Raw genomic sequence first — 53,305 nt, 5'->3', positions numbered from 1 at the left:
GTTGCTCGCGGTCGCGCCGACATGGTTGTAGGCCTGCCAGGTGCTGTCGGACAGCTTGACGACGATCGGGGCCTTGCGGGCCGGGTTGCGGACGACGAACGGGCCGATGTGCGAGGCCAGGGCGGCATTGTCGGACCGCTGGATCTTGATGAGGTAGACGCCCGGGGTGGCGTCGGCCGGCACGTTCCAGGAGCCGTTGACCGACCAGTTCGCGCAGGACGCCATCAGGGTGGTCGGGTCGACGGTGCCGTCTGGCTGGGTGGTCTGGGGGCCGCTGATCGAGTCGATCTCGCGGGCGCCCGCGCCGCCGTAGTAGCCGAGCCGGTACACCTTGCCCGTCCAGCTGGCGGCCGGGCTGTGGACCTTCACCGAGAGGGTGCTGCCGCGGGCCACCGACATGGCGGTCGCGTACCCCTGGATGGTCGTCGACCCGGCGCCGGTGATGTCCCAGGTTCCGGAGGCGGTCCCGGCCAGACGGTTCTCCGCCTCGATCACGGTCTCCGCCGCCGGTGGCGGTTCCTCGATCTCGCCGGCCGGGCCGAGGACCATGATGATCGCCTGGAAGGGGTTGCCGCTGGAAGGCAGCCCAGACACGGAGATCGGGTAGCTGCCCGCGGTCGGCGCGGCCACGCTCGCGACGGCCAGGCGCACTGGCTCGAAGCCAACTCCCGGCGCGGTGAAGGTGTCCTCGGCGGAGGCTCCCGTCCAGGCCGGTGTCCATGCGCTGGGCGGGTCGACCTGCGAGAGGGCGACGTAGATGCGGCAGCCGTCCTCGGGCACGGCGATCGAGCCGAAGTCGAGAGCACCGCCGACAGCTACTGCGCTGTTGTAGTTGATCGGGGTGCCGACGGCCGGGCCGATGTCGTTGCGGGACTCGATCCAGCCGGCCAGTGTGCGCGGTGCGGTCGAGCTGGCCGGGGCGCGGTCCCAGAGGATCGAGGCCTCGCCGCCTGCGGCCACGAGGACAGCGCCGTCGAGCTCGCCGGTGCCGAGCGCGTCAGCGACCTCGGTCCAGGTGTTCGGCGGGGCGACGGTGGCGGGGGCGGCGGCGATCGCGACCAGGCCGTGCCCTGCGACGGCGGGGCTGGTGAAGGTGCCCTGGTGCTGGGCGGCCGCAGCGCTGGCGGCGTAGGTGGTCTTCCAGTCCCGCGCCACGGTGCCGTCCTCTCGGGGTGTGGCGCGAGGGCCTGCCGGAGCGTGCAGGCCCTCGCACGAACTAGTTGCCGTACTTCTCGCGCAGGTCGTCGCGCTTCATGCCGGCCACCTCGTCCTCGGTGGCGCCGCGGTGCTCGACCGCGTACGCACGCCACTCGTCTGCCGAGGCGTTGCCGGCCGGCGGCTCGACCTGCTTACCGTTGTCGGCCAGCTGGTCTGTGACCTCCTGGGCGGGCAGCTGCTCGAGCAGAGCCAGCCGCGCGCCCTCGGTCTCCCGCTCGCCCTGGACTTCAGGGTCGTCCGAGACCGGGCCGGGCACGATCGGCGTCGGCCCAGGGCTGGCGTGGATCTCCGGGGAGACCACGTCGGGGCTGTGCGGGTCGGCCTGGCCGGCGTTGACCGGCGGCAGGAAGTCGCCGGGCTTCGGGTCGACCGCGGCGTCGCGCAGCGGCGTGCCCACCTGCTCGTGGGTCTTGCTGCTGTCGCCCTCCCACCGTGGCAGGGCAGCCGGGTTGTCGGTAGCGCCGTCGACCTCGTACCCGGCGCCGCGGCAGTAGGCGATGACCGCCTTGTTGTCGGTCTCGGCCACGCCGTCGGTGAAGACGACATCGCCGATAGAGCCGTTGTAGTCCCCATTCGGGGCCTTGATCGTCGCCATGGTCACTGGACCTTGACGTTGCGCAGGACCGCGACCGACTTGGTCTTCTTGACTGCGATCGCGACCGGGCCCATCTCCGCCTCGCCGGTCTTGACCGCACCGGCGGTGGAGAAGTCGGGCATCCAGTTGGACACCAGCGGCCCGCCGGCCATGGAGACGCCGTGCACGCCGTCCAGGCCGAACCGGACGGCGTAGAGGTCGGCCAGGCCGGTGATGTTGCCGCCAGCGCCACCGGCGTCGGTGTCCCGGGTGGACACGGCCAGGACGTCGGTGTTGGAGCCGTCCTTTTGGCCCGGGTCGATCAGCGGGATGCCGTTGTACGTCTCGACCGGCCGGCCGATCGCGTCCCGCTCGATCGAGTACTGCCCGGCGAAGCTCGCGACAACCTTGAACAGGCTGCGGGCCTTGCGGGGCAGGTAGATGGCGTCCGGGCGGCCGTCGAGCAGGCCCAGCCACGCGTCCAAGTGCGCGATCGTGGCGAAGGCCAGGGCCTGCGTGTTGATCGCGGTCCAGTCCAGGTAGCCCGAGGTCACGCCGTTGTTCAGCGGCAGGTACTCGGTGGTCGTGCCGGTCAGGACCTTGTTGAGGCCGTCGAAACCGTTCGCGTCGACCGCGGTGTCGCCGTTGAAGAAGGCGTCATTGAACTTCGCCGAGGTGCCCTTGAGCAGCTCCCGCATCTGAAACGCGGTCTCCGCGGCCTGGGCGACCCGGTTGAGGACGCGGTCGACCTGGAAGGAGCCACCGAGCGGCTTCAGGTCGACGGTGTAGCGCTGCTTCGTCGCCTCGGCCGGCGTGTACTCGGAGTTGATCGCACGAAACGCAGCGCCGCGCTGAGTGATCTGCCGGGTGTAGCCGTAGGTCAGGGTCGCCCCGTTCCCGGCGCCCGAGACCACGTCGTCGAAGGTGATGCGGTTGAGGACGTCGTTCGACTTCTCGAACTCGTCGATGATCTGGACGTCGATGTCGTCCGTGGCGTTGAGCTTGGCCTGGGCCAGGGTCACCGGCATGGTGGTTCCTTCGGGTTAGCCGCCCATTTTGGCGGCGATGGCTTCTTCGAGGGACTTCGGCTTGCTCTTCTGGCCGCCCTGGCCGCCGTGGTCGGCGCCCTGCTTCCCCGCACCCTTGGGCGGTTCAGCGGACAGCTTCGCGTTGGCCTTGACGGCGCTCTTGATCGCCGCGGTGACCTTGTCGGCGAAGTCGGCGGCCTCGGGATCGAGGTCGGCGACCTGGCTGAGGAAGCCGCGGCTGTCGAGCAGTGCGTCCGGGTCGGCGCCGGCCTTGCCGGCGGACTTGTAGACGGCGAGCTCAACGGCGGTGTCGCGGGCCTTAGCGGCGGCCTTGTCCCGCTCAGCGGCAGCTGCCTTGAGCTGATCGGCGGGGTCTTCCTTGCCGTCCGCGGTCAGACCAGCGGCCTTCAGCACGGCGGCGACGCGGTCATCGGCAGCCTTCTTATCGGCCTTGGCCTTCTTGGCGTCTTCTCGTGCGGCGGCGATTGCGCGGGCGGCCCGGTCGGGGTCGAAGTCGCCGTTGATCTTGGCTTTCTTGTCGTCGTCCTGGCCGGCGTTACCGTCCTGGTCGTCGTCTCCGCCGTCGTTGCTACCGCCGGTGTTGCTGTGACCGCTGCTGCCGTCCCCTCCGCCGTCGCCCGGGTCGTTGCGGTGCCAGCCACCTCGAGGCGGGCTGGCTACGACAATCCCGGACAGGGCGAGTAGGGCGTGGCGGCGAGCGGTGCGCATGGGTGCTCCAGATGTGTCGTTGCGGACCTTGTCCGCGGACCGAAAGTCCGTCCCGCACCTTGTGGGGACGCCGTACCGTGCACGCTCGACTACTCCACAAGGGACGAGGAGGACGCTCGTGCGTGCACGTCAGGTCTTGGTGGTCGCCGCCGCGCTGATCGCGTTGGCTGGCTGCGGCTCAGGCAGCAAGGACAGCCCGGAGGCGAGCTCCGGTCAGGCAGCTACGCCGACCGCCGGGGCGGGACAGGGAGTCGCGCCGGCCGAGCAGGCAGCCCGGGACAAGTTCGTCGCCGAGCTGGACGCCATCAACGCCGACCTGGCCGAGAAGCCGGAACGGGCTGTGAGCCGGGGCCGGGACATCTGCCTGGACATCGACCAGGGCAAGACCGACGCCCAGGTGCTGAGGAACGCCAAGCTGCGCTTCGAGGCGACCGACGAGTGGGCCAAGGAGATCATCGCAGCGGCGAAGACGCATCTCTGCCCGAGCTAGACGGGGTCGATGCCGAGGTCCCGCAGCTCTTCGGGCGTCAGCTGCGGGACCGGGCCACCGACCGGCTCACGGTCGATCGTGACCTCGCCGGGCTCCATCCGCTCGTAAAATCGCTCCCGCTGCTGTCCGCGGGCGGAGGCGTCGACAGGCTGCTCAGGCAGATCGGTCACGAGATGACCTCCACGTCGATACGGCGGACAGAGCCGACGATCCCATAGTCGGCCACCACGCGCAGCCGCATCCCCCGGTTAAGCAGGATCTCCGCCTCGTCCGGATAGCCCTGCTCGTCTCTGGCGTTGGAGATGTGGATGCCCTTCGTGCCCTTCGGGACGATGATCCGCATGACCACCGGCTCGGTGGTGGTGTGCGCGAAGTCCTTCGTGACTCGCTCTTCCGAGGTCGCCGACAGGTAGGCGGGCTCGGTCCACTCGGCGCCGGTGAGGTCGCCGTCGGCTCGGTCCCCGAATGTCCTCTTGGCGCGGCGGAAGCCACGCCAGACGACAACACTTCGGTCGAGGGGCGAGCCCGCCATGGCCTCGTCGATGTGGCGGATCTGGTCCAGCGCTCTCGGCTCGTTCAGCGGCGTTCGGCCAGCGGCAACGTCGTGGAGCTGGACGTTGATCATCCTGAAGTCGTTGCTGGCTTGGTAGTCGCTCAGGGCGTTGCGCTGGTCGACGGTGAGGCCGTCTTTACGACCGGGCCGGGCGTGGGTGTCCGTCCGTATCAGGCTGCGCTTCGGCGCGGCCAGGGCGTCATCGCCGGCGGCGGCTGTCTTGAGCCGGTCGTCGTACGACGCCTTGGTCGTCTTGACCTCGGCGGGCTTGGGTGCGGCCTTCGGCTTGGCCGGAGCTGGTGGCTTGGCCGGCTGGGCCTTTTTCGGCGCGGTGGCCGGCCGGGACACGGGCGGGATGGCCTTCTTTGGCACGTTCCCGGCGCCGATCTGTTCCCGGTAGCTCAGCCGCTTCAAGGTCGGGTTGGCGGCGAGGTGATCGCGCATCGCGCCCTGCCACGCCTTCACCTTGCCGGTGGCGGCAGCCTTGGCCTCAGGCGTGAGGGCCGTCAGCTCGCGTTCCTTCCACCGGCGGATGTTCCGCTCGATGGCCCGCTGACGCTGCCGGGCCTCGTCGCCGGTCGGGTCGGCGGTCGGCTGCTCCGGAGGTTGGGTCACACCGGGCAGGTACGACCGGACGGCGTGACGGCAGTTCGGGTGCTGGAAGCCAGCCGACCTGGCCGCGTCGAGCGTGGCCTTCACGGTGACGGTGACCTGCTCGCCGGTGGCCGGGCTGGTCGCCTGCACGCTGCCGATCGGCCCGGAGTCGATCCGCAGCACGCGGCCCTCGTATGGCCGGCAACGCTCGCACTCCTCAGCCGCGTTACTGACGACCACGAACGGCAGGCCGAGCCTCGTCTGCCGGTCAACCTGGCCTTGGACGGCAGCGCGCTGCGTGACCGTGCGCAGCGCCATCTCCACGTACGAGGACATGCGCCAGCGGCGGCCACGCCGATCGGTGAACGAGGCCACGCCCTGCTCGACCAGCCGCGCGTACGCCAGCTGGGCCGCCTCGCGGCGGGTCAGGCCACCGGCAATGCTGCTCGCGGTCGCCGAGGCGACCACCTGCCGGTACACGTCGTCGACGCGCCGCAGGATCGAGTTGTGGCGCTGGCCGAAGTCGTCGACCAGGCCACGGGCGAGCGCCTGCATGGCGTCCGAACGGGGTACCTCAGCGGCTGCTGCGGCGCCGGCCGAGATGGCCAGCTCGTTGGGGATCTCGCCGAGCACCGAGGTGTCGCCGGCGGCGTACGCCTCGTCGACCGCAGCCAGCACGGTGGCGGCCAGCTCGTCGCCGATCCTGTCGAGGATCGCGTTGGCCGCGCCGCGCAGCTGCTGCAGGGCGAGCAGCCGCTGCAGAGCCCAGTCCGGGGTGTCGATGCCTTTGGCGAGGTAGCGGGTGAGGAGGCGGAGGAGGCCGTCTTCGCCGTCGCGGTAGAGGTCGGCGGTGGCCTGGACGATGGCCGCGAGCTTGTCAGGGCTGACGGCCACCGGCTACTCCTCTGCGGGCGCCTCTTCTTCCTCGGTTTCGGCGTCGTCTTCCTCAGCGCCGGGCGGTGGCCGGTTGCCGGCCGCGCCGCCGATCACGGACTCCGGGTCTTCGCCGCCACCGTTCTCTGTCTTGATCCGCTCGACCTCTTCGCGGACCTGGGCGTCGTCCCAGTCGGGATGGACCATGCGGACGCGGGTGTCGATCGAGACGGCCTGGGCGGCGAAGAGCAGCTGCGCTGTGCGGGCCATCGTCTCGGGGCTCTCGGAGACGCTGTCGCCGAACTCCACGTTCGGCCGCTCCGGAGCAGGCCCGCGGAAGCGGATGGCTTCCAGCTCGAGCAGCAGCTCGGTGAGGTCGGCGATGCCGGGCCGCCAGGTGCCGGTGATCCGAGCGCCTCGGGTCGTGAACGACAGGCGCTCGCGGGCCTGGGCCTCGGTGGCGGTCATGGCGACGTCGCCGCCCTCGTCGCCGAGGGTCTGCCCGGACATGCCGGCATGCCGCATGGCGACCTGCTGGATCTCGTCGGCAGACTCTTTGTGCTCGGCGACCCGGATGGCGAACTGGACCGGGGTGATCCCGACGCTGGCGCCCTGCATGTTGGGCATGGCCTGGACCGTGGCGAAGACCTCGCGCTCGGCGTCGAAGGTGGCGCCCTGGCCGGGGCCGTTCGACTGGAGCATGTACTCGGGCACGACGATCCGGCCGCGGGCCAGGCGGATGTCGCGCATCCAGCTGGTCCAGACGTCGTCGAGGGCGTCGAAGACCGGTTCGTTGCCGTCGTAGTCGGAGCGGCCGAGGTACTTCAGGCCGGCCATGGTGCGCCACTTCCGCTGCGGGCCGGCGTTCGGGAACCGCACCACGTCCAGGCGCTTCAGCCCCGTCGGCTGGACGCCATCCTCGTCGAGCAGGTCGGCCAGGTGCGCAGCGTCGGCGTACTCGGTCAGCGGCACGACGCGACCGAGGTGGTCGGCTTTCCCCTCGTACACGGCGTACACGATCCGGCCGGCGCCGTTGACCACCTCGTGGTGCTCGAGCAGCCGGACGTGGGTGTCGCCGTCGACGAGCAGCGTCGACCAGAACGTGACCTCAACCAGCCGGCCCCAGCGCAACGTGGGGATCGCGCCGTCGGCGTGCACTGTGGCGAGGAAGGCCCGGCCAGGAAGGACCTCTTCGTCGACGACGGGCCGAAGGTAGACGTCGCCCAGGGCGCTGTTGGCCTCGGCGGCGTGCAGCAGCAGCGTGTACAGGCCGTCCTCGATCAGCTGCTCGATCCGCTCCTGGACCTGCGCGTTCTCGGCGGTCAGCTTGGGCGGCTCGGAGAAGACGAGGTTCGCCGCGGCGGTGGCCAAGTCAGCCGGGAGCGGGATGTGGAGGCGGCCGTCCCGGCCGGTGGCCGGTGCTGGCGCGCCCCACAGGAAGCGGGAGACGAGGCCGGTGAGGCCGCCGGCGTACTGGCCGGCGCGGACCTTCGGCGATGCGAGCTGGCCGCGGAGGCCTCGGTTGGCGTAGACGGCGCGGAGCTGGTCGGCGTCGCCGGTGTACCAGGCGTCCCAGTCACGGTAGGCCTGATAGGCGGGGGCGAGCTGCGGGGGCGGCCAGGCGCCGCCGGTTGGGATCGGCACCAGGCCCTCCTCGGTCAGTCCCGGGCGATGCCGGGCAGGTCGTCGCGGTAGATCGGCCCGTCGGCCCGCTCGATTTGGAATCCCATGCCGCCAGCCTCGATGGCGGGCCGCTCGGTCTTGGCCTCTGTGGCTGTGGCCTTCCACGTGCGCAGCGCCGAGCCGAGGACCTTGGCGATCGGGTGGCTGTCGGGCGCTTGGATGACGACCTGGCGGCCGTCGGCGTTGATCTCGACGTGAATCACTCGCCGACCGATGTCCAGTCCTCGGCGAGCAGGTCGGTCTGCGAGGCGACCCATGGCACGAAGTCGCCGTCGACGGTCCGCATCATCAGGTAGGGCCGGAAGGCGCACACGGTGCCGACCTCGAGGCCGGTCGCATCGGCGGTGTTCTGGTTGATCGCGATGCCGTCCGGGTAGCCGGCCTGGTGCACCACGAACATGCCCTTGCCGTTCCATCCCTCACGGGCGACCTTGCCGCCGGTCTTGAGCAGGGCGAGCGCACGGCCGAAGTTCATCGGATCTCCTCAGGGGGTCATGATGCGAGGTCGAAGTCGCGGCGGCGGATCAGCTGCCGCCACAGCACCTCAGGCGTCTTGATCGCGTACCGGCCGGCGTCCATCGAGTGGTCGCCCACCTTGACCGGCTTGTCCTCACCGAGCAGGGCGGCCTTCTCGTCCCAGACGTAGCCGCCAATCTCCTCGATCCAGCCGGCGCACGACTCGTGGACGAACAGCAGGCCTTCGGCGAGCAGCGAGGCGACCAAGCGGATGCCGTCGACCACGCTGTTGTCGGCGGCGGCCGGGGTGACACCGTCGTTAAACAGCTGCGTCCGAAACGACGCCGCCGAGGGGTCGACGCAGATCCAGTCTGGGCGGATGCCCAACTGGTCGAGCCAGCCCCGCAGGCGCGCGCTGTATTCGGCGTCGGTCAGCTGGCGCTGCTGCTTCTTCGAGTCCCAGCGCCACTCGCGGGCCAGGTACAGGTTCCCGTCGACGCCGACGCCCAAGAGCAGCCCGGCGAACGGGTTCACCGTGCCGTAGTCCACGCCCAGCGAGATCCAACGGGTGATCCCGGGCAGCGCCTTGACCACGTGCTTGGCCGGGTCCCACATGTCGTAGACCGTGCCCTCAGCCACGCACCACTCGCCGAGGATGTTCCGCCGATAGTAGAGGCCGGTGTACTGCCGGCGCATCCGCTCCTTGACCCGCTCGGACAAGCCAGGGTTGTCGTCGAGGACGAAGTGCCAGGTCTTCCAGTCGCCAGCGAGCCGGCCGCCGGGCCCGGTGTGATCGATGTTGTCGATCTTCAGCCAGTGGCGCGGGTTGTCCGGGTTGGTGTTCCCGAAGATCTGCGACCCGTCGACGCTATGCCGGCCGATGAGCTGCTCGTGGAAAGTCTTTGGCATCAGCGACCACTCGTCGACGTACGCCCCGCGGCTGGTCATGCCTCGAAGGCGGTTCTCGGAGCGCTCGTCGTTGAAGGTGATGACCTCAACCTGGGTGCCAAGGATCATCGCGGTCGGCGCCCCGCGCGTGTAGGTGGTGGCCTTGGCGAGGGGGCCGAAGACGGCGGTGTCCTGGAGCGGGTTGAAGATGTTCCGCTTGGCCGTGTCGTACGTCTTCGCGCAGACGACCAGGTCGCCGCTCTTGGGTGCGTCGTGGGCGATGTACTTGGCCCAGCGCAGCAGCCCGCTGATGGTCTTGCCCGAGCGGACGCTGCCGTGGGCCAGGTTGACGAACGCGTCGGAGTCGAGAAGGAAGTCGATCTGCTTCTCGGACATGGCCGTGGGAAGCCGCTTCACGCCGCGTCCTGCCGGTCTGCGTCGCGCGCCTGGCGGAGCTGGTCGAAGAGGTCGCCGAGCATGCTCTTCTCGTCCTCGTGGCCGGTGGCCTTGTCGTACTCGGCCAGCTTCAGAGCCGTGTCGGCGAGGGCCTTGATGGCGGTGGCGATGTCGCGCTTGTCGCGGAACGGCGGCTCAGGGTGCGTCCGCTCGTTGTAGTCGTTCTCCTTGCCGCCGAAGTTGTAGACCTTCGTCTCGGCGAACATCTGGCCGAACAGCCGGCCAGCGGCGTCGAGGGCGTCGAGCTGCAGCTGGGCGCGGCGGGCCTGCCCGTCGGCGACCTTAGCGACGGTGGCGGATCGGGTCTGGTCGCTGCGCTCGAAGGTCAGGTCCAGCTCGGCGGCGATGCGGGAGATCGTGCGGCCGGAGCGGCGCAGCTCGCGGGCGATGGCGTTGCGGCTAGCGCCGGCGGCGTGGAGCTCGCGTACGCGGTCGCGTTCTTGGTCGAGGATCGGGCGGTGTGCGTTGGCCATGAGTTCACCGCCTGGTGCTCGCGCGCGCCGGCCTTGCCGGTCGTGCTGGGACACGCCTTGCGCGCCCGTTTCTTCTCGCGCCCTGATTCGTTGTGATCAAGCCAGACACAGGGTCTGGCCAGCACAAACGGGGCAAAGATGAGTAGCAATAATGGGACGGGAGTGGACGTCGAGATGGCTGCCACTCAAAGCACGGCCGCGCACAAGGTGACCCACTCGGGGGCGAGTGACATCCGGGTGGAGGGCGGCGCTCTGCTAGTTATGGACGGCCCAACAGCAGTCGCTGTCTACGCCCCAGGCACGTGGGTCCGCGGCGTCATGTGCGACTAGCGAGGCTGCAAATTTGGTGAGGGGTGCGCGGGCCACCGTTCAGGCCCGTGCGTAGTGGCAGCCCTGAACCCTAAGCGCCCGTAGGCGGAGGGCTCTCCCAGCCGCGCACCCCTCGATCATCATCAAATGGGAGTCCTGGGTTCGGGTGGCCAGGCCGGATCCCCCTCCGGCCTGGCCGTTTCCCCGCGATCTCCACCCCTGGAGCCGGCCGAGAATGCCGACAGCCCGGGAACCGTGAGGTTCGACCGGGCTGTGGGCAGACTCTGCCAGGGGCCAGTGTGAACAAAGATCGACTCTTCGTCAACCCTGCCTTTTCGCGATTCGATTCACACGCTCCTGCAGGTCCTGAGTCCTGGCCACTAGGTCGTCGATGATGACGTCGTTCCGCCGAATTCGCGCTTCGTACATGCGAATCTCCCTCCGCAATCGACAGCGCAGAACGATGGCGCCCAAGTCGATTAACGCCGTCACGACAGGAATAGCGGCTAGTGCACCGACCCAACCTAAACCAGCGGTGACGCCTATCGAGATGATCGAGAGTCCTACGCCAACCATCGCCGACACCCTCAGAACCGGGCCTAGTTCAGGCCAGTTAAACATCCGGTTTGCCAAACGAACTAGACCGTTCGTGATCTTAGGCCATTGAGAGCGACGGGCGGCGCTGGCGAAGAAAGAAAGAGCGTAACCGAGCTTGATAATCTTTCCGGGGCAGTCATCGATTACGGCCGCCCATTCCTCCTGCAGGATAGCGGCGCGGGTGGCGTCGGATCCGGCCCACATCCGAGCGGCACGAGGAACGATGCGTTTGGCAAGCCAGGGCGAAATGTCGCAGGCCTCATTGACGGCGAGACTCAGGATGACGGGCACGAGGACCACCAGACAGAAGCTAGTCACAGGTGAGTCCCGCCGAACGCCGGCTGGATAGAAATACGAGAAGGCCGCGGGCGTCGAGCCGAGATGAGTTCGCGGGCGCCTGCCGCACCGTCACCTGTCAGCTTGTAGTAGCGCCGACGAGGTCTGTTCGGCTCGCTGGCCCGTTCCTCCCAGCGAGCCGTGACCCAGCCCATGCCTTCAAGCCGCTCCAAAATCTTGTAGACGGTTGGTCCGCCTCGGCTGCTGGCCTTGATGATCGCCCAGCCGTGCAGCTCGTCGCCGATGGCGGCCAGAAAGACCTCGAGAACGTCGAGGAAGGGAGCTGTTATCCGCTCTGGTTTCCCTGTCACAAGCCAAAGTGTACTAGGTGAATCAAACCTAGGTGAAATAGGATTCGCCCATTCGTGGACGGCCACGAGATCCTTCACGTTTCCGCTGGTCAATGGCCGAAGCTTCGGCAAGCGGATACCTCACCTGAGGTCGTCCATACCCGTCGACGAGGCGTGCAACGGGAAGCTGATCCCGATCAGCCCAGCGGCGGACGGCAGCCGGGGTCACTCCGCCGCCCAGCTGGTCAGCAATCTCCGCGGCGGTGCCCCACCGGGCACCGTCGACCACGATCACGGCCACAGCCAGTCGACGGCGTTCCAGAAGCCACGGGCGAGGTCGTCCAGGGCGTCGTCGAACCAGCGCATCATGCTGGTCATTCTCCCCCCGGAGCGGCCTTGCGCAGCAGCCCCTCTTCGAGCGTCCACACGTGCGCGATCCCCACCGAGGGCACGCCCATGCGGCACTGGCACTGCCGGCCGATGCAGATGCAGCCGACGGTGCACACGACCACCTGCTCTTCGGTGGGCGCCGAGGTGCGGATGGCCAGGACACCGGCGCGGCGACAGGCGGGGCACTGGATGGCGGGGAGGAGCTGGTGGTCGTCGCCGCAGCCGAGGAGCTTGCGGGCGGCCTGGTCCTGCTCGTCGACCCACAGCCGGATGTTGCTGGCGGCGTCGGGGCTGAGCCGGGGCAGGTGGTAGCGGAGCTGGTCGAGAGGGTCGCCGTACGGCTTCTCGCCAAGCATCGCCGAGGCCAGCCAGGTAAGCGTCTCGTGGATGCTGACCATGCGCGTCTCGTACGGGCTGGTGCTCGACGTCGACCGCTCGATGACGGCGTCGAGGATGGGCTCGCGGCGGACGACGGTGGGCTGCCGTTCCTCCCGCGGGCGCCAGGCCTGGACGGTGCCCAGGTCGTCGTTGGCGGTCCAAGCCGTGCGCGCTGTCTGGGCAGCGTGGAGAAGGCGGTCGCGGGCGATGCCGATCGAGTGGAGGGCGGCGTGTGCGTGCAGCAGCATCGGATGCATCAGGCCTGGTCCTTCCGCTCGATGACCGGTGAGAACGACTCCTGGTCAGCGAGGATGCCGCGCAGCAGGAACTCGATCTGCACGCGGTTCCGGCCGTTAGCCGTGTAGACGAGTGGTGCCATGTCGTCGTCGCGCTCCCTGGCAACGAGGTTCCAGGCACCCTTGCCGTTGCTGCTGATCTTGATGATCACGCGTCCTCCCGGAAGACGAGGGCCAGGTCGACCGCCAGCACCTCGAGGAACGGCGGCAGCGAAGACGGCATCAGCTCGGCTTTGCCGGCCTCGAACTTCCACAGCTGGCCGTTGACGCTCGTCTCCGTCCGACCGGTCTTCTCAGCGACCAGGCGGGCGACCTCGCGCCGGCTGAGACCGAGGAGGGCGCGGACGTCGCCGAGGGCGGGGCCGAGCTTGGTGGGGTCGGCGATGTGGAGCATTCCGGGTGTGTTCCTGGTCAACGAGCGTCCTTCGGTTTGTTCTTCCAGCACTGGTCTCGGGTGATGCGGCCTTGGCGGACGTCGTCCGGCAGGTGCCCGACGTGCCATAGGCGGTGGTCGTGTGGGCAGCGGTAGGCCCGCGGCCGGTGGTCGCCGCCTTTCAGGAGGGCGGCGACCTGGCGCGCGGTCTTGCGGTCGGGGAAGAACTTCTTGCCGCAGGGCTGGCAGGTACCGATGGCCCTGTATCCGTTGCCTTTCACCTGGCGGTCGCAGCGGGGTTGCCGAAGAGGTCGGTCTGGACCTCGAGCGGCCGGAGCGCGTGGGCCCAGACGTCGGTGCTCATGCCGTCCTGCCAGGTGTCGCCGTCGACGGTGACCTCGCGGACGTTCCAGACGTCCGGGGTGAGTCGCGCGGGCCCAATGACCCGGCAGTGCCATCCGTCGCCGCAGCGGGGCCCGTGGGGCAGCTTGTGGGCGGTGACGGTGAACAGGTCGCCGGGGGTGATGGTCATCGGCAGCCGCCCTGGCAGACGAAGGCGAGCCGGCCACCGGATCCGATGACGTCCCAGCGGGGTTGGCCCTTGCTGTTGTGCAGGCCGGCCTTGCAGTCGGCGCAGCGGATGCCGTGGAAGACGGGCACGCCGAAGGTGGCAGCGGTGGCCTTGTCGAGGTGGCGGGTGCGCTCGTAGCGGGTCTTCATCGGTGTGGCCTCCAGGCTGCGGTGTCGTCGCCGGGGTCTTCGTCGTGCGGGTCGATTTGGCTGCTGGTGAAGAGCCCGGCCCCGCCGGCGAAGAGGAAGATCGCGGCGAGGCCGAGCAGGCCGGCGAGGATCACGTCGCCGGGCCGGGGATGACGGGGGCGGGCAGGACTTCACGTTGTGCGCGGAGTTCGGCGGCTTCCTCCAACCAGGCGTCCATCGACATGCGGTCGCCCTTCAGCAGCGCGCGCCGGGCGGCCTCGTCGAGGGCCTGGATGCGCTTCTCGCGCTCGGCAGGGTGAAGCAGGCCGGGCTCTTCGGGCGCCGTCTCGAAGACGACGCGGCCGACGGCGCGGCGCATGCGGGCGAGGTAGTCAGCCACGGTCGAGCACCTCGGTCTCGGTGTAGACGCAGCCGGCCAGGTGGAAGCCGGCGTCGCAGCCGATCGGCTGGCACGGCGCGTAGACCGGGCGGCCGGGCTCGCTGAGGCTGTCGTCCAGCTCGTTCGGGATGTCGCGGACGACGTCGATCTGGAGAGGCGTGTCGGCCATCTCGGCGATCGCGGCGGCCTCTCCCGCGGCGTACGCGCGCCGGATCAGCCCGATCACGACCATGGCCACGCCAACCTCGGCCCGCGACAGCACCTCGAGGACCAGCTGGTCGAACGATCCCCGCCCGATTCGCACGGCTTCGCACGCCGCTTCGAGGTGGGCCAGCAGCGTGCCCTCGACGAGGCGGCTCGGGTCGCCGGGCTGGACCAGGCCGCCGGCATACAGCTCCGACACGGCGGCCGGCAGCGGCACGTGGGCCATCGAGGTGTCGACGTCGTACGGGCCCCAGTCACCAGCCGCCGACAGCTCCTCGACCGGCCGCTCAGGACTCACCAGCTGCCGCACCGCGTGCTGGTCATCCATTCGCGCAACGGGAGCAGAGGTCAACGCGTCAACCGACTCAGCGATGATCGGCACCAGGTCGCGAAGCCAGTGCACGCGGATGTCCTGCGCCAGCGCGTCCGGGAGGCCACGCCGGTTCATGTAGGCCAGGTCCGCATCGAGCAGGCGGCCGATCAGCCGGCCAGCGGCCTCCGAGTACTCGACGTCGACATCTTCGCTGCTCTCGCGCGCGACGGGAGGAACCGAGGCCACGGCGGCTGTCGGCGACGGGGTGGTGTTTCGGGTATCGCAGGGGCCCGAATGTGCGTAGTGGAGGCGGCAGGCCTTGCTGCTGCACGGTCCCTTGATTTCCAGGAGCTCGCGTTCCCTGTCGGCCAAGACGAGGTTCGGGCTGGCGGGCGTGGTGTTGTGCTGGTAGTCGGCGGCGAATCCTTGGTAGGCGGAGAGGTCGCGGCGGGTGTTCTCAGCGTCGTGCATTGCGGGTCTCCTGGATCTCCAGACGGATTTGGCGGGCTCGGGTGTGGGTGACGTATGGGTAGGCGGCTGCAAGATCGGCCTCGTCGTCCTGAGCGGGCCGGGTGTGCGCGAGGGCGCGGGCGACGGCAGCAGCGGCTGAGGCTCGGGTCCGCTTCTCGCCTGCGGTGAGGTGCCGGCCGGTCATGAGGCGCTCCGGATCGGGATCACCGGGGCAAGGCCAGAGGCGCGACGGCAGAGGACGCACGACAGCTGTCCGTCGGGCCGGCGTCGGGAGGCGAGGCCGTGCGGGCAGCGGGCCGGTAGCGAGTCGGAGGGGGAATCGGGCTCTTCGGCGGCCTCGGGCACGCGTGGACCAGTTACGGCCGTACGGAGGTCTTCCGTGTGTGGTCGGTCGTTGTTGTGTCTAGGTCTGTGGTCGGTGGCGGGTGCCTGATGCACCTGCAGGTCAGTACTTGAGGCACCTGCAGGTCGGGTTTCGTTGGTACGTGAGGCACCTGCAGGTTCAACCCGGTCATGGGTGTCTGCGGGTACCTGGGGCACCTGCAGGTCTGGGTTATCCACAGGGCCGGTTGGTGCATCAGGCACCTGCAGGTCGCCTGGGTCGGGGGTCTGCGGGGCCTTCTTGTACCGGCCGCGGGTGGCCTCGCGGACCTTTTCGACCTCGAGGGTGTGGCGGGCCGGGGACCAGACAGTGAGGTCGTCTCGGTCGAGGAGGTCGGCCGGGAGGGCGAGCTGGTATTCGTCGGCGTGGCCGGGTCGGGCGCCGGGGCGGACGAGGCGGAGCAGGCCCAGGCGGACGAGGTGCTGCACGGCGCGCTTGACGCTGCCGTACTCGGCTTCGAGGTCGACGGCGAGTCGTGGAAGGCCTGGGCGGACTCGGCTGCCGTCGCTGTCGGCGTAGTCGGCGAGGCGCGCGGCGACGGCCTTGATGCGGCTTCCGGCGATGTTGCGGCCGGCGACCTTGACCGTGCCGAACCGGACGCGGGCGAGGACGTCTGTCCACTCGCGTACGGTGGCGCGTTCCTGGTCGAGAAGGTCGCTCAACGGTGTCTCCGTGCTTCTGGTGGTGCTGCCCGGCGCCGGGGAAGAGGCGCCGGGCAGCGGGTTCAGGCGGTGGGGAAGCAGGCGGTCTCGGTGCAGGCGACCGCTCCTTTGTGGTCGGCCCAATGCGCCGACACGAGGTAGGCGTCGTCCGCGTCGTCGCCCTGGCCCTCGGCGCACTTGGCGATCGGGACCTGTTTCGTCGGCTGCGGGCCCTTCTTGCTGTGCCTCGGCCGGCTGAGGTCAGGAACGGTCTTCGAGCTCGCCCGGTGTGCGATGGATCCGGGGCCGAGGGTCATGCCGATTAGGGCGACGCTGTGGCCGGTGGGGATCAGCTCGCGGGGCAGCTTTGGTCTGGTCATGCTGCGTTCTCCATTCGGATCTGGTGGGCAACGGCTCGGCGCGCAGTGCCGCGGTCGCGTTCGTCGGCCTTGCACTCGTCGCAGGCCTGCTCCTGGCGGCGGCGGTGCCCGCTCGGGCTGCAATCGCGCTTCCTAACCGGTTTGGCCTCGGGAAGCTGGGACAGGGCGACCCAGGACGTCAGATCCCTCCAGGAGCGGTCGTCCGGGACTGCTGCGGCCAACACGAACGCGAGGCGGAACCAGTCGGCCGGGTCCGGCAGCTGCTTGGCGAGCCACTTGCCGTTGTCGTCGGGGCCGAGGTCGCGGACGCGGGTGATCAGCTGGCGCGCGATCTGCTCGAGCTCGGCCACACGGTCATCAGGAAGAGCCATTAGTCGGCCTCTCCGATCCGGCGGCGCTGCTCGGCCTGGGCCTCGTCCAGCTGGGCCAGGTGTTCGCGGATGGCGGCCTCGTCGTGCAGGCGGTGACCCTTGACCAGGTGACAGCTGGTGCAGGTGCCGGGCGTGGTCACGTCGGGTTCGTACTTGTGCGGCTTGGCCTGTTGAGTTGCCTTGGGTCCGGTGTGGACCAGCGGCACGCGGGCAGGGGTCAGGCTCATCGAGCCGCCTCCACCAGCTCGGGCGCGGCGTACGCCTGGCACCGGCAGCCGACCGATGCGCACTGGCCGCGGCCCTTCGGCCCGGCCCGGTGGACCACCTCGAGGTGGCCGCACTCGTCGCCCGTGCAGCGCGGCTTCCGCGGCGCCGGTGCGAACCGAGGGCCGCCCACGGCGGGCAGCGGGCCGGGGCCGGTCAGCAGCTCGGGGCCGTCCGGCAGCACCGCCTCCGGGTGCTCGAGCACAGCGGCGCCGATCCACGAGTCAGCCGGCATCGTGGCGGGCGCGCCGTCGACGTAGTGGTCGACCCAGGCGAGGCCTTCGCGGTCGAGGACCAGCTGGGCGCGGGTCACCGCGACGTACGCGAGCATGGCGTCCTCCCGCGGGATCCGGGTCTCGCCGTCCTCGCCCGGGCGGGGCTCCTGGAAGTCGGTGGCGATCGCGACGCGCTGCCACTCGCGGCCCTTGGCCTTGTGCGCCGTGCTCACGACGACGTCGGCGTACCGCTCGTCGACCAGGGCGTCGCACACGCGGATCAGCTCGGCAGGGCCGTGCTGGTCGACCAGCTTCACGAACACCTTCAGGTCGGAGCCGCCGGCGTCCTGCTCGACGTAGTCCTGGACCTCCCGCCACGAGCCGAAGGCGAACAGCTCCGGGTGGTCGGTGGGCAGGCCGTGCTGCAGCTGCTGGGCGGCCTCGGCCATGCGGCGGATGTCGCCGCCACCGCCGACCAGGGCGGCGCGCTGGCCCGAGCCGATCGCGGCCATGACCCGGCCGATGGCACCGGCGTTGGAGCGGCAGAGGATCGCGTCCGGCCCTGCCAAGGGCTCGAGGCGGGACTTGATCGGGTCGAAGCCGCGCAGCCGGAGCGGGGCGTCGAGCAGGCTCAGCCACTTGTTGGCCTCGGCGGCCACGGCGGGCCCGAACCGGAATGACTGGCTGAGGGTGTACCGCTCGCCGCCGAAGGTGGCCATGGCGTCGGTGGCGCCGCGCCAGCCGTAGATGGCCTGCGACCGGTCGCCGACGAGGATGCGCTGGGCGTCCTGCGCGTCGACCAGCCCGGCAACGGCCGGGTTGGAGTCCTGGGCCTCGTCCAGCAAGACATAGTCGGCGTGCAGTTGCGGCCCCGACAGGATCCACATCTTGAGGTAGCAGTCGTGCGTGAAGCGGAGCCGACCGGTCTCACGGGTGATGTCGACGTCCCAGGCCTTCTGGGCGAGGGGCTGCAGGTAGGTGCGGAGCTCGGCCTGGCCGAAGCGGTCGAGGCCGTTGACCAGCGGCACGTGCCGGTAGTCGACCTGGTCTTCGGCGGAGTAGCAGAACCGCTGGATTGTCTCGGTTACCAGCCGGGCTAACTGCTGCGGTGCCAGGAACGTCTCGCCGATCTTGATGGGCTCGTTGATCCGCATGATCTGGGCGGCTTGGCGGGCAGGTACGCGGGGGCCGTTGAGGCGGTGCGCGAACCGCTTGCCGACCGCGCCGTACGCGAAGCTGTGGGCGGTCTTGCAGGTCACCGAGCCGGGGAAGCTCTTGGCGGCTTCGACGGCGATGGCCTTGTTGTAGGCGAGGTAGACCCCGCGCTGGCCGGGCTTGGCCGCGGCCAGCATCTTGAGCGTGGAGGTCTTGCCCGCCCCGGCGCCGGCCTCGATGGTGAGGTCCCGGTCGCCGGGGGCAGCAGCGTCGATGATGGCGGCCTGCTCGGCTGTCGGGGCGTGGCTCATGCGCCCGCTCCGACTGGCGCGTTCTGCTGCTCGAGGTAGCGCTGCAGCCGGTCGATCACGGCCTTGACCTCGTCGTCGGTCAGGTCGTTGGTCGACTCGATCTCGCGGTCGGCGACCTCGGCCGCGAAGGCCAGGCGCTGCTCGCGCTCGCCCAGCTCGGCCTCGGTGAAAAGCGCCATCATCTTGCGGCGGGCCGGGTCGTTGCCGGGGTTCTTCGGCTCCGCGGGCTGCTCCACGACGACGCTCGCCTTGCGGGCCTGCCAGGCCGGCACGATGAGACTGTCGACGTCGGTCTGGGTGATCTGCTGAGCCTTCAGGGCCGCGCCGATGGCGGTCCAGGCGGCCACAAGCTGGTCTTTGTCCCCCGCGGCGCGGATCTGCTCGAGCAGCTGGTCGCGCATCGACGGTCCGGCCTGCTCGCCGTCGTCGAGCCAGGTCTTGAACGTCTCGGCGAACGCGCGGCCGGGCCGGGTGACGATCTCGCCGGACAGGGACGGGCAGCGGGACTTCACGACGGTCAGCTCGTTGGACAGGTCCATCGACGCGACCAGGTCGAACTCGTACTCCAGGCCTTCGCGCTGCTCGGCCTTGGTGCCGACCTTCATCATCTGGCGCTTGCCGCGTGCGTTCTCGCCCTCGACCCAGTCGGTCTTGACGCGCAGCGTGCAGATGACGTGGCCGGGGAACGCGAGCAGGGCCTCGACCATCTGCCGCTCGACCGGCCGCATCTCCTTCCAGCCGGACATACCGTGGCCGCCGGAGCGCTTGGCGGCCTTGTCGACCTGCTCGAGCATGCCGTCGGTGCCCATCCAGAAGTGGCTGAGCGAGTCGACGACGGCGACGTCGTAGCCGGCCGCCGCGGCGGCGGCTAGGGCGTCGATCAGGATCTGCGGGCTGTAGCGGTCGAGGCCGAGGGTGTCGAAGTCGAACAGGTCGGCGTACTTGCTGGCCGAGCCGTGCTCGGTGTCGATGACGGCGATGCGCTGGCCGAGGGTGGTGGCGATGGTGAGTGCGGTGTACGTCTTGCCGGAGCCGGACGGGCCGTCGAGTGCGATGCGGCCCTTGGCGGCCTTCTTGGTGGCCTTGGCGAAGGAGAAGGTGGTCATCGGGTGGTCTCGCTTTCCTTGGGCAGCGGCCAGGTGATCGGCTGGGTTTGGGTCTCGCGGGCGAGTAGTCGGCGGCCGATGTGCGGGGTCCAGTCCGGGCTGACCAGCTGCACCTCGCCGGTGTGATGCCGGCCGGTGGAGGGCTCATCGACCGGCGGGGCGGGCCGGTCGGCCAGCTGCTGCTGGACCTCGCGGCCGCCGTCGATGCTGTTGAGGACGAACGTCTCGCTGATCCGGTTGGCCTGGGCCTGGGCGATGACCAGGACCAGGGCGACGATCAGGAGGAGACCGAGAATGACGAGGGCGACGTTGCTCATGCGGTCACCGCCGCGGCGTCCCACTCCACGCCCACCGAGCGGAGACGGCCGCCGACCATGGCGTACGCGGTGATGTTCGGGTTCTCGGGCATGCAGACGACGGGCGGAAGCTCGCAGCGGCAGGCCTCGCCGGGAAGGGCACCGCACGCGCAGGGCACGACGTGGGTGGCCTGGAGCGGGGTGCCGTCGAGCCGGGTGCGGTTGGTGACTGCCACGTGGTCCACCTCGTAGAGCAGGGGCTGGATGGCGCAGACGGCCAGGAGGAGGAGGCCGAGCAGGGTGGCGATGACGGAGGCGGTCACTGGGCACCACCGGAGGCGAGCTGGGCGCGGAGCTCGTCGTTCTCGCGCTGCAGCTCGGCGAGCTTCTTGGCTCGGGTCGGCGGCGCCGGCATCTCGCACCGGACGTTGACGTAGATCGGCTTGTCCCTGCCGGTCTCGGCCATGTACTCGGCCCTGCGAGTGATTCCGCGACCCTCGATCTTGGTCTTGGCCGCGACGCCCATGGCCTCGGCAATCGCGTCGACGGCGGGCCGGTTCCGTTCCACGGCAGCCGGGGATGTGTCGTACGGGAAGCTCAGGTAGATGTTGGCGGCCCTGAGCCCCGGAACCTCCTGGTCGGTCAGAGGGGCGAGCTGGTCGGCGAGCTTGCGGAGGCTGTCCGCCAGCTCGCGGTAGGTGAAGCGGGTCATGAGATGCTTCTTTCTGTCTGGCGGTCCCGCGTCGTGTGCAGCGAGAACGGGGCCGCTGGTCGCTTTCTGAGGTCAGGCGGCGATGACCGGCTGGCGGCCCATCGCGTGGATCGCGGCGATGTCGGCGCGGGAAAAGCGGATGTCGCGCACGCCGAGCCGCGTAAACGGGATCTCCCGGGCGGTCACCTTCTTGTCGACCCAGCTACGCGGCTTGCGGATCAGCGCGGCCAGCTCGTCCTTCGTGATCAGCTCCAGGTCATCCACGGGTCACCTCCGGCTGGGTGAACAGGTCCTCGACGGCGACGCCGAGGGCATTAGTGGTGTTGGCGATGAAGCGCGCGCCGGGCTGGCTCAAGCCCCGGCGGATGCGCCCCAACGTGGTGTGGCTGACCCCAACGCCGGCCGCCTTCTGCTGGTCGGTCATCCAGCCCTTCTGGGCCGTCAGCTCGTCGAAGCGATCGAGCCTGAGGACGAAGCCTTCGTGGTCATGTTCGGGCACGTGCAGAACCGTACCCTTCATGTGCGCGCACGCACAAGTGCAGGCAGCTCGGGTTCCGGGAGAAGTTTGACTTTGCTAGTGTGCGTCCATGCACACGACGTTTGCGCTGCGAGAAGGACGCGACTTGGGGCGCGCTCCCGTGAAAGGATCGCCACCTATCAATGTGCGTGCGCGCACACGAGTGACAGGACGTGCACAGGTACCTAATGTCGTGCACGTGCCCACACGTGACTGGCCGCAGCAGGAGGCCTTCCTGCGCCAGCTCGACGAGCTGAAGATCCGCCACAACATCCGGCACGACAGCGCACTGGCCGAGCTGGCCGGCATCAGCCACACCGCCATCTCCAACTGGCGCAAGGGCAAGCAACGCCCTTCGGCCACACTCATCACGCGAATCGCGACTGCCACCGACGAGCCGACCCGGCCCCTCCTCGCAGTGGCGGGCCTCATCGAAGGCCAGGACGATGACGCCAACCCGCTGGGTGATCTAGACCCGCTGCTTCAGCGCATCATCGCCATGTACCGCGCCTCTTCTCCCGCCCAGCGCGAGGTGTTGATTTCGACGCTCACGCCGACGGTGAACATGATCGCTTCACTTCAGGAGTTGGAGCGCCAGGCGGCAGAGGCCGTCAAAAAACGCTCTTCCTAACCTCCCATTTCTTTACCTTCGCGCGTGACTTCCCTCGCTCGTCACGGACTTCCCTCCTCTCCATTCGCCCTTCACCCCTGAGGCGTATGTCCAATGTGGATTGAAAAGCACGGCGACTCCTGGCGTATCCGCGAGGAAGTCGCAGGTAAGAAAAAAACCATCAAGTCAGGGCTGCCGAATAAGACGGTGGCCACCAGCGTGATGAACGGCCTGAAGGTCGACAAGGCGCGCGGCAATTACATCAACCCGCAACTCGGCAAAGTCACCCTGAATCAGTTCGCCGACACGTTCTGGCCCGGCTACGAGATCTCACTGAAGCCCAGCGCGCGGCGCAGCGAGGGGTCCAGGCTGCGGACGCACATCCTCCCGCAGCTCGGCCGCTATCAGCTCGACCAGATCGATGCGATCGTCGTGCAGGACTTCGTCAGGACGCTGGTTCAGGGAATACCTGACCCGGCCGAAGGCCCAGTCCGCAAACCCCTGGCCGAAAAGACCGTACGGAATGTGCACGGCGTTCTACATAAGATCTTGTCCGCCGCGGTAACGGCAAAAATGATCGGCGCGAATCCGGCCTCCGGTACGGCAATGCCACCAAGGGAACACGTCGAAATGATGTTCCTGACCCAGCCCGAGATTGGGAGGCTGCTCGCGGCGTGCACCGGGAAGTACGAGTATTGGCGGCCGCTGGTGATGTTGCTGGTCACGACCGGGCTGCGCTATTCGGAGGCTTTGGCGCTACGGGTCGGCCGTGTCGACGTTTTCGGCCGGTCGCTTCAGGTGCTCCAGACGGCGTACGAGGCGGGCGGCGGCGAATACATCTACACGACGCCGAAGACCAAGTTCTCCCGGCGCCCAGTCGCGCTCACGCCCGAGCTGGCGCTCGAGCTCGCGCCCGCACTGGCCGGCAAGGGCCGCAACGATCTGCTGTTCACCATGCCGGACGGCCGGCCGGTCACGCGGAACTTCCGTCAGCGCATCTGGCTACGGATCCGCGAGGACGCCGGCCTCGACGGGCTGCGGCTGCACGACCTGCGACACACGGTCGCCGCGCTGCTGATCTCGAAGGGTGTCCCGTTGACGGCGGTCCAGCGGATGCTCGGCCACTCGTCGATCAAGGTCACCTCAGACCTCTACGGGCACCTGATGCCGGAGGTGAACGACAGCATCGTCGCGACGATCAGCGCCGCCCTGGCGGTGGGGGTGGACGTGGGGGGAACGTGGGGGGTCCCAACAGTGCTGAACAGTGCTCAAGGGTGATCAAATTTGGGTCTGCAGTGGTCACACGCTGGGGCCGTCTCCGCTGGCCAGGGGTGTTGTCTGGGTTCGAATCCCACGCCCTCCGCTTTCAGCGCTCCAGCGGGAGCAGGCCCGCGCGGTAGGCCCAGATCACCGTCTGCACCCGGTCGCGGGCGCCGATCTTGGTCATGGCCCGGCTCAGGTGGCTCTTCACGGTGCTGACCTCGACCACCAGTTCGGCCGCGATCTCGGCGTTGGACAGGCCGTGGGCCAGCAGCCGGACGATCTCCGCCTCGCGCGCGGTGAGCACGTCCGTTCCGGTTTCGGTGGGCGCTGCGGCCCGGCGGCGGCGGGCGAACTCGACGATCACGCGACGGGTGACTGCCTGGTCGACCATCCCCTGACCGGCGGCGAGGCGGCGGATCGCGTCGAGCAGCGTCTCGACGTCGGCGTCCTTGAGCAGGAAGCCGCTCGCGCCGGCCTCCAGCGCGCCGAAGACGTACTCGTCCAGCTCGTACGTGGTCAGCACCAGCACCGCGGGCGGCGGATCGAGCGCGGTGACGATGTCCCGGGTCGCGGTCAGGCCGTCGCCGCCGGGCATGCGGACGTCCATGCAGACGACGTCGGGCTTGAGCACGCGGGCCATCCGGACCGCCTCGGGGCCGTCGGCGGCCTCGCCGACCACGGTGATGTCGCCGGCCAGCTCGATCAGCGAGCGGAAGCCGGCCCGCAGCATCGGCTGGTCGTCGGCCAGCAGCACGGTGATCACGCTTCGTCCTCCGGCCGGGGAACGGTGAGCCGGACGCGCCATCCGCCCTCGGCGGTCGGTCCGGCCTCCAGCTCGGCGCCGATCAGCGCGGCCCGTTCCCGCATGCCGATCAGGCCGAACCCGCGGTGCCCCCGATCGCGCCGGGTCGTCCCCGCGACCGCCGGTCCGTTGCGGATCTCCATTGTGGTCTCCGTTTTCCCGTACGCCAGCTTGACCGTCACCGGTGCGCCGGGCGCATGATCGCGGGCGTTGGTCAGCGCCTCCTGGGCCACCCGGTAGAGCGCCAGCTCGACGGCCGGGTCGGCGACGCCGGGCGTGCCGTCGACGGTGAGCTCGGCCTCGCCGCCGGACACGAGCCGGTCGATCATCGCACCGCTGCCGTCCGGCAGGTGTGCGTCGGCCGTACCGTCGTCCCGCAGCGCGCCGACGATCTGCCGCAGGTTGTTCAGCGTGTTGCGGCCCTCCTCACGCACCGCGGCCGCGTGCCTGCGGGCGGCCTCAGGATCGCGGTCCAGCAGCCGCTCGACCAGCGTGGCCTGCACGATCAGCGAGGTGAGGTGGTGGGCCGCCACGTCGTGCAGGTCGCGGGCGGTGCGGGCCCGTTCCGCGGTCAGCACCGCCTCGGTCCGGGCCTGGTGCGCCTCGGCGTCGGCGGCGGCCCGGGCCGCGACCACCTCGGCGTAGCGGCGCCGCATAGTGAGGTGCGCGCCGAGCAGCGCGGCGCCCACGTAGAGCAGCACCGACAGTGCCAGATGGACCGCGAGCCGGGTCAGTTCCATCGCCGGGTTCTGCGGCGGAGGCAGGCTGAGCACCGCGTACCCGCCGATCTCGACCACCGCCGTGATCACCGCGATCGTGATGGCCGTACGTGTGGTCAGCAGCGTCCCGCACGTGAAGACCGCGACGGCCAGACCCAGGCCGCGCAGCCCGGTGCCGGCCGGGGCGGCAGCCGATATGCCGGTCTGCAGCAGCAGCATCAGCGCCACGCACCACACCGGACTGATCCGTCGCAGGCAGATCAGCAGCGTCTGGACCCCCACCAAGGTCAGCACGACCGGACCGGGCGCGGTGTCCGGCGCGGTGAGCCAGATCAGCAACGCGGTGAACGGCACGGCGGCCAGGGCCACCGCGCCGTCCTTCATCAGCGTCGCGCGGACAGCCATGCGGTGATGTCGCGCAGCACGGCCGGGTCCGGGTTGCCCGGCGCCGGCTGATATTCGGCGGTGACGTTCATCAGGTGACTCATGCCCGGGTAGGTGATCAATGTGTGGTCGCGACCGGCCGCGGCCAGCGCGGCGTCCGTGACGATCGCGCCGCGGACCACGGTCTGGGTGTCGGTCTGGCCGTTTACCAGCAGCACCGGGCCGTCGAACCGGGGAAGCGCCTGGGCCGGGGTCGGGAAGCGGGCGATGTCGGTGACGTACCTGGCGAATCGCTCGGGCATGCCGGGCAGGTTCGGGAACCGGTCGAAGCCGACGGCGGCGCGGATGACCGGCTCGGCCTCGGCGTCGATGGCCACCACGCCGTCCTTGTCGGCATCGATCAGGACGGCCCGGAACTGGGCCGCCTCGTCGGCGGGCCGGCCGGCCAGGCCCTCGGACACCTCGGCCGGTGTCAGGCGACCGTCCCCGTCGAAGTCGAACTCCTCGTGCAACTGTCCCAGCGTACGGCCCACGGCCTGGTAGTAGATCACCTGGCGCGGGGTGCCGTGAACCACGCCCATCGCCACGACTCCGGCGGGCTTGCGGATGCCGTACGTCCGCGGATCGGCGACCAGGTTGCCGGCGACCTGGGTGCCCTCGCTGTGGCCGAGCAGGAAGACCCGGGCCGGGTCCACACGCTTCTGCGCCCCGGCGAAGCGAACCGCCGCGGCCGCGTCCCGTACGGTCTGCTCGTAGGGTTTGACCGGGTCGAGGAAGGCCGGGTTGTCGCTCAGCTTCGGCCCGACGCCGACCACGCCACGCTTGTTGAAGCGCAGCACGGCGAAGCCGCTCCGGCTCACCGACCGGGCGACCGACTTGAGCGTGGTCACCCCCGGGGCCAGCGTCTGATCCATGTCGTTCTGCCCGCTGCCGTGCAGCAGCACCACCACCGGCAAGCGGCCCCTGGCACTCCGGGGATAGGTGAACTCACCCTTGGCCGACCAGCCGCCGTCCATGGGGATCGTCACGGCCTCACGGACGATCCCGGCCCACTCGTTCCCCGGCTTCCCCGTCGCCTGCGCCCCGGCCGCCGGCACCAACCCGACCACCAGCGCGGCCGCCATCAGCAGCGGGATCTTCTTCATCCTCATGCTGCCGAGCCTGCCGCCCGCCCCGCACCGGACACATCCGGCGCAGGCAGGAACTCCGCCTTACAACTTCCGATGGAGGCGGACTATTTGCCTTGGTTGGCGGGGTAGCGCTCGATCGCCACGCCGGCCTTCACGGCTTCGGTGATGTTGGCCTCGAGCAGGTTGCGGGCGGTGTCGGACCACGGCGGCCGGGTGTCGCTGCGGGTCTTCTTCCAGATCGCGTCGGCGTTCTCGGTGGCTGTCGGCACGTCTCGCAGCGCGGCGTTGATCTCGGCCTTCACGGCGGCGCGGATCTCGGCGGCGATCCACCTCTTGTCGTCGGCGGTAAGGGCCACGGGTACGTCCTCCAGGTGCCAGGAAGCCGTCGAGGCTTCGTGGGAAGTCGTGTACGAGGATGAGAAGTGCGCGTGGTGGTCATGCGCGTTGGAGCCGGTGTACGTGCGTTGGCGCCAGCCGGAGCTGGCCGACCAGATCCGGCGGTTGTAGATGATGTAGCGCAGCCGCTTCTCGGCGCTCGACCGGCACCGGGCCAGCAGGAACTGCACCACGTTCTCCATCGACAGGCCCGGCACGCGTAGGTTGACGTCGACGTCGATGGCGTGCACCTCGTTGACCCGGTCGGCGTCGCGGATCGGGACGTTGCCGGTCTCGTCGGGGTTGTGATCGGACTGGCTGCCCTGGTGGGCCGTGTCGCCGATCGAGCCGTCACTGGACTTGTCGCGGTCGGGCGCGATCGCGTTGAACTCGGAGCGCAACTTCACCAGGCAGGGCACCAGAATCCAGCTGGCCATCCAGGCCTCCTTAACGGGCCGTGGAGTCCAAAAGTAATCCGTCGGCTCACGTTCCGGACGGCGGGTTGAGGAGGATTCGGGCGCCGGGGCCCTCGCCGGCCAGGGCGTCGCCCGGGTTGATCAGCTTGCAGCGGTGCAGGGAGAGGCAGCCGCAGCCGATGCAGCCGGACAGGTCGTCGCGCAGGCGCTGCATGAGGGCGATCTTCTCTTCCAGGCGGTGCCGCCAGCGGTCGGACAGCCGCGCCCAGTCGGCCCGGGTGGGCGTACGGTTCTCGGGCAGTTCGGCCAGGGCGGCCCGGATCTCGTCGAGCGACACCCCGACCTGCTGGGCGATCCGGATGAAGGCGACCCGCCGCAGTTCGGTCCGCTCGTACCGGCGCTGGTTGCCCGAAGTGCGGGTGGAGTGGATCAGGCCCTCGCGCTCGTAGTAGCGCAAGGCCGACGGCGCCACCCCGCTGCGGGCGGCGAAGTCACCTATGGTGAGCGTCTCCATGGTGCCCCTTGAGTTGAAGTTCACTTCAAGTTGCAGCCTATCTCCATGACAACGACAGCAGTGTTACCCGACGACAAGCTCGGCCCCCTGCTGCACCGGATCACCGGGGACGAGAAGCACACGCCGAGCGCCTACTCGACGCTGGACGTGCTCTGGGTGCTCTACGACCGAGTCCTGCGGATCAGCCCGCAGACCGTCGACGCGCCCGACCGCGACCGCTTCCTGCTCTCCAAGGGGCACGGGCCGGCCGCCTACTACGCGGTCCTCGCCGCCAAGGGCTTCTTCCCCGAGGAGTGGCTTGATGACCTGGGCGGATGGGACAGCCCGCTCGGTCATCACCCGGATCGCGTGCGCATCCCCGGTGTCGAGGTCGGCACCGGGTCGCTCGGGCACGGCCTCGGGTTGAGCATCGGGGTTGCGCTCGGCCTGCGTGCGCAAGGCTTCACGCGTACACGGACCTTCGTGCTTTTGGGCGACGCCGAGCTCGACGAGGGTTCGAACCATGAGGGTATCGCGTACGCCGCCGCCACCCACCTGCCGATCACGGCGATCGTCATCGACAACCAGTCGTCGACGCACGGCTGGCCGGGCGGGATCGCCGCCCGGTTCCCCGGCTGGGACACGTCAGTCGTCAGTGGACGCGACCGCGACCGCCTCGAACGAGTGCTGAAGCCGCGGCACGACCGGCCCAACCTGATCGTCGCCACCGTCGAACGCAAGGGGAGCTGAGCGACATGATGCGGGAGACCTTCATCGCCACGACCACCGAACTGCTGGACGACGACCCGCGTACGGCCCTGGTGCTGGCCGACATCTCGGCCGAACCGTTCGCGCCGGCCCGGCGCCGGCATCCCGAGCGGGTGCTCAACGTGGGCATCCGCGAGCAACTGATGGCGAGCGTGGCCGGCGGGCTGGCACTGACCGGCCTGCGGCCCTACCTGCACTCGTATGCGCCGTTCGCCGTCGACCGGGCCTACGAGCAGCTGAAACTCGACCTGGGGCACCAGGATGCGGGCGCGGTGGTGGTGACCATCGGCGGCTCGTACGACGCCTCGGCCGAGGGCTACACGCACCAGTCGCCGGGCGACGTCGCGCTGCTCGACACGCTCGAGGGCTGGACCGTCCACGTGCCAGGGCATCACGACGAGGTGCCGCCGATGCTGCGGGAGGCAGCCCGGCATGACGACCGGGTCTACGTACGCCTGGGCCTGCAGGAGAACGACCGCGCCTACCCGGATGCGGGCCGGCTGCTCGTGCTGCGCCGGGGCGGGCCGCTGGTGGTGGCGGTCGGGCCGATGCTCGACCCGGTGCTGGAGGCGACGGCCGGGCTCGACGTGACCGTCGCCTACACGAACCGGCCGCGCCCGCTCGACGCCGACGGCCTGCGGGCGCTCACCGAGGGCGAGGTGATCCTGGTCGAGCCGTACCTGGCCGGGACCTCAGCCGCCGCGGTCAGCGCGGCCCTGGAAGGGCTGCCGCACCGCGCGCTGCACCTGGGCGTCGGTCGCGCCGAGGTTCGTCGTTACGGCACGTGGCGCGACCACGCACGGGCGCACGGCCTCGACGCGCCGGGCCTGCGCGCGTCGATCGTCGACTTCCTCGGTTGATCGTCCGCCGGCAAAATCCCAGTCTTCCGCCGGCAAACAGCTAAGCGGCGAGCGCGTGCTGCTTGCCGTGGAAGACCTGCCGGAGCAGCCCGTCCGCGTGCCACACCGTGTCCGGGTTGCTCAGCCGCATCCGGAACCGCTCGCGCACCCCGTCCACCGCGGTGGCCGCGATGTCGAGGGCGGAGCGTGACGCGGCCGGGCTCCAGGTCACGTTGCTCAGGTGGCGCAGGTTGGCGTTCAGGTGCAGCCGCAGGCGGTGCAGCACCTTCGTCTCCTGGGTCACCACGAGCCGCCGGTGCGTCAGCACCAGCATGAACTCGCCGGCCAGCGGGGCCTCCGGGCGCAGGCAGCGGCCGACCAGCACGGTGGTCTCGTCGGACTCGACGCAGCGGCGCACGACGGGCAGGTGCCGGCTGACGGTCGGGATGGCGACACCGGCCTCGGCGGCAGCGGGGAGGAACGTACGGGAAAACACGTCCATGTGGCGTTTAACGCGGGGTCCCAGGGGAAGTCGCTGCCACGGCCCGATGAATGTTCGATTACAGGGTTTCGACAATCGTGGCGTTGGCCATGCCGGCCCCTTCACACATGGTTTGCAGGCCATATCGAAGGCCGGACTGTCGCATGTGGTGCAACATCGTCGTCATGATGCGCGCGCCGGATGCCCCGAGCGGGTGACCCAGGGCGATCGCCCCGCCGCGTGGATTCAGCCGGGCGCGGTCGGCCCCGGTCTCGGCCAGCCAGGCCAGCGGCACCGGCGCGAACGCCTCGTTCACCTCGTAGACACCGAGGTCGTCGATCTTGAGGCCCGACTTGGCCAGCGCCTTGGCCGTGGCCGGCATGGGCGCGGTCAGCACGATCACCGGGTCGGCGGCGGCGATCACGGCCGTGTGCACGCGGGCCAGCGGCGTGAGACCGTGCGCGGCGGCCCACATAGAGGTGGTGACCGCGAGCGCGGCGGCGCCGTCGGAGATCTGGGAGGCCGTGCCCGCGGTAACCTTGCCATCTTGCTTGAAGGGCGTCTTCAGGCCGGCCAGCTTCTCGAGCGACGTGTCGCGGCGGATGCCCTCGTCCTGCTTCACGCCGGCCAGCGGCTCGATCTCGGCGTCGAACTCGCCGGAATCCTGGGCCCGGGCGGCCGCGGCGTGGCTGGACAGGGCGTACTCCTCGAGCTGGGCCCGGGAGAGGTTCCAGCGCTCGGCCACCATCTCGGCCCCGACGCCCTGGTTGAACGACTCGACGCCGTACCGCGTGCGGATGCTTTCGCCGTACGGGTCGGAGCCCTGCCCGCTCGAGCCCATCGGCACCCGGGTCATCGACTCGACACCGCCGGCCACGACCAGATCGGCCTGGCCCGAGATCACCGTCGCGGCGGCGAAGTGCAACGCCTGCTGGCTGGAGCCGCACTGCCGGTCGATCGTCGTGCCCGGGATCGACTCGGGCCAGCCGGCCGCCAGCACCGCGTTGCGCCCGATGTTCCACGACTGCTCGGCCACCTGCGAGACGCAGCCCCAGTGCACGTCGTCGACGTCGGCCGGCTCGAAACCGGTGCGCTCGGCCAGCGCCCGCAGCACATGGGCGGACAGCTCGACGGGGTGCACACCGGCCAGGCCGCCGCCGCGCCGGCCGATCGGGGTCCGGACCGCTCCAACGATCACCGCATCACGCATGGATCGACGGTAACTCGCACTGCCATAGTTGGTGGATGGAGTGGCGCATCAAGCCGGTTCTGCCGGTCAGCAAACTCATCGGCGTGGTCGCCGTCGTCGTGCTGGCGTTCGCCTTCGCCGGGCGTGACCCGGTTCGGTGGGTGCTCGCCGCGGTTGTCGTGCTGGGCCTGCTCGGCTGGGCCCTGCGTGATCTGCTGCGGCCGGTGCGTCTGGCCGCCGATGCCGAGGGAGTCACCGTCGTGACGGGCTATGCGAGCCGGCGCCGGCTCGCATGGGGGCAGATCGAACGCGTACGGGTCGATCGCCGCACCCATCGCGGCCTGCGCAGCGAGATGCTGGAGCTGGACGCGGGCGAGGCGATCTATCTGTTCAGCGCCAACGACCTGGGCGCCCTGCCCGAAGAGGTCGCCACCGCGCTGGCCGACCTGCGGGTCTCATCCCCCCAGTAACGTCTGGGTCCGCACGATCGCGGCCGCCAGCAGAATCACGAACACCGCGGCGCAGCCGAGCCCCTGGATCAGGCTGCGTCTCGAATTGGGCGCGTACGCCAGAATCACCGCGACGATTCCGCCGACGATCAGCCCGCCGACGTGCCCGGCCACTGACACGTTGGGCACGCTGAACGTGAAGAGCAAGTTGACCACCAGCAGCGGGATGAACTGGCTGACGTCGAGCCGCAGCCGCCGGTTCACCACGATGATCGCCAGCACCAGGCCGAAGACCGAGGTCGAGGCCCCGGCCGCCTGGGCGTTGGGCGCGGTGAACAGGTACGCCGCGACGTTGCCGCCGATGCCGGCCAGCAGATAGAGGGCGGCGAAGCGCAGCGGGCCCAGCTTTTCTTCCAGATAGCGGCCCAGCTGCCAGAGCAACACCATGTTGAGCAGCAGGTGCAGCACGCCGTAGTGCAGGAACATCGCCGTGACCAGGCGATACCACTCGCCGGCGGCGATGCCGTGCGGGTCCCCACCGGCCACGTACGGCGCGTAGCCCAGCACCGAACCCCACCGCGTCACGTCGGTGCCCTGGCCCATCAGGCCGAACCACCCGCCGGCGCCGGCGATCGCCCGGGGGCCGCCGATGACGGCCGAGACGATGAAGAACAGGACGTTGATGCCGATCAGGGCCTGGGTCACGTAGCCCGCGCGGCCGACGCTGCTGCCGCCGAAGGCGGTGCGCGCCTGGCGCTGGGTGCGCCGCCCCTCGGCCACGCATTCCGGGCACTGGTGACCGACCGACGCCTCGTTCATGCAATCGGGGCAGATCGGCCGGTCACACCGTGTGCACCGGATGTAGGTCTCCTTGGACGGATGGCGGTAGCAGACCGGGACCGTCGAGGGAGCCTCACTCATGAATCAAAGGTACTTCAGTCTTGCGCGCGCTCAATCTCCACGCGCTCGACCACGACGTCCTCGCGCGGGCGGTCGCCCGGGCCGGTCGGCGTGTTGGCGATCGAGTCGACGACCTTGGCCGACTGCTCGTCCGCGACCTGGCCGAAGATCGTGTGCCGGCGGTTCAGGTGCGGGGTCGGCGCGACCGTGACGAAGAACTGCGAGCCGTTGGTGCCCGGGCCCGCGTTGGCCATGGCCAGCAGGTACGGGCGGTCGAAGGAGAGTTCCGGGTGGAACTCGTCGGCGAACTGGAAGCCCGGGCCGCCGCGCCCGGTGCCGGTCGGGTCGCCCAGCTGGATCATGAAGCCGGCGATGACCCGGTGCGAGATCGTGCCGTCGTAGTAGGGACCGCTGCCCTTCTGGCCCGTGCGCGGGTCGGTGTAGTCCTTCGTGCCCTCAGCGAGCTCCACGAAGTTGCGCACGGTCGCCGGGGCGTGATCCGGGAACAGCTGGAGCCGGATCGGGCCGTGGTTGGTGTGCAGGATGGCGTAAAGCTTCTCGGCCACGGGTACTCCTCCTGTGTCGCGCCCCGCAGTACCTCTTGGGGGGCGATGGGACAGTTCCTTGCAGTTCGGATCCTCCCCCATGTGTCAGAAGCGGCAGCGCGGGGGTACCGATAGAGGGCAACATGACTCGGGACAGACCTCAGGAGGTGGGCACTGGTGTTCGCAACTATGCGCCGTAAGAGCCGTAGCGAGCGGATGAAGAACGAGCTCGGGCAGAGCGTCGATCACTTCAAGCGCGCGGCGTCCCTCGCGGCCGCCGAGACCAGCGCGACGGTGGGACCGACGCTGACCGCCGCGGTCGACCGGGTTCAGCCGGCCGCCACGAAGGCCAAGGACGTGGCCTCGAGCGGCTGGGACAGCGCGGTGGCGACCATCACTCCGCTGGTCGCGGCGGCGACCGACAACGCGCGCCAGACCGGCAAGGTCAGCAAGCGCAAGGCCAAGAAGACCGCCAAGGAGAACCAGAAGGCAGCCCTCAAGCTGCAGAAGCGGGCGAGCAAGGCGGTCGGCCGCAAGGAGAAGAAGGGCCGCGGCTCCAAGCTGCTCGGCTTCGCTCTGCTCGGCACGGCCATCGGCATCGGCGCCGCGTACGCCGCCAAGCGCCGCCAGGCCGCGCAGTGGGACGAGTACGACCCGGCCGCGCCGATCACCTCGTCGTCGCCGGCCACCGGGGCCGACGACGCCGCGTTCGAGCCCGAGGCCGTGGAGCCGGAGAACCGTCAGGCGTACGGCTCGCAGAACGGCACGGTGCCCAACACCGCGCCGAACACCCCTCGGTAGTACGGCTGTAGCGCCCTTACTGGGGCGCCGTTTGACGGGCCCGCGCTGGATCCAGCGGCGGGCCCGTCGGCATGAGCGAAATCAGCTCGGACGGGATCTGCTGCAGCTTGACGTCGCCGTAGCCGAGCTTGGCCACCAGGTCGCGGCTGGCCAGCGGGTATTGCCGGCCGGTGTCGGTGACCAGGCTCACCGTGCCGGTGCCCGCGGGCGCGTTCGGCGAGGCGGCCGAGACGGTGATCGCGCCGCGGCCACGGGCCACGTGCACCAGGTCGGCCTGGACGCCGCCGCCAGCGCGGCCACCGACGCCGGCTACCGCTTCACCGGTCGGGATGGTCGGGTCGATCCGGATGCCGTCGCCCGCCTTGTCGACCGGCAGGGTGACGCAGGCCCGGGTCGGGGCGCCGTCGATGAGCTGCGGCACCACCGGCGGCAGGCCCGACGCGTCGCCCGCGTCGCTGATCCGGGTCTGTGACGTCGGCAGGCCGATGAAGTCGCTCCCGATGTCGGCCGGCCGGTCCACGCCCCGGACCGTCAGCATCAGCCGCGCCTGCATGTCGGTCAGCGCCGCCTTGCCGTCGGCCAAAATCACCGCGACCTGCTGGCCGTCGGTGACCAGTTGGCCCACCCGGAAGTTGCCGGCCACCGACTCGCGACCGAGACCGGGAATCGAGGGCGGCACCAGTTCGGGCCCGGCCGGCACGGCGTTGAGCCAGGCGATCGAGACCGGCCAGGGCCGGCTGCTCAGGTAGTTGAGCGTGGAGAGTGTCGCGTCGTTGCGCGAAGTCGGGATGGCGAACCGCCGGTTGCCGACCACCAGCGAATTGCGGCCGTTGGTGTCGCGGACCAGCAGGCCCCGGCCGGCCCGGGCCAGGACGGTGCCGTCGGTGAGCCGGTCGCCGGCCAGCAGCGTGCTGCGCGAGGCGCCGGTCTGGTTGTCGGTGCAGACCGACCAGCGGTCGGTGATCAGCGCCTTCTTGCCGGGCAGGGAGTCGGGCGCGTCCGGGATGCCGAGCGGGTCACCCAGCGGGACGCCGGCCAGCTTCTCGGACGAGACGCTCTTGAGCGGCGGCGTCTGGGCCGAGGCGAGCAGCAGGCCCGACGTGAAGTTGAGCACCGGGTGCAGCTTGCCGTCACTTTCGAGAAAGACGAAGCGGGCGCCGGTGCCCTTCTCTTGAAAGACCACATTGGTGTCTCGCGGGTTGACGCTGCTGTTGCCGGTGAGCAGGCCGTAGATCGCCGCGGCGGCCACCAGCAGGCTGGCGATCAGCAGGCTGACCAGCGCTGTCATGCCGGCTCGGCGCAGCGGCGATCGGTGCGGATCGGGGTCGTGCGTGACCAGCGCGGCCACTACCCGCTGAAGCGAGTACTGGTACGAGTGGAGCTGATCCTGACGCGACGGCACCTAAGTCACTCTAGGGGCCGCTGTCTATGTCCTTACAGCCAGCCGCTGCGCCGGAACACGCGGTAGAGCAGCACCGAGACGACGAGGATGATCAACCACCACGACGCGTAGCCGTACTTCCAGGTCAGCTCGGGCATGAAGCTGAAGTTCATGCCGTAGATGCCGGCGCCCGCCGTCCACACGGTGGCGATGGCCGCCCATGCCGCGATCTTGCGCATGTCGTTGTTCTGGTCGACCGTGACCTGCGCGAGCCGCGCCTGCAGGATCGAGTTGAGCAGATCGTCGAAGGACGAGACCTGCTCGACCGTACGGGTCAGGTGGTCCTGGACGTCGCGGAAGTACTTGCCGATCCGCTTGGGCACGATCGCCACGATCATCGCCAGCGGCCGCTGCAACGGCACGACGGCCCGCCGGAACTCCACCAGCTCACGCTTCATCTGATAGATGGCCGGGATCGGGCTGGCGTGGTCGCGCGAGAAGACGCCCTCCTCGATCAGCTCGAGGTCGGACTCGACCTGGTCGGCCACCGCGACGTAGTGGTCGACCACCCGGTCGGTCACCGCGTAGGCGACGGCCCACGGCCCCTGCTCGATCAGGTCGGCCCGCTGCGACTCGAGGTCGGCCCGCACGGAACCGAGCTCGGAGGCGTCGCCGTGGCGCACGGTGATGACGAACTGCTCACCGACAAAGATCATCATCTGGCCGGTCTCGACCACCTGCGAGTTCTCGGTGATCTCGCTGTGCGGCACGTAACGGGCGGTGCGCATGGCCAGGAAATGCACCGAACCGAACTGCTCGAGCTTGGGCCGCTGTTCCGCCTTGACCGCGTCCTCGACGGCCAGCTCGTGCAGCCCGTACGTGTGCGCGATGGCGGCCATCGACTCCTCGCTCGGCTCGTGCAGACCGAGCCAGACGAACGCGTCGTCGCGGGAGCAGGCCGTCTTCAGCGCCTCGTCGGGGGTGAAGTCGCCCGGAAGGCGCAGGCCCGCGGCGTAGACGGCGCAGTCGACCACGCCGCTGCCCGCGTGCCCGGGACGGCGGTCGGTCGTCCCGTCGGTCGTGCCGAGGATCCGGTTCATCGCCCGGACCGGCGCGGCGAAGGCTCGCGACAACGGCCGGTTGCGGTGACGATCGCTCACCTTGACCTCCTCCACACGGACGAACAAACCGCCAGAGGCTACGCCCGGCAGGATTGTTGCCTACCCACCGGGCGTCCGTTCACCACTGACGGCTCAGCCGCGTACCTCTTCGATCGCCTCGGCGATGCGGCGCACACCCTCGTCGATCTGGTCGACCGTGACCGCCGAGAAGGCCAGCCGGACCGAGCTGCGGCCGCCCTCGAGCAGGAAGTCGCTGCCCTTGACGATAGCCACACCCTTCTTCATCGCGGCCGGGAAGAGCTTGTCGACGTCGACGTCCGACGGCAGGTCGACCCAGAGGAAGTAGCCGCCGTCGGGCTCGGTGAAGGTCGCGGCCGGGATGTGCTTGCGCAGCGAGTCGGCCAGCACCCGGGCCCGCTCGCCGAGGGCGGCGCTCACCGTCGCCACCGAGCGCTCGATGTCACCCGAGACGCAGAACTGGTGCACGATCGCCTCGGAGACCATGCCGGGCGAGATGTAGAGGTTGGTGGCCTTCTTGGCGATCGCGTCGATCAGCGCGGCCGGGCCGACCAGGTAGCCGACGCGGACGCCGGGGCACACCGTCTTGGTGAAGCTGGAGGCGTGGACGACCAGGTTGTCGGAGTCCATGGACAGCATCGAGGGCAGGGCGTCGCCGCGGAACCGGATGTCCACGTACGGGTCGTCCTCGAAGATCGTGAACTCGTACTCGGCGGCCAGCGCGAGCAGCGCGCGGCGCTTCTCGACCGAGAGCGTGATGCCGGCCGGGTTCTGGTAGTTCGGGATGATGTGCGCGAGCTTGGGGCGCACCCCCGACTCGAGCAGGCCGCGCAGCTCGTCGACGTCGATGCCGTCGGGGCGCAGCGTGACCTGGTGCACCTTGGCCCCCAGGTTCTGCAGGCTGAGCAGGGTGCGGTCGTAGGTCGGCTTCTCGACCACGACGTCGTCGCCCGGCTGCACGAGGTGGTTGAACAGGAACGCGTCGGCCTGCAGCGAGCCGTTCGTCACAATGACCTGGTCGGCCGAGACGTTGTGCTTCTCGGCGATCCACTTGCGCAACGGGACATAGCCGACGGACGTGCCGTAGGCGGTCACACCAGCGGGATCGGCGTCGAAGGCGCGCGCGGCGGCGGCCTTCAGGCCCTCGACGTCGATGATGTCCAGCGACGGAGCGCCCCGGGCGAAAGAGATCAGCTGCTCAGCGGTCATGCGCACAAGCTTACGAGCCGCCTCTACAGAATTAACGTTCGCCTCGTCCGGTCCGGGCAGTGGGACAGCACCCGTTATTCTCGCGGAGTTCACCTATTAGATGGAGAGAACCCGATGATCGGTCTGATACTCGCCGCCGGAGCCGGACGCAGGCTTCGTCCGTACACGGACACCCTGCCCAAGGCGCTCGTCCCGGTCGACGGCGAGACCACGATCATGGACATCTCTCTGCGCAACCTGGCCGCCGCCGGCTTGACCGACGTGACGATCGTAGTGGGCTACTGCGCGAACGCCGTCGAGGAGCGCCAGGCCGCCTTCGAGAGCAAGTACGGCGTCAAGATCTCGCTCGTGCACAACGACAAGGCCGAGGAGTGGAACAACGCGTACTCGCTCTGGCTGGCCCGTGACCACTTCACGCAGGGAGCGTTGATGGTCAATGGCGACACGGTGCACCCGGTCAGCGTCGAGCAGACCCTGCTGGCGCAGCGCGGCCCGAGCATCCTGCTGGCCATCGACGACGTGAAGAAGCTGGCCGAGGAAGAGATGAAGACGGTCTTCGACGCGGACGGGCAGCTGACGAAGATCACGAAGCTGATGGACCCGGCCGACGCGTTCGGCGAGTACATCGGGGCCAACATCATCGAGGCCACGGCCGCCGCCGAGCTGGCCGACGCGCTCCAGGCGACCTGGGAACGCGACCCCGACCTGTACTACGAGGACGGCTTCCAAGAGTTCGCCCAGCGCGGCGGTCAGGTGCGGGCGGCCACCATCGGCCAGGTCGACTGGGTCGAGGTGGACAACCACGACGACCTGGCCAAGGCCCGGGACATCGCATGCCGCTACTAGCCCGCAGCGTCCAGGCGCCGCTGCACATCCACGTCCGCCGGGGTGCGGTGGCCGACCTGGGCCGCATCCTGGCCGACGGGCGCATCTCGGCCGGCGGCGACGTGGCGGTGGTGGTCGGCCCCGGCCAGGGCGAGCGGATAGCCGAGCTGATCCGCCCGAAACTGCAGACAGCCGACGTCTTCACGACCACCGGCGGCACGCTCGACGCGGCCCTGGAACTCGCCGACAAACTGCGTTCCCGTCCGTACGACGCAGTGGTCGGCATCGGCGGCGGCACCACGGTCGACACGGCCAAGTACGCCGCCAACCGCTGGGGCCTGCCGATGATCTCGGTCGCCACCAGCCTGGCCAACGACGGGATCGCCTCGCCGGTGGCCAGCCTCATCAACGACGGCATCAAGGGCTCGTACGGGGTCCACATCCCGTTCGGCGTGATCGTCGACCTGGACTTCGTCGAGACCGGCCCGGACCGGGTCAACCGCGGCGGCATCGGCGACGCGATCAGCAACATCAGCGCGCTGGCCGACTGGGAACTGGCCCGCGAGATGCGCGACGAGCCGGTCGACGGCCTGGCCGCCTCGCTGGCCCGGATGGGCGCCGAGGCCGTGCTCACCATGCCGGGCGACCTGCACGACGACGCGTTCGTAACCGTGCTGGCCGAGGCGCTGATCTCGAGCGGCCTGGCCATGGCGGTCAGCGGCAGCAGCCGGCCGGCCAGCGGCGGCTGTCACGAGATCATGCACGCCATCGACTCGCTCTACCCCGGCACCGCCTCGCACGGCGAACTGGCCGGGCTGGGCGCGCTGTTCTGCACCTTCCTGCGCGGCGACGAGCGGCGCTTCGCGCAGATGGCCGACTGCCTGGCCCGGCACCAGCTGCCCCGGGTGCCGGCCGACGTCGGGCTGAGCGCCGAGCAGTTCACCGAGGCGGTCGCGTTCGCCCCGCGCACCCGGCCCGACCGCTACACGATCCTGGAACACCTGGCCCTGACCCCCGACGAGATCAACGGAAAGCTGGCGCTCTATGTCGACGCCGTCGCCGGCCGCTGAGCCCGCAACCGCCCCCACCGCGGCCGACTACTACGCGGTCAACCGTGGTGGTGGCCTGTTCAGTGAGGCGCTGAGCCAGCGGATCGGCGCGCGCATCGCGGTCAGCGCCCACAAGCACCGCCTGGCGCCGACCGTGCTGACTGTGTTCAACCTCGGCCTGGGCGGCCTGGTCTCGATCGTCGTGATCGCCACCGCCGAGCCCGTGGCCGACGAGCGCGTCTGGGCCTGGCCGATCGGGCTGCTCGCGCTGATCGGCTGGCAGCTGGCGTACGCGTTCGACTGCGCCGACGGCCAGCTGGCCCGGGTCACCGGCCAGACCAGCGCCGCGGGGGCCCGCCTGGACGTGCTGTGCGACGTGGCCGTGCAGATCTCGCTGGTGGCCGCGCTGGCCGCCACGGCCGAGGCGCAGGTGCCGGACACGCCGGCCTGGCTGCTGGCCGCGTTCGCCGGCACGTGGATGGTGAACCTGGTGACCTCGGTGATGCAGACCGGCGACAAGGCCGCCAGCATGGTGACCAGCCGCTCGCTGCCGGTGCGCCTGGTCAAGCTGGTCCGCGACTACGGCGCGGTGGTCGCGCTGGCCGGCCTGGTGCTGACCGTCGCCCCACAGTGGACGATCTGGTTCATCGGCCTCTTCACCCTGGTCAACGCAGCCTTCCTGGCCGCCAGCGTGATGTTCTCGGCCCGCGAGGCGCTACGCGGTTAGGCCGTCCGGCTTCGATTTTCAAGCCTCGGTTTTCAGGCCTCGGTTTTCAGGCCTCGGTCGACGAAGTCGATCAGCCACTCGAAGCTCTTGTCGACGTCGGTGTCCATCTCGAAGCCGCCGGCCGCCTCGATCGTCGCGAAGCCGTGGAAGAGGCTGCGCAACAGTCGCATCGCGTGCACTGTGTCGGCTTTGTCGATGTCGTAGCCGGCCAGCACGGCCGCCAGCGAGTCGAGCACCCGCGCGCCGCCGATGGCGATCGGGTCGTCCGGGCCCTGCGGGTTGAGCGGCAGGGTGGCCGAGTAGCGCCCGGGATGCTGGACGACGTACGTCCGGAGGGTGTGCGCGGCCGCGGCCAGAGCGTCCCGCCCGGACTTGCCCTGCAGCGCGTCGCGCAGCGCGTCCCCCACCTCGACCAGGGCCAGCGCGGCGATCCGCCGGTTCAGGTCGGCCTGACTCGCGACGTGCTTGTAGAGCGACGGCGTCCGCACTCCGAGCCGCTCGGCGACCAGGCCCATCGTCACGTTGGCCAGCCCGATCTCGTCGGCCAGCCCGGCGGCCGCCGCGGTGACCGCCGCCGGGTCGAGTCCCGCCCTAGGCACGGGCGTACGCCTTGAAGAACGGGAGCAGCACCGCGACGGTCTCGTCGGGGTACTGCGTGTGCGGGTAGTGGCCGGCACCCTCGATCACCTCGAGCTGCCCCAGCCCGGCCGGCAGCTCGGCCAGGATCGCTTCACCCTCGGCGCGCGGGTTGCCCCAGTCGGGGTCGAGCGAGCCCTCGATGATCAGCACCGGGCAGCGGACGTTACCCAGCTGAGCCCCGGCATCGGTGGCCGGCGTCGTCCCCATCTTCTGCAGCGCCTTCATCCGGCCCGGCTCGCCCAGGTTCGCCGCGTTGCGCCGCAGCTGCTGGTCCCAGTCGGCCGGCTTGCGCCCGGGGAAGGCGCCGTCGAGATATTTGTGCCACCACTTCACGCTGCCCAGCATGCCCATCATCGTCAGCCGCGTCATGCCGGCGCGGTACGACTTCGAGCGCAGGTCGCTGAACTTGATGGACAGCTTGCGGGTGAACGGCGCGATCTCGACGATGCCCTCGACCTGGTCGGGCGCTTGGGCGGCGGCGATGGTGACGGCGCCGCCCGAGATCGACTGCCCGACCAGCACGGCCGGGCCACCGAGGTGGCGAACCACCGCGATGAGGTCGCCGGCGATGTCCGTACGGGTGTAGGACGGCCAGACGGCGCTGGACTCACCGGCGCCGCGCAGGTCGACATTGGCCACCCGGTAGCCCGCCGCCACCAGCTGCGGGACGACGAACCGGTAGGACTCGCGGCTGTCGCCCATGCCGTGGGCCAGGACGACCAGCGGCCCGGCGCCGGTCACCTCGTACGCGATGGTGCCGCCGTCGACGGTGAGGAACTCGGTCATGACTGCCTCCAGGTGTTGGCTAACTCCGTTAGCTGAAAGCTAATGGCGTTAGCCAACGATGTCAACAGTGACCGATCACACTCGCACCGGGATCGCCGACGAGGAGCCCAGCACGTTCCCGTTCGCGTCCAGCGCCTCGGCCACCACGTACTCGGGCAGGCCGGCCACGGTCAGCGTGGTCTCGAAGCCGGTGCGGGCCTGCTCGACCGTGCCGCCCGACAACGCGCCCGGCTGCGTGCCCCACCGCGCCCGCCACCGGGCCACCCGGGACGCGCCGTTCCAGCTGGCCGAGACGATCACGTTGCTGCCGTCGACGCGCAGGCCCAGTGCCGGCTGATCCGACGGCGTGCCCGCCCATTCGGCCTTGTAGGCGCGGTAGGACTGGTTGTCGAGCGGCAGGTGGCCGGCCAGGCGCACCGAGCCGTCCGCGTTGTGCTCGGTGAAGTGCGGCATCTGTCCCCAGCCGATGAACGAGCCGCCGTCGGCCAGTTCGCGGAAGCTGCCCTGGGTCGGCGCCGACAGCCGGTCCGGATGCACGTACTCGGCCACGAAGGTGACCCGCTTGGCCGCCTCGTCCACCTTGAACACCACGCCGCGCGAGTACTCCTTCTCCTTGGTCACCCCGGCGCCGTTGTCGAACAGCCCGTACGAGCCGTCCCGCCGCTGCCGGAAGTCGTGCTGCCACGAGAACTTCGTCCGCTCGTCCACCGCGAAGTCGGACTTCTTGCCGCCGATGCGCCAGATGATCTCTCCGCTGCGCCGGTCGATCTTGTAGACGGTCCAGGTGTGCCGGGCCGAGGCGATGATGTTCCCGTCGGCGGCCAGCCCGACCGAGTTGGCGTGGAAGTAGTCGTACGGAAGATGCTCCGAATCTCCCACGGGCCGCGGCGCATAGGACTCGTCGAGCTTGACGTGGTCGCTGGACCGCCACTCGAAGACCTTGCGGCCGGTGGCGATGTCGATCTCCTGGATCACGCCGTCGTGCAGCACGCCGTCCTCCGGACCGCCCAGAGCGCTCAGGTCGTACGGGATCGGGTCGTAGACCCAGAACAGCGCGGTGTTCCGTGGCGTGATCACCAAGTCGTGCTGGTCGGCCTGCTCGGTGCCGGCCGCGCGGACCCGGGTGATCTCCCGGTACGACTGGTCGGCGATCACGAACTCGCCCTGACCGACGCCCTGGCCGCCGGTGCCGCCGATGGTTCCCTCCCACCAGGTCAGCACGGGCTTCCCGCGGTAGGTCTGGGCCTTGAGGTCGATGGCCACCGTCGCCGGGTCGGGCACCTTCTTGAACCAGACCGGCGAACCCTGCTCGTCGACCACCAGCGGGCCCCACAGACCCGTACCGGAAGCAGGGGTCAGAAAGATCGAGCCGGCCACCGTGCCGGTGGCGGCGGTCGTGATGGTGACGTCGGGCAGGGTGTTCAGGTCGGGCCGGGAGCGGTATTTCGGGTCGGCGGCCGCCGGTTTTTCCTCCGCCGGCGGCTCCGGCTCGTCACGACGGCCGAGCGCGTAGCCGGCGACGCCGGTCACGGCGGCGCCACCCACACCGAGAAGGATGTTTCGCCGGGAGATAGTCACTCACCCGGCGTTCCCGGAGATCACATGATCTACCTGTGTGATTGATCAGAGTTGGCTGTAGATCTCGATCAGCCGCGGGGTGAGCACATCGGGGTGAAACTGCCGCTGGTAGCGGGCCCGTGCTGCGGGAGCGACAGCGGCGGCCCCGTCCCGGGCCAGTGGCAGGGCGGCGGCCAGCGCGGCCGGATCGGGCTCCACGAGCCAGCCTGCCTCGTCACCGACCAGGTACGGGATGCCGCCGACGGCCGTGCCGAGCACCGGACGGCCGGCCGACATCGCCTCCAGGATCACCGTGGGCAGCACGTCGTTCCAGGTCGGCACGGCCACCACCACGGCCGACTCGTCGCGCACCTTGCGCATGCCGTCCCGGTCCAAAATGCCGAGGTAGTGCACGTCCGAGCGCTCGGCGGCGGCCTGCTCGGCCAGGGGGCGCAGCTCACCGTCGCCCGCGATGCGCAGCGCGCCCAGTGAGCCGTCCGGGTGCCGCCGCCAGGCGTCCAGCAGCAGGCTGAGCCCCTTCTCGGGCGAGAGCCGGGCGCCGTACAGGAAACCCTCGCCCAACGGCGCCGGCTCACCCGGGTCGGGCAGGCCGTTCGGCTTCACCACGATGTGGCCGTCCGGGATGCCGTAGTCGCTCAGGTGCGCGGCGATCCGGTCGGTGAGCGCGATGAACCGGTCGACCGAGCGCCAGGTGGGCCGGTGCACGGCCAGCGTGGTGGCCATGAGGGCACTCTGGGCAGCCGAGCCGCGGTAGCACTTGTGCTGGACGGCGGGCCAGCCGATGACCTTGCCGCGGCAGTCCTGGCAGTTGTGGCCGTCGCGGAAGTAGAGGCCGGACGAGCAGACCTGCCGGTAGTTGTGCACCGTCTGGACCACCGGCACGTTGTGGGCGTGGGCCGTGCGGACGACCCAGGGCGACAACAGCGGGTACGGGTTGTGCAGGTGGAAGACGTCCGGGCGCTCGGCCTCGAGCAGCGCCGACAGGTCCCGCTGGGCGGCCCGGCCGTAGATCGGCGACAGCGGCAACAGGGCCTTCTCGGCCAGCGGGAGCGCGCCGATCGAGTCCGAACTGCGCTGGAACGGCAGCACCTCGACCCCGGCCTCCCGCAGCTGGGTTATCTCGGTGTCGACGATCACGTTCTCGCCCGACGGCATTGCTTCCCGATACCGGTTGTGCGCAACGACGACCTTCACGGCTTTAAACGCTACCGTTGACACCGTGCCCGAACTTCCCGAGGTCGAGGCGCTCGCGGCCTACCTGCGCGAGCGCGCGGTCGGCCACACCGTCGAGCGCCTCGAGGTCTCCTCGTTCAGCGCGCTGAAGACCTTCAACCCACCCGCCACCGCCGTCGCCGGCCTCGAGGTCACCTCGGCCGGCCGCCACGGCAAGTTCCTCGACGTCGGCCTCGGCCCCGACCTTCACCTCGTGGTCCACCTGGCCCGGGCCGGCTGGCTGCACTATCGCGACGCGTTCAAGTCGCCCGCCCCGCTCAAGCCGGGCAGCGGGCCGATCGCGCTGCGCCTGCGGCTCGACGACGGCTCCGGCTTCGACCTGACCGAGGCCGGCACCCAGAAGTCGCTGGCCGCCTATCTCGTCCACGACCCGGCCGAGGTCCCCGGCGTGTCGCGGCTCGGCCCCGACGCGCTGGCCGTCAGCCGCGACGAGTTCGCCACCCTGATCAAGAGCCGGAACGGGCAGATCAAGGGCGTCCTGGTCGACCAGGAGGTGCTGGCCGGCATCGGCAACGCCTACTCCGACGAGATCCTGCACGTGGCCAAGCTGTCGCCGTTCGCGCTCACCGGCAAGCTGACCGACGAGCAGATCGACGCCTTGTACGCGGCCATGCGCGAGGTCGAGACGGACGCCGTGGCGCGCTCGGTCGGGCAGAAGGCGGCCGAACTCAAGGGCGAGAAGCGAGCGGGCATGCGGGTGCACGCGCGCACCGGGCTGCCCTGCCCGGTCTGCGGCGACACCGTGCGCGAGGTCTCGTTCGCCGACAAGAGCCTGCAGTACTGCGCGACCTGCCAGACCGGCGGGAAGCCGCTGGCCGACCGACGCCTGTCCAAGTTGATCCGATAGGTGCCAAACGGTCACGGTACGTACACGGTCGGGAAAGCACGCACAACGTCCGCTTCTCTCCGCCCGATCCATCGGTATAGTGGCCCGGTCCCACGTTTCCGCGACGCGGTCGTCCTGACGTCTCGTAGCGGTGCGTAATCTTTTCCGGATGCGGGAGGACGTAGGCGAGGTGACCGCTAGCCTGCATCGCCCGGTTACCGACAGCAGCCGGAGCAAACCCGTGCCGTACGACAGCTTCGAGTGGCAGCAAGAGCCGCCACCGAGCAACGGCGTACCCCGATCGGCCTGGAACCGGCAGCACAAGCGCCTCTCGCGCTGGCATCGCCCGTACACGTTGGCCCTCGTTTTTCTCGACCTCATCTCGGTCGTGCTGGCGAGCCACCTGGCCGCGACGTACATCGAGAAGTCGCGCTCCGGCTTCCTCGGCCGCAGCCTCGGCTTCCTGCACGGCGAGCAGCTGTTCATCTTCTTCGCGTACGTCGTTCTGCCGCTGGGCTGGCTGATTCTGCTCTGGGCCAACGGCACCTACGACCGTCGCTATCTGGGCCTGGGCAGCGAAGAGTTCAAGCGCATCGTGCGCACCTCGGTCACCGTGGTCGCCTGCGTGTCACTGCTCGCGTTCGCCACCAAGGCGCCGCTGTCGCGTGGCACGGTCGCCGCGGTCTCGCTGATGGCGGTCGCCTTCCTGCTCATCGGCCGGGTCGCCGCCCGCCAGGTGCTGCACTTCGCCCGGCGCAAGACCGGGCACGGCGCGCACCGCATGATCCTGGTCGGCACGCTGCCCGAGGCGCTCGAGGTCTACACCGCGGTCACCCGCAGCCCGGCCGCCGGCCTCATCCCGGTGGCCATCCACATAACTGACGGCTACGCGGCGGCCCGCGGCATCGAGACCCCGGTTCCGGTCTACGCCGCCCGCGACGTGCTGTCGCTGGTGCGCGAGGTCGGCGCCGACACGATCGCGGTCTGCGGCTCGGCCAGCGCCGAACCGGGCGAACTGCGCCGCCTGGCCTGGCAGCTCGAGGGCACCGGCGTCGACCTGGTGGTGGCGCCCCAGCTCACCGACATCGCCGGCCCCCGGGTGCACATCCGCCCGATCGAGGGCCTGCCCCTGCTGCACGTCGAAGAGCCCACCCTCTCGGGCCCCGGCTGGCTGGTGAAGAACCTGCTCGACCGGGTCGCCGCCGGCCTCGGCCTGCTGCTGATCAGCCCGATCCTGCTGGCCATCGCGCTCGGCATCCGGCTCTCCGACCCCGGGCCGGTCTTCTTCCGCCAGCCCCGCGTCGGGCACGAGGGCCGCACGTTCCGGGTGTGGAAGTTCCGCACCATGTACGTCGACGCCGAAGAGCGCAAGCGCACGCTGGAAGAGCTGAACGAATCCGACGGCATGCTCTTCAAGATGAAGAACGACCCCCGGATCTTCTCGTTCGGCGCGAAGCTGCGGGCGACGTCGCTCGACGAACTGCCCCAGCTGATCAACGTGCTGAAGGGCGAGATGTCGCTGGTCGGCCCGCGCCCCCTGCCGGCCGACGACGGCGACTACCTGGGCGACGTACGCCGAAGGCTGTTGGTCCGGCCCGGCATCACGGGGCTGTGGCAGGTTTCGGGGCGGTCGGATCTGTCGTGGGACGAGGCCGTGCGGCTTGACCTCTACTACGTCGACAACTGGTCGCTCACGTACGACCTGAGCATTCTGTGGCGCACGATCTGGGTCGTCCTCAAGCGCAAGGGCGCCTACTGACATCCACCCGGATAGGCTCCCAGAATGTCGCTCTTGCCCGGAAAGACGGTATATCTGCGTCATTGGCAGCGTGACCAGCTGGGGATGTTCTTCCCCATGCAGATCGCGGATTGTCTTGATGACGGTCTGTTACTGTGGGCGCCCGCCGGCGCCCAGGGTTGGCACTTCAACATGCCGGACGGGCGTGGCATGGCCCAGACGCCGCTCGCGGAGTGGTCGGCGGCCCGACGGGTTCCGGCCCCGCACGCCATCGATCACGGCCTGCTCAGCTGGCACCCGCGCGGCCGGGACTACTCGGTGCGGTGGTTCTTCCGCCCGGACGGGTCGTTCTACCAGTGGTACGCCAATCTCGAGGCGGCCGCTTCCGTCCAGGGCGGCCCGGAACTGACCGTGGTCGACACGGTCGACTGGGATCTCGACGTCGTGGTCCATCCCGACCGCGCGTGGGAGTGGAAGGACGAGGACGAATTCGTCGCGCGGCTGGCCCAGCCGGACGCCTACTGGGTCGACGACGAGGAGCGCGTCCGCCGGGCGGGCCGCGAGATCGTCGAGCTGGTCGGGGCCGGCGCGTTCCCGTTCGACGGCACGTGGTGCGACTTCCGGCCCGACCCGGCCTGGCCGGCCCTGGTCCCGGCCGACCCGGTGGACAACCGCCTAACCGTGGATGACGTCGCCTGTGGATAACTGGGTCGCCCGCCCTTGACAAGCGCTAACGTCTCCTCCGATTCCCCCGGGCGGGCGGGGGAGGCGGTGGCGCACCCCAGCAAGATCGAACAGCGCGACGCCCGGCCGATGGCTGCCGGGCGCCGCGTCCTCGCGTGAGGCTCAGGAGTGCGGGCAGGTGTCGCGGTATTCCTGGATGGCCGAGCCGGACGGCGCCGGGCACAGGAACTGGTCGTAGCGGGTGTCGTTGTCGATGAAGCGCTTGAGCCAGCTGATGCTGTACTTCGCCACTGTCACGTTGGTCGAGGTTGGCGCGGAGTGCGAGGCGTTGTTCAGCTCGAGGTACGCCTTTTCGATCGTGCTCGGCAGGCTGGTGTAGAACGGCTCGGAGTGCGACGACACCGGCGCCACCGTGTCGTTCTCGGCGCCGATGATCAGGGTGGGCACGCGGTCGGAGCTCCAGCTCTTGGTGCCGTGCCACGGGGTGAGCGGGATGGCCGCCTGCAGGGCCGGCCGGCTGACCGAGGCCGAAAGGCTGCCGCCGCCGCCCATCGAGTGGCCCATCACGCCGAGGCGGGTGGCGTCGATGCGCGTACGGACGCCGCTGGTCCTCGTCAGGTAGTCGAGCGCGGCCAGCAGCTGGGTGCCGCGCGAGGCCGGCTGGTCGAGGGTGCTCAGCGTGTCGATCGTGATGATCACGAAGCCCTGCGAGGCGAGGCGCGGGCCCAGCCACGAGACGCTGGACTGGCTGGCGGTGAAGCCGGGCGAGATCGCGATCGCGCCGAACGTGCCCTCCGCCGTGCTGGTCGGGTAGTAGATCGTGCCGCCGCCGAAGCCGCTGACCGACGAGCGCGCGACGGTGGTCTGGGCGATCGCGAACGAGCCGCGGGACGCCTCGATGCTGCTGGTGGTGGGGGCGGGGCCGCGCTCGTACGGGTTGGCGGCCAGGGCGGGTGCGGCCGGTGACGCCGCGACGAAGGTCAGGGCCGCGAAGACGGCGGCCAGGCCGGTGCGGATCTTGAGGACGGACATGGGCGCTCCCTGGGGTGTGGGTAGAGCCGTGTATCGATTTAGGTCAATCTTTGATCCACTCGTTACCCACGGGTAATCCCAATTGGCACCCTGCCAATACGGTATGACGGCTGGACGGCGGCTCCCGGAACGACCACTATCTGGTCCGTGGCGGGACAGGTGGGCAGCGTGCTGGCGGTCATCGCGGTGCTGGCCGCCCTGGCCGCCGCGGTGGTGGCCGTCGTGCGGCTGCGAGCGCGTCGCGGCATCGCCACGGCCATGCAGCGGGCCACCTACGACGTCCTGCACACCGCGGGGCTCGCCGCCGATCCGCTGCGGGCCGGGCTGAGTCCCAGCACCGCCGGAAAGGCCGTTCGTCACCTTCGTACGCTGGTCGGCTCGGCCGGGCTGACGATTGCCGACGCCGACCGGTGCCTGGCCTTCGACGGCCGCGGCAGCCACCACAGCGACCAGTTCACCGCGGCCGCCACCCGGGCCCTCGAGGCGCACCGGTCGATCGTGCTCAGCTCGTCCGACCTGCCCTGTGACCGGGTCGATTGCGTCGTACGGGGGGCGGTGGTGGCGCCGTTGACCGGGCTCGCCGGTCAGGCGACGGCCGCCCTGGTGGCGGTGGCCGACGATCACCCAGCCCCTGGTCTCGTACAGGCAACCCTGGAAACCGCCCGCTGGGCCGGCTCGCAACTGGCGCTGGCCGAGCTCGATTCGTCGCGCGAGCGGCTGGCCCGGGCCGAGGTAAGGGCGTTGCGCGCCCAGATCAGCCCGCACTTCATCTACAACGCGCTGACCGCGATCGCCTCCTTCGTACGCACGGATCCCGAACGCGCCCGCGAGCTGATCCTCGAATTCGCCGAGTTCACTCGCTACTCGTTCCGCGCGCACGGCGAGTTCACGACGCTGGCCGAGGAACTGCGCTCGATCGACCGCTATCTCACGATCGAGCGGGCCCGGTTCGGCGACCGGCTGCAGGTGCGCCTGCAGATCGCCCCCGAGGTGCTGCCGGTCGGTCTGCCCTTCCTGTGCCTGCAACCGCTCGTCGAGAACGCCATCCGGCACGGTCTGTCCCGCAAGCCGGGCGTCGGTATGGTGAGCATCGAGGCACAGGACGCCGGGGCCGAATGCCACATCACGGTCGAGGACGACGGGGTCGGCATCGACCCGGCGGTGTTCGCGGCCGGCATGCCCGAGACTGACGACGGCCAGCACGTGGGCCTGGCGAATGTGGACGAGCGGCTGCGCTCGGTCTTCGGCGACCACTTCGGCCTGGTCGTCGAGACCGCGCCCGGCGCCGGAACGAAGGTGAGCATGCGAGTGCCGAAATTCCACCCCGGGGTGCGGGCATGAGCCTCGTCGTGCTCGCTGTGGACGACGAGCCGCCCGCCCTGGACGAACTGGCGTACCTGCTCAACGCCGACGGCCGGGTCGCTCACGTGCACCGCGCCGGCGACGCCACCGAGGCCCTGCGGGTGCTGCGCGACACCGAGGTCGACGCGGTGTTCCTCGACATCCGGATGCCCGGCCTGGACGGCATGGAACTGGCCCGCATCCTGCGCCGTTTCGCCCGCCCCCCGGCAATCGTCTTCGTGACGGCGTACGACGACGGCGCGGTCGACGCCTTCGACCTGGGCGTCACCGACTACGTCCGCAAGCCGGTCCGGGCCGAACGCCTGGGCGAGTCCCTGCGCCGCGTGGCCGGCTCCCGCCCCGTACCGCCGACGGCCCCGCCACAGCCCGCCGACGAGCCCACCATTCCGGTCGAGCTGGCCGGCACCACGCGCATGCTGCCCCGCAGCTCGGTCCGCTGGGTGGAAGCGCAAGGCGACTACGCCCGCCTGCACACGGCTGACGCTTCCCATCTCGTACGCGTCTCGCTGGCAACCTTGGCCGAACGCTGGGCCGACGCGGGCTTCGTCCGCATCCACCGGTCCTACCTCGTGCAGATCCGCCTGATCGCCGAGCTCCGACTGGCCAACTCGGGCTACGTGGTCTCCGTCGACGGCATCGAGCTGCCGGTAAGCCGCCGCCACACCCGAGAACTCAAGGATCGCCTGATCAGAGCAGCCAAACACGACTGGACCCGCTGACCTGGCACACCCTTTCCACACCGTTATCCACAGCCCCACAGACTTCTCCACAGAGTTATCCACAGGCAGCGCCGCTCTATGTGCACAAGCTCACGGTATCCATATCATTACTCTTGGTTCGTACGCCGAGGGAGATCCTGTGGAGTCGGGGCTGACCCAGTCATTGCTTCCCGCCGATATTCGAGCACGACTAGCTGAGATCCTTCCGGCCGGCCGGATCGTGCGGTTCGGACCTCGCGAGAAGCTCTTCAGCGAGGGTGAACCCTCCGATCACATCGCCATCCTCCTGACCGGCATAGTCAAGATCACAGCCTCGACGGTGAGCGGGCGCGAGGCTCTGCTCGGGCTCCGCGGCGCGGGCGAGATCGTGGGCGAGATTGCCGCTCTGTACGGCAGCCCCCGTTCGGCCACGGTCCGTGCACTTGACGCCGTACAGGCCAGGTTGGTGCCCGCCTCCGCCTTCCTACACGTTCTCCACAAGCACCCGGACGCGCTGTTCGGACTGCTGCACGCCGTCGTAGGCCGGCTTCGGGAGTCAGATCGGCGGCGGCTCGAGTTCGCCGACTCCGATGTTCGTTCGCGAGTCGCGCGACTTCTCGCCGAGCTCTCCGGGACTCATGGTGAACCGGCTCCCGACGGCTCCGTCACCATCGGTCTTTCGCTTTCACAAACCGAGATCGCCGGTGCGATAGGCGCCTCACGCGAGGCAGTCGCTAAGGCTCTCCGGAGCCTGCGTGCGCTCGGAGCCGTGACTACGTCAAGGCAGCGGATCACCGTGCTTGATCGAGGTGCGTTAATGAGTATTCGTACACAGACGTGGCGCCCGGACCGGCGGTAGGCATGACGCAGTGCCCGCAGCCGAGGGAGCAGAGCCATGTCCGAGCCACGACACCACGTCTTCGCCTACGCCGACATTGAAGGCTCGTCGAGCCTGTCCACACCTGACAAGGAGCAGGTTCAGAAGGACCTTGCCGCCATGCTCGAGACGGCCTGCGAACGCGCCGGCATGGACAATGTCGACTGGGAGGACCGGGGCGACGGCTATCTGCTGGTCAGCCTCGGCGACGTGCCTGTGCGCAGCGTCATCGAGTCCTTCGCTTCATTGGTGGACGCCGCGCTCGCGGCCAGAACAGTGGGAGAGATCCGCCTTCGGGTGCGCGTGGTCGTACACCAGGGCGAAATCCTCCGCGGCGAGAAAGGCTGGCGCGGCCCACAACTGGATCGAGCTGCGCGCATGGTCGACGCCTCCGAGGTGAAGGCGGCGCTCCGGGCCGCGCCGGACGGGCGTATGGCCTTTGCCGTCGGACCTGACCTCTACAACAGCGTGATCCGTGGCTACAAGGTTCCGGACCCGACGGCGTTCCGCATGCGTCGCCTCGACACCAAGGAGGGACCGGTCGAAGCCTGGCTGTCGATCACCGGGGTGGCCGAACAGCCCGGCCGGGACGCCGACGAAGAGCCAATGTCGGCAGGGTCATCGCTGCCGCCTGGTCAAACGGTCAATCAGGTCGGCTCCGCGCACTATTCGCCTGTCGGCAACACCGTGAGTGGCGGCATCAACTACGGCGCTGACAGGACCGGCGACCAGTGACGACCGATCAGCCCGCCTCCGCTGCACAGGAACAGCCGGCCGACCGCCCGAACAAGAAGCCGGCCGAGCCTGACCCGCCAGTGAAGACGTCGGCGGGCGGATCGCCGAAGGAGGCCAAGCGGCAGGAAGGCCCTTCCCAGGAGGGCAAGGTGGATACGGGCGGGCAACCCGCGGAATCGACGGAAGATGCCGCAGCCCAACGCCCCGCCGGTACCGATCTGATGAAAGCTGTTCTGACCCGGACCAGCGAGCACCTGGCGAGTGAGCACGCTCTCGCCAATGCCAACATCGCGCTCCAAATCAACAACCTGGTCACGCAGGCGTCGGCTCCCCGGAAGACCAGCGTCGGGACCGACACGCTCAACCGGGTACGAAGAACTTTCGTAGCACCGCAAAGATTCCTCGACGCCTGGGAAGTTCTGGCCGATCGTCATCTTCTGCTCGTAAGTGGCTCCCCAGGGGAGGGCCGTGAGCACCTGGCAACCTTCGTTCTGGACGCGTTTTGCGACGCGCGGGTTCGGCGGCTCGGCAACGGCACCTTGGCCGAGGTGGCCGAGGCGGACCTGACCATCGGAGGCGGCCATCTGTGGCTCGGTGCGGTCGGTGAGTTCGACCAGCGGGCTGCGGAGACGCTCGCGGAACGGCTGCGCAAGGCCGACGGCTACCTCATTGCGATCTGGCCGGACGACCGTGCTTGTCCTCCGGAGTTGTCCGACTATGTCGCCGAGCCAGGGCGGCCTGATCTCGACGCAGTGATCCGCAAGCATTCCGGGGCCTCCGCAGTCGAGTTGATCGACGAGCACGCAGTCGTGGAAGTGCGCCAGCGGCTGTCCGGCGCCAGGCAGGCAGCACGACTCGCCAAACTGCTTGAGCAGGTATCGGCCGGCCGCAAAACGCTCGACGTAGCGCTGGGCGAGGTTGATGACCCCACGGGTGAGGTCGCCGACTGGTTCGGTGATCTGCCAGGACGCGAGGACCGAGCGTTCGCACTGGCGCTGGCCGCGTTGGACGAGCTTTCACTGCCCAGCGTCGTGGCGGGAGCACGACTCGCCGATCAGCTGATCCAGCAGTCAGAAGATCCCGAGGGCCGGTTCGGACTTCAACCGTTTCTCCGGCCGTCGCGTGCTCTGCTCACCTCGATCGGGGCGGATCTTGTCCCAGGCAAGCGCGAGACCGGCTATGGGGAAGTGCCGATCATCTCG

At 69.6% G+C, this 53,305-nt stretch carries 67 protein-coding genes (2 of these 67 running past the window's edge); 18 read left to right on the top strand and 49 right to left on the bottom strand.

The annotated features are described in order from the left end of the window. The 4 genes from OWR29_RS25550 to OWR29_RS25535 form a co-directional block, all read right to left on the bottom strand. A protein-coding gene (locus OWR29_RS25550) for a fibronectin type III domain-containing protein (protein WP_267565764.1) crosses the window boundary here: on the bottom strand, positions 1–1,155 show its beginning. The gene continues 1,707 nt to the left of window position 1, outside the view; only the first 1,155 of its 2,862 coding nucleotides appear in the window; its start codon is at positions 1,153–1,155; its stop codon lies off the left edge, out of view. Between the two features lie 61 nt (positions 1,156–1,216). Next, a complete protein-coding gene (locus tag OWR29_RS25545) occupies positions 1,217–1,813 on the bottom strand; it encodes a hypothetical protein (RefSeq protein WP_267565763.1) in 597 nt (198 codons plus the stop codon). A 2-nt stretch (positions 1,814–1,815) separates the two neighbouring features. Then, positions 1,816–2,820, bottom strand: a complete 1,005-nt coding sequence (locus OWR29_RS25540) for a major capsid protein (protein ID WP_267565762.1) — start codon at positions 2,818–2,820, stop codon at positions 1,816–1,818. Between the two features lie 15 nt (positions 2,821–2,835). Continuing rightward, positions 2,836–3,549 carry a hypothetical protein gene (locus OWR29_RS25535; RefSeq protein ID WP_267565761.1) on the bottom strand — a complete coding sequence of 238 codons (714 nt, stop codon included), beginning with the start codon at positions 3,547–3,549 and terminating at the stop codon, positions 2,836–2,838. A 118-nt stretch (positions 3,550–3,667) separates the two neighbouring features. On the opposite strand from OWR29_RS25535, the gene OWR29_RS25530 reads away from it, so the two are divergent. Then, positions 3,668–4,039 (top strand): DUF732 domain-containing protein, encoded by a 372-nt coding sequence (locus OWR29_RS25530; RefSeq protein ID WP_267565760.1) that lies wholly within the window; start codon positions 3,668–3,670, stop codon positions 4,037–4,039. Here OWR29_RS25530 and OWR29_RS25525 read toward each other — a convergent pair. From OWR29_RS25525 to OWR29_RS25390, 28 genes are all read right to left on the bottom strand, one after another. Beyond that, complete coding sequence (locus OWR29_RS25525; RefSeq protein ID WP_267565759.1) at positions 4,036–4,209, bottom strand: hypothetical protein; 174 nt, start codon at positions 4,207–4,209, stop codon at positions 4,036–4,038. The genes OWR29_RS25530 and OWR29_RS25525 overlap by 4 nt on opposite strands. Continuing rightward, entirely contained in the window at positions 4,206–6,080 is a 1,875-nt protein-coding gene (locus tag OWR29_RS25520; protein WP_267565758.1) for a phage minor capsid protein, read from the bottom strand. The genes OWR29_RS25525 and OWR29_RS25520 overlap by 4 nt, the downstream gene beginning before the upstream one ends. Positions 6,081–6,083: 3 nt before the next feature. Further along, positions 6,084–7,703 (bottom strand): phage capsid protein, encoded by a 1,620-nt coding sequence (locus OWR29_RS25515; RefSeq protein WP_267565757.1) that lies wholly within the window; start codon positions 7,701–7,703, stop codon positions 6,084–6,086. Between the two features lie 14 nt (positions 7,704–7,717). Further along, positions 7,718–7,945 (bottom strand): hypothetical protein, encoded by a 228-nt coding sequence (locus OWR29_RS25510; protein WP_267565756.1) that lies wholly within the window; start codon positions 7,943–7,945, stop codon positions 7,718–7,720. Then, a complete protein-coding gene (locus OWR29_RS25505) occupies positions 7,942–8,217 on the bottom strand; it encodes a DUF2829 domain-containing protein (RefSeq protein ID WP_267565755.1) in 276 nt (91 codons plus the stop codon). Before OWR29_RS25505 ends, OWR29_RS25510 begins: the two co-directional genes overlap by 4 nt. A 17-nt stretch (positions 8,218–8,234) precedes the next feature. After that, positions 8,235–9,482: a PBSX family phage terminase large subunit gene (locus tag OWR29_RS25500; RefSeq protein WP_267566066.1), complete on the bottom strand. Its 1,248-nt coding sequence runs from the start codon at positions 9,480–9,482 to the stop codon at positions 8,235–8,237. Between the two features lie 17 nt (positions 9,483–9,499). Continuing rightward, positions 9,500–10,015 carry a helix-turn-helix domain-containing protein gene (locus OWR29_RS25495; protein WP_267565754.1) on the bottom strand — a complete coding sequence of 172 codons (516 nt, stop codon included), beginning with the start codon at positions 10,013–10,015 and terminating at the stop codon, positions 9,500–9,502. 630 nt (positions 10,016–10,645) lie between these two features. Continuing rightward, positions 10,646–11,221: a hypothetical protein gene (locus OWR29_RS25490; protein WP_267565753.1), complete on the bottom strand. Its 576-nt coding sequence runs from the start codon at positions 11,219–11,221 to the stop codon at positions 10,646–10,648. Between the two features lie 14 nt (positions 11,222–11,235). Beyond that, positions 11,236–11,568 (bottom strand): PadR family transcriptional regulator, encoded by a 333-nt coding sequence (locus OWR29_RS25485; RefSeq protein WP_267565752.1) that lies wholly within the window; start codon positions 11,566–11,568, stop codon positions 11,236–11,238. Between the two features lie 353 nt (positions 11,569–11,921). Beyond that, positions 11,922–12,572 (bottom strand): hypothetical protein, encoded by a 651-nt coding sequence (locus tag OWR29_RS25480; protein ID WP_267565751.1) that lies wholly within the window; start codon positions 12,570–12,572, stop codon positions 11,922–11,924. Further along, on the bottom strand, positions 12,572–12,763 hold the full coding sequence (locus OWR29_RS25475) for a hypothetical protein (protein ID WP_267565750.1): 192 nt from the start codon (positions 12,761–12,763) through the stop codon (positions 12,572–12,574). Before OWR29_RS25475 ends, OWR29_RS25480 begins: the two co-directional genes overlap by 1 nt. Beyond that, positions 12,760–13,026: a hypothetical protein gene (locus tag OWR29_RS25470; protein WP_267565749.1), complete on the bottom strand. Its 267-nt coding sequence runs from the start codon at positions 13,024–13,026 to the stop codon at positions 12,760–12,762. Before OWR29_RS25470 ends, OWR29_RS25475 begins: the two co-directional genes overlap by 4 nt. A 235-nt stretch (positions 13,027–13,261) precedes the next feature. Continuing rightward, positions 13,262–13,516, bottom strand: a complete 255-nt coding sequence (locus OWR29_RS25465) for a hypothetical protein (RefSeq protein WP_267565748.1) — start codon at positions 13,514–13,516, stop codon at positions 13,262–13,264. Beyond that, positions 13,513–13,704 carry a hypothetical protein gene (locus OWR29_RS25460; RefSeq protein ID WP_267565747.1) on the bottom strand — a complete coding sequence of 64 codons (192 nt, stop codon included), beginning with the start codon at positions 13,702–13,704 and terminating at the stop codon, positions 13,513–13,515. Before OWR29_RS25460 ends, OWR29_RS25465 begins: the two co-directional genes overlap by 4 nt. Next, positions 13,701–13,838 (bottom strand): hypothetical protein, encoded by a 138-nt coding sequence (locus OWR29_RS25455; RefSeq protein ID WP_267565746.1) that lies wholly within the window; start codon positions 13,836–13,838, stop codon positions 13,701–13,703. Before OWR29_RS25455 ends, OWR29_RS25460 begins: the two co-directional genes overlap by 4 nt. Then, complete coding sequence (locus tag OWR29_RS25450; protein ID WP_267565745.1) at positions 13,835–14,083, bottom strand: hypothetical protein; 249 nt, start codon at positions 14,081–14,083, stop codon at positions 13,835–13,837. Before OWR29_RS25450 ends, OWR29_RS25455 begins: the two co-directional genes overlap by 4 nt. Then, positions 14,076–15,071, bottom strand: coding sequence for a hypothetical protein (locus OWR29_RS25445; protein WP_267565744.1), 996 nt, complete (start codon positions 15,069–15,071; stop codon positions 14,076–14,078). The genes OWR29_RS25450 and OWR29_RS25445 overlap by 8 nt, the downstream gene beginning before the upstream one ends. A gap of 180 nt (positions 15,072–15,251) precedes the next feature. Further along, complete coding sequence (locus OWR29_RS25440) at positions 15,252–16,115, bottom strand: hypothetical protein (RefSeq protein ID WP_267565743.1); 864 nt, start codon at positions 16,113–16,115, stop codon at positions 15,252–15,254. A gap of 62 nt (positions 16,116–16,177) precedes the next feature. Then, positions 16,178–16,474: a hypothetical protein gene (locus OWR29_RS25435; protein WP_267565742.1), complete on the bottom strand. Its 297-nt coding sequence runs from the start codon at positions 16,472–16,474 to the stop codon at positions 16,178–16,180. After that, the gene (locus tag OWR29_RS25430; protein WP_267565741.1) at positions 16,471–16,824 is read right to left on the bottom strand and encodes a hypothetical protein; all 354 of its coding nucleotides are present in this window, start codon (positions 16,822–16,824) and stop codon (positions 16,471–16,473) included. The genes OWR29_RS25435 and OWR29_RS25430 overlap by 4 nt, the downstream gene beginning before the upstream one ends. A gap of 20 nt (positions 16,825–16,844) precedes the next feature. Beyond that, complete coding sequence (locus OWR29_RS25425) at positions 16,845–17,072, bottom strand: hypothetical protein (protein WP_267565740.1); 228 nt, start codon at positions 17,070–17,072, stop codon at positions 16,845–16,847. Then, positions 17,069–18,790, bottom strand: a complete 1,722-nt coding sequence (locus OWR29_RS25420; protein ID WP_267565739.1) for a UvrD-helicase domain-containing protein — start codon at positions 18,788–18,790, stop codon at positions 17,069–17,071. The genes OWR29_RS25425 and OWR29_RS25420 overlap by 4 nt, the downstream gene beginning before the upstream one ends. Beyond that, a complete protein-coding gene (locus OWR29_RS25415; RefSeq protein WP_267565738.1) occupies positions 18,787–19,896 on the bottom strand; it encodes an ATP-binding protein in 1,110 nt (369 codons plus the stop codon). Before OWR29_RS25415 ends, OWR29_RS25420 begins: the two co-directional genes overlap by 4 nt. Beyond that, positions 19,893–20,213, bottom strand: a complete 321-nt coding sequence (locus OWR29_RS25410; protein WP_267565737.1) for a hypothetical protein — start codon at positions 20,211–20,213, stop codon at positions 19,893–19,895. Before OWR29_RS25410 ends, OWR29_RS25415 begins: the two co-directional genes overlap by 4 nt. Then, on the bottom strand, positions 20,210–20,515 hold the full coding sequence (locus tag OWR29_RS25405; RefSeq protein ID WP_267565736.1) for a hypothetical protein: 306 nt from the start codon (positions 20,513–20,515) through the stop codon (positions 20,210–20,212). Before OWR29_RS25405 ends, OWR29_RS25410 begins: the two co-directional genes overlap by 4 nt. Further along, positions 20,512–20,904, bottom strand: coding sequence for a hypothetical protein (locus tag OWR29_RS25400; RefSeq protein ID WP_267565735.1), 393 nt, complete (start codon positions 20,902–20,904; stop codon positions 20,512–20,514). Before OWR29_RS25400 ends, OWR29_RS25405 begins: the two co-directional genes overlap by 4 nt. Before the next feature lie 72 nt (positions 20,905–20,976). Next, positions 20,977–21,168 carry a MerR family transcriptional regulator gene (locus OWR29_RS25395; RefSeq protein ID WP_267565734.1) on the bottom strand — a complete coding sequence of 64 codons (192 nt, stop codon included), beginning with the start codon at positions 21,166–21,168 and terminating at the stop codon, positions 20,977–20,979. After that, the gene (locus tag OWR29_RS25390; RefSeq protein WP_267565733.1) at positions 21,161–21,403 is read right to left on the bottom strand and encodes a helix-turn-helix domain-containing protein; all 243 of its coding nucleotides are present in this window, start codon (positions 21,401–21,403) and stop codon (positions 21,161–21,163) included. The genes OWR29_RS25395 and OWR29_RS25390 overlap by 8 nt, the downstream gene beginning before the upstream one ends. 217 nt (positions 21,404–21,620) lie before the next feature. Between OWR29_RS25390 and OWR29_RS25385 the strand changes: the two genes are divergently transcribed. Both OWR29_RS25385 and OWR29_RS25380 read left to right on the top strand, forming a co-directional pair. Beyond that, complete coding sequence (locus OWR29_RS25385) at positions 21,621–22,052, top strand: transcriptional regulator (protein ID WP_267565732.1); 432 nt, start codon at positions 21,621–21,623, stop codon at positions 22,050–22,052. A gap of 93 nt (positions 22,053–22,145) precedes the next feature. Further along, positions 22,146–23,309, top strand: a complete 1,164-nt coding sequence (locus OWR29_RS25380) for a tyrosine-type recombinase/integrase (RefSeq protein ID WP_267565731.1) — start codon at positions 22,146–22,148, stop codon at positions 23,307–23,309. Between the two features lie 88 nt (positions 23,310–23,397). On the opposite strand, the gene OWR29_RS25375 is transcribed toward OWR29_RS25380, so the two are convergent. The 5 genes from OWR29_RS25375 to soxR all read right to left on the bottom strand — a co-directional run bounded on the left by OWR29_RS25375 (position 23,398) and on the right by soxR (position 27,634). Further along, the gene (locus tag OWR29_RS25375) at positions 23,398–24,057 is read right to left on the bottom strand and encodes a response regulator (protein ID WP_267565730.1); all 660 of its coding nucleotides are present in this window, start codon (positions 24,055–24,057) and stop codon (positions 23,398–23,400) included. Next, positions 24,054–25,220, bottom strand: a complete 1,167-nt coding sequence (locus OWR29_RS25370) for a sensor histidine kinase (protein WP_267565729.1) — start codon at positions 25,218–25,220, stop codon at positions 24,054–24,056. Before OWR29_RS25370 ends, OWR29_RS25375 begins: the two co-directional genes overlap by 4 nt. Continuing rightward, on the bottom strand, positions 25,199–26,350 hold the full coding sequence (locus OWR29_RS25365; RefSeq protein WP_267565728.1) for an alpha/beta hydrolase family protein: 1,152 nt from the start codon (positions 26,348–26,350) through the stop codon (positions 25,199–25,201). Before OWR29_RS25365 ends, OWR29_RS25370 begins: the two co-directional genes overlap by 22 nt. An 83-nt stretch (positions 26,351–26,433) precedes the next feature. After that, positions 26,434–27,141, bottom strand: a complete 708-nt coding sequence (locus OWR29_RS25360; RefSeq protein WP_267565727.1) for a hypothetical protein — start codon at positions 27,139–27,141, stop codon at positions 26,434–26,436. A 46-nt stretch (positions 27,142–27,187) separates the two neighbouring features. Further along, positions 27,188–27,634: a redox-sensitive transcriptional activator SoxR gene (soxR, locus tag OWR29_RS25355; protein ID WP_267565726.1), complete on the bottom strand. Its 447-nt coding sequence runs from the start codon at positions 27,632–27,634 to the stop codon at positions 27,188–27,190. Between the two features lie 45 nt (positions 27,635–27,679). Between soxR and OWR29_RS25350 the strand changes: the two genes are divergently transcribed. Both OWR29_RS25350 and OWR29_RS25345 read left to right on the top strand, forming a co-directional pair. After that, a complete protein-coding gene (locus tag OWR29_RS25350; protein WP_267565725.1) occupies positions 27,680–28,363 on the top strand; it encodes a thiamine pyrophosphate-binding protein in 684 nt (227 codons plus the stop codon). 8 nt (positions 28,364–28,371) lie between these two features. Next, complete coding sequence (locus tag OWR29_RS25345; protein ID WP_267566065.1) at positions 28,372–29,241, top strand: transketolase family protein; 870 nt, start codon at positions 28,372–28,374, stop codon at positions 29,239–29,241. Between the two features lie 40 nt (positions 29,242–29,281). Here OWR29_RS25345 and OWR29_RS25340 read toward each other — a convergent pair whose 3' ends face one another. Together OWR29_RS25340 and OWR29_RS25335 are read right to left on the bottom strand one after the other, a co-directional pair. Next, on the bottom strand, positions 29,282–29,722 hold the full coding sequence (locus tag OWR29_RS25340; RefSeq protein WP_267565724.1) for a hypothetical protein: 441 nt from the start codon (positions 29,720–29,722) through the stop codon (positions 29,282–29,284). Positions 29,723–29,780: 58 nt separating this feature from the next. Then, complete coding sequence (locus OWR29_RS25335) at positions 29,781–30,911, bottom strand: acetyl-CoA C-acyltransferase (protein ID WP_267565723.1); 1,131 nt, start codon at positions 30,909–30,911, stop codon at positions 29,781–29,783. 35 nt (positions 30,912–30,946) lie between these two features. Between OWR29_RS25335 and OWR29_RS25330 the strand changes: the two genes are divergently transcribed. Continuing rightward, a complete protein-coding gene (locus OWR29_RS25330; RefSeq protein WP_267565722.1) occupies positions 30,947–31,360 on the top strand; it encodes a PH domain-containing protein in 414 nt (137 codons plus the stop codon). On the opposite strand, the gene OWR29_RS25325 is transcribed toward OWR29_RS25330, so the two are convergent. Beyond that, positions 31,346–32,260: a rhomboid family intramembrane serine protease gene (locus OWR29_RS25325; RefSeq protein WP_267565721.1), complete on the bottom strand. Its 915-nt coding sequence runs from the start codon at positions 32,258–32,260 to the stop codon at positions 31,346–31,348. The genes OWR29_RS25330 and OWR29_RS25325 overlap by 15 nt on opposite strands. 14 nt (positions 32,261–32,274) lie before the next feature. Next, on the bottom strand, positions 32,275–32,805 hold the full coding sequence (locus OWR29_RS25320; protein WP_267565720.1) for a peptidylprolyl isomerase: 531 nt from the start codon (positions 32,803–32,805) through the stop codon (positions 32,275–32,277). Between the two features lie 195 nt (positions 32,806–33,000). Between OWR29_RS25320 and OWR29_RS25315 the strand changes: the two genes are divergently transcribed. Continuing rightward, on the top strand, positions 33,001–33,585 hold the full coding sequence (locus tag OWR29_RS25315) for a hypothetical protein (RefSeq protein ID WP_267565719.1): 585 nt from the start codon (positions 33,001–33,003) through the stop codon (positions 33,583–33,585). A gap of 16 nt (positions 33,586–33,601) precedes the next feature. Here the strand turns inward: OWR29_RS25315 and eccB are convergent, their stop codons facing one another. The 3 genes from eccB to OWR29_RS25300 all read right to left on the bottom strand — a co-directional run bounded on the left by eccB (position 33,602) and on the right by OWR29_RS25300 (position 37,314). Further along, entirely contained in the window at positions 33,602–34,987 is a 1,386-nt protein-coding gene (gene eccB, locus OWR29_RS25310; RefSeq protein WP_267565718.1) for a type VII secretion protein EccB, read from the bottom strand. 32 nt (positions 34,988–35,019) lie between these two features. Next, on the bottom strand, positions 35,020–36,126 hold the full coding sequence (locus OWR29_RS25305) for a magnesium and cobalt transport protein CorA (RefSeq protein WP_438872654.1): 1,107 nt from the start codon (positions 36,124–36,126) through the stop codon (positions 35,020–35,022). 93 nt (positions 36,127–36,219) lie between these two features. Continuing rightward, positions 36,220–37,314 carry an aminotransferase-like domain-containing protein gene (locus OWR29_RS25300; RefSeq protein ID WP_267565717.1) on the bottom strand — a complete coding sequence of 365 codons (1,095 nt, stop codon included), beginning with the start codon at positions 37,312–37,314 and terminating at the stop codon, positions 36,220–36,222. A 114-nt stretch (positions 37,315–37,428) separates the two neighbouring features. On the opposite strand from OWR29_RS25300, the gene OWR29_RS25295 reads away from it, so the two are divergent. From OWR29_RS25295 to OWR29_RS25285, 3 genes are read left to right on the top strand one after another with little or no spacing between them, the layout of a single operon-like run. After that, entirely contained in the window at positions 37,429–38,160 is a 732-nt protein-coding gene (locus OWR29_RS25295; protein ID WP_267565716.1) for a phosphocholine cytidylyltransferase family protein, read from the top strand. Then, a complete protein-coding gene (locus OWR29_RS25290; RefSeq protein ID WP_267565715.1) occupies positions 38,148–39,209 on the top strand; it encodes an iron-containing alcohol dehydrogenase family protein in 1,062 nt (353 codons plus the stop codon). The genes OWR29_RS25295 and OWR29_RS25290 overlap by 13 nt, the downstream gene beginning before the upstream one ends. Beyond that, positions 39,184–39,915 carry a CDP-alcohol phosphatidyltransferase family protein gene (locus OWR29_RS25285; RefSeq protein WP_267565714.1) on the top strand — a complete coding sequence of 244 codons (732 nt, stop codon included), beginning with the start codon at positions 39,184–39,186 and terminating at the stop codon, positions 39,913–39,915. Before OWR29_RS25290 ends, OWR29_RS25285 begins: the two co-directional genes overlap by 26 nt. 32 nt (positions 39,916–39,947) lie before the next feature. Here OWR29_RS25285 and OWR29_RS25280 read toward each other — a convergent pair whose 3' ends face one another. The 4 genes from OWR29_RS25280 to OWR29_RS25265 form a co-directional block, all read right to left on the bottom strand. After that, positions 39,948–40,514, bottom strand: coding sequence for a TetR-like C-terminal domain-containing protein (locus tag OWR29_RS25280; protein WP_267565713.1), 567 nt, complete (start codon positions 40,512–40,514; stop codon positions 39,948–39,950). Continuing rightward, positions 40,507–41,340, bottom strand: coding sequence for an alpha/beta fold hydrolase (locus OWR29_RS25275; RefSeq protein WP_267565712.1), 834 nt, complete (start codon positions 41,338–41,340; stop codon positions 40,507–40,509). The genes OWR29_RS25280 and OWR29_RS25275 overlap by 8 nt, the downstream gene beginning before the upstream one ends. Positions 41,341–41,415: 75 nt before the next feature. Continuing rightward, a complete protein-coding gene (locus OWR29_RS25270) occupies positions 41,416–42,885 on the bottom strand; it encodes an arylsulfotransferase family protein (RefSeq protein WP_267565711.1) in 1,470 nt (489 codons plus the stop codon). Positions 42,886–42,963: 78 nt separating this feature from the next. After that, a complete protein-coding gene (locus OWR29_RS25265) occupies positions 42,964–44,112 on the bottom strand; it encodes a glycosyltransferase family 4 protein (protein ID WP_267565710.1) in 1,149 nt (382 codons plus the stop codon). Between the two features lie 25 nt (positions 44,113–44,137). On the opposite strand from OWR29_RS25265, the gene OWR29_RS25260 reads away from it, so the two are divergent. From OWR29_RS25260 to OWR29_RS25250, 3 genes are all read left to right on the top strand, one after another. Further along, the gene (locus tag OWR29_RS25260; RefSeq protein WP_267565709.1) at positions 44,138–44,998 is read left to right on the top strand and encodes an Fpg/Nei family DNA glycosylase; all 861 of its coding nucleotides are present in this window, start codon (positions 44,138–44,140) and stop codon (positions 44,996–44,998) included. 148 nt (positions 44,999–45,146) lie between these two features. Then, on the top strand, positions 45,147–46,736 hold the full coding sequence (locus OWR29_RS25255; RefSeq protein ID WP_267565708.1) for a sugar transferase: 1,590 nt from the start codon (positions 45,147–45,149) through the stop codon (positions 46,734–46,736). Between the two features lie 24 nt (positions 46,737–46,760). Beyond that, positions 46,761–47,420 (top strand): ribonuclease FAU-1 family protein, encoded by a 660-nt coding sequence (locus OWR29_RS25250; protein WP_267565707.1) that lies wholly within the window; start codon positions 46,761–46,763, stop codon positions 47,418–47,420. A gap of 141 nt (positions 47,421–47,561) precedes the next feature. On the opposite strand, the gene OWR29_RS25245 is transcribed toward OWR29_RS25250, so the two are convergent. Beyond that, positions 47,562–48,431 carry a poly(ethylene terephthalate) hydrolase family protein gene (locus tag OWR29_RS25245; RefSeq protein ID WP_267565706.1) on the bottom strand — a complete coding sequence of 290 codons (870 nt, stop codon included), beginning with the start codon at positions 48,429–48,431 and terminating at the stop codon, positions 47,562–47,564. Between the two features lie 147 nt (positions 48,432–48,578). Here OWR29_RS25245 and OWR29_RS25240 point away from each other — a divergent pair, with 147 nt between their 5' ends. From OWR29_RS25240 to OWR29_RS25220, 5 genes are all read left to right on the top strand, one after another. Next, entirely contained in the window at positions 48,579–49,772 is a 1,194-nt protein-coding gene (locus tag OWR29_RS25240; protein ID WP_267565705.1) for a sensor histidine kinase, read from the top strand. Then, entirely contained in the window at positions 49,769–50,512 is a 744-nt protein-coding gene (locus tag OWR29_RS25235) for a LytR/AlgR family response regulator transcription factor (RefSeq protein ID WP_267565704.1), read from the top strand. Before OWR29_RS25240 ends, OWR29_RS25235 begins: the two co-directional genes overlap by 4 nt. Before the next feature lie 139 nt (positions 50,513–50,651). Then, a complete protein-coding gene (locus OWR29_RS25230) occupies positions 50,652–51,350 on the top strand; it encodes a Crp/Fnr family transcriptional regulator (protein WP_267565703.1) in 699 nt (232 codons plus the stop codon). 36 nt (positions 51,351–51,386) lie between these two features. Beyond that, a complete protein-coding gene (locus OWR29_RS25225) occupies positions 51,387–52,103 on the top strand; it encodes a nucleotidyl cyclase domain-containing protein (RefSeq protein WP_267565702.1) in 717 nt (238 codons plus the stop codon). Then, on the top strand, positions 52,100–53,305 hold the 5' portion of the coding sequence (locus tag OWR29_RS25220; RefSeq protein WP_267565701.1) for a hypothetical protein. Its footprint extends 972 nt past the window's final position; 1,206 of the gene's 2,178 nt are visible here — the first part of the coding sequence; its start codon is at positions 52,100–52,102; the stop codon falls past the right edge of the window. Before OWR29_RS25225 ends, OWR29_RS25220 begins: the two co-directional genes overlap by 4 nt.

Source organism: Paractinoplanes pyxinae (genome assembly GCF_026626335.1).
GTDB classification, from domain to species: domain Bacteria; phylum Actinomycetota; class Actinomycetes; order Mycobacteriales; family Micromonosporaceae; genus Actinoplanes; species Actinoplanes pyxinae.
This window is presented reverse-complemented; position numbering and strand designations above follow the sequence as displayed.

Bases quoted from the DNA above. Each gene is read 5' to 3' on its own strand.
- OWR29_RS25545 (WP_267565763.1), bottom strand. From the start codon at position 1,813: ATGGCGACGATCAAGGCCCCGAATGGGGACTACAACGGCTCTATCGGC.
- OWR29_RS25540 (WP_267565762.1), bottom strand. From the start codon at position 2,820: ATGCCGGTGACCCTGGCCCAGGCCAAGCTCAACGCCACGGACGACATC.
- OWR29_RS25535 (WP_267565761.1), bottom strand. From the start codon at position 3,549: ATGCGCACCGCTCGCCGCCACGCCCTACTCGCCCTGTCCGGGATTGTC.
- OWR29_RS25505 (WP_267565755.1), bottom strand. From the start codon at position 8,217: ATGAACTTCGGCCGTGCGCTCGCCCTGCTCAAGACCGGCGGCAAGGTC.
- OWR29_RS25500 (WP_267566066.1), bottom strand. From the start codon at position 9,482: ATGTCCGAGAAGCAGATCGACTTCCTTCTCGACTCCGACGCGTTCGTC.
- OWR29_RS25495 (WP_267565754.1), bottom strand. From the start codon at position 10,015: ATGGCCAACGCACACCGCCCGATCCTCGACCAAGAACGCGACCGCGTA.
- OWR29_RS25480 (WP_267565751.1), bottom strand. From the start codon at position 12,572: ATGCATCCGATGCTGCTGCACGCACACGCCGCCCTCCACTCGATCGGC.
- OWR29_RS25465 (WP_267565748.1), bottom strand. From the start codon at position 13,516: ATGACCATCACCCCCGGCGACCTGTTCACCGTCACCGCCCACAAGCTG.
- OWR29_RS25460 (WP_267565747.1), bottom strand. From the start codon at position 13,704: ATGAAGACCCGCTACGAGCGCACCCGCCACCTCGACAAGGCCACCGCT.
- OWR29_RS25445 (WP_267565744.1), bottom strand. From the start codon at position 15,071: ATGCACGACGCTGAGAACACCCGCCGCGACCTCTCCGCCTACCAAGGA.
- OWR29_RS25435 (WP_267565742.1), bottom strand. From the start codon at position 16,474: ATGACCAGACCAAAGCTGCCCCGCGAGCTGATCCCCACCGGCCACAGC.
- OWR29_RS25425 (WP_267565740.1), bottom strand. From the start codon at position 17,072: ATGAGCCTGACCCCTGCCCGCGTGCCGCTGGTCCACACCGGACCCAAG.
- OWR29_RS25420 (WP_267565739.1), bottom strand. From the start codon at position 18,790: ATGAGCCACGCCCCGACAGCCGAGCAGGCCGCCATCATCGACGCTGCT.
- OWR29_RS25415 (WP_267565738.1), bottom strand. From the start codon at position 19,896: ATGACCACCTTCTCCTTCGCCAAGGCCACCAAGAAGGCCGCCAAGGGC.
- OWR29_RS25410 (WP_267565737.1), bottom strand. From the start codon at position 20,213: ATGAGCAACGTCGCCCTCGTCATTCTCGGTCTCCTCCTGATCGTCGCC.
- OWR29_RS25400 (WP_267565735.1), bottom strand. From the start codon at position 20,904: ATGACCCGCTTCACCTACCGCGAGCTGGCGGACAGCCTCCGCAAGCTC.
- OWR29_RS25380 (WP_267565731.1), top strand. From the start codon at position 22,146: ATGTGGATTGAAAAGCACGGCGACTCCTGGCGTATCCGCGAGGAAGTC.
- OWR29_RS25370 (WP_267565729.1), bottom strand. From the start codon at position 25,220: ATGGCTGTCCGCGCGACGCTGATGAAGGACGGCGCGGTGGCCCTGGCC.
- OWR29_RS25365 (WP_267565728.1), bottom strand. From the start codon at position 26,350: ATGAGGATGAAGAAGATCCCGCTGCTGATGGCGGCCGCGCTGGTGGTC.
- OWR29_RS25360 (WP_267565727.1), bottom strand. From the start codon at position 27,141: ATGGCCAGCTGGATTCTGGTGCCCTGCCTGGTGAAGTTGCGCTCCGAG.
- soxR (WP_267565726.1), bottom strand. From the start codon at position 27,634: ATGGAGACGCTCACCATAGGTGACTTCGCCGCCCGCAGCGGGGTGGCG.
- OWR29_RS25350 (WP_267565725.1), top strand. From the start codon at position 27,680: ATGACAACGACAGCAGTGTTACCCGACGACAAGCTCGGCCCCCTGCTG.
- OWR29_RS25345 (WP_267566065.1), top strand. From the start codon at position 28,372: ATGCGGGAGACCTTCATCGCCACGACCACCGAACTGCTGGACGACGAC.
- OWR29_RS25340 (WP_267565724.1), bottom strand. From the start codon at position 29,722: ATGGACGTGTTTTCCCGTACGTTCCTCCCCGCTGCCGCCGAGGCCGGT.
- OWR29_RS25335 (WP_267565723.1), bottom strand. From the start codon at position 30,911: ATGCGTGATGCGGTGATCGTTGGAGCGGTCCGGACCCCGATCGGCCGG.
- OWR29_RS25330 (WP_267565722.1), top strand. From the start codon at position 30,947: ATGGAGTGGCGCATCAAGCCGGTTCTGCCGGTCAGCAAACTCATCGGC.
- OWR29_RS25325 (WP_267565721.1), bottom strand. From the start codon at position 32,260: ATGAGTGAGGCTCCCTCGACGGTCCCGGTCTGCTACCGCCATCCGTCC.
- OWR29_RS25315 (WP_267565719.1), top strand. From the start codon at position 33,001: ATGAAGAACGAGCTCGGGCAGAGCGTCGATCACTTCAAGCGCGCGGCG.
- OWR29_RS25300 (WP_267565717.1), bottom strand. From the start codon at position 37,314: ATGACCGCTGAGCAGCTGATCTCTTTCGCCCGGGGCGCTCCGTCGCTG.
- OWR29_RS25295 (WP_267565716.1), top strand. From the start codon at position 37,429: ATGATCGGTCTGATACTCGCCGCCGGAGCCGGACGCAGGCTTCGTCCG.
- OWR29_RS25290 (WP_267565715.1), top strand. From the start codon at position 38,148: ATGCCGCTACTAGCCCGCAGCGTCCAGGCGCCGCTGCACATCCACGTC.
- OWR29_RS25285 (WP_267565714.1), top strand. From the start codon at position 39,184: ATGTCGACGCCGTCGCCGGCCGCTGAGCCCGCAACCGCCCCCACCGCG.
- OWR29_RS25275 (WP_267565712.1), bottom strand. From the start codon at position 41,340: ATGACCGAGTTCCTCACCGTCGACGGCGGCACCATCGCGTACGAGGTG.
- OWR29_RS25255 (WP_267565708.1), top strand. From the start codon at position 45,147: ATGCGGGAGGACGTAGGCGAGGTGACCGCTAGCCTGCATCGCCCGGTT.
- OWR29_RS25250 (WP_267565707.1), top strand. From the start codon at position 46,761: ATGTCGCTCTTGCCCGGAAAGACGGTATATCTGCGTCATTGGCAGCGT.
- OWR29_RS25245 (WP_267565706.1), bottom strand. From the start codon at position 48,431: ATGTCCGTCCTCAAGATCCGCACCGGCCTGGCCGCCGTCTTCGCGGCC.
- OWR29_RS25235 (WP_267565704.1), top strand. From the start codon at position 49,769: ATGAGCCTCGTCGTGCTCGCTGTGGACGACGAGCCGCCCGCCCTGGAC.
- OWR29_RS25225 (WP_267565702.1), top strand. From the start codon at position 51,387: ATGTCCGAGCCACGACACCACGTCTTCGCCTACGCCGACATTGAAGGC.